Source organism: Paraburkholderia sp., from assembly GCF_004298475.1.
Taxonomy (GTDB): domain Bacteria; phylum Pseudomonadota; class Gammaproteobacteria; order Burkholderiales; family Burkholderiaceae; genus Paraburkholderia; species Paraburkholderia denitrificans.
Genome location: NZ_SCRP01000012.1, coordinates 173,015 through 230,685, shown reverse-complemented (window position 1 = coordinate 230,685; position 57,671 = coordinate 173,015). Strand labels below are relative to the sequence as shown.

The following is a 57,671-nucleotide window of genomic DNA, read 5'->3' as shown; positions in this document are numbered from 1 at the left end:
AGGTCGCCGACGCGGTGCTGTGGCTCTGCGCGCCCGGTTCGTCCGCGATCACCGGGCAGTCCCTGTCCGTTTCTGGTGGAGAAATCACATGACCTCGCCCGCGTCCTCCCGCAAGACGTCCGCCGCGAAGACGCCGCGCAAAGGTGTTGCGATGCCGGCCGATAACGTCGTCGACATGGAGATGAGCACGGGCGCGGACAGCCACATGGGCCTGCGCCTGTGGTTGCGCCTGCTCACCACGACGAACCTCGTGCAGATCGAACTGCGCCGCCGCCTGCGCATCGAGTTCGATACGACGCTGCCGCGCTTCGACCTCATGGCGCAGCTCGAACGCCATCCAGAGGGGCTGCGCATGACCGAGTTGTCGCGCCGCATGATGGTCACGGGTGGCAACGTCACGGGTATTGCCGATCAACTCGAAAAAGAAGGCTTCGTCGCGCGCGATGTCGATCCCGGCGACCGCCGCTCGATCGCGGTGCGCCTCACACCCGCGGGCCGCGCGCTGTTCGATCGCATGGCCGTTGCGCACGAGCAATGGGTGGTCGAGATGTTCGGCGGCCTGTCGCTCGACGACAAGTCGGAAATGCACGAGCGCCTCGGCAAGCTCAAGCAGCATCTGCACGACAGCCAGCAAGACTGAAGCGGCGCTTGAGAACAGGCATCACAGGAGACCTATCTTGACGACAACACGTTCCGACGCCAGCGCACTTTTCGCGGGCAATCGCGTCACGCTGGCCGGCTACCGCGCGCAACACTTCGGCTGGTCGGTCGAAGGCCGTGTCGCGACCATCACGCTCAATCGCCCTGAGCGCAAGAATCCGCTCACGTTCGAATCGTATGCCGAGCTGCGCGACCTCTTTCGCCAGCTCGCCTACGCCACCGACATCAAAACCGTCGTGCTGTATGGCACGGGCGGCAACTTCTGCTCGGGCGGCGACGTGCATGACATCATCGCGCCGCTCATCGATCTGCCGATGCCCGAACTGCTGATGTTCACGCGCATGACCGGCGATCTCGTCAAAGCCATGCGCCATTGTCCGCAGCCGGTCATCGCCGCGGTCGACGGTGTGTGCGCGGGCGCGGGCGCAATCCTCGCGATGGCCTCCGACCTGCGCTACGCGACGGCCCGCAGCAAGCTTGCATTTCTCTTTACGCGCGTGGGCCTTGCGGGCTGCGATATGGGCGCGTGCGCGATCCTGCCGCGCATTATCGGCCAGGGACGCGCCGCCGAATTGCTGTACACGGGCCGCTCCGCGAGCGGTGAGGAAGGCATGGCGTGGGGTTTCTACAACCGTCTGTGCGATCCCGACACGCTGCTCGCCGATGCCCGGCAACTTGCCGCCGATCTCGCCGCAGGTCCGACCTTCGCGCACGGCATCACCAAGACGATGCTGCATCAGGAATGGACCATGAGCATCGACGAAGCGATCGAATCGGAAGCGCAGGCCCAGGCCATCTGCATGGCGACGCGCGATTTTGGCCGCGCCTACGAGGCATTCGCGGCAAAGACCCGTCCGGTTTTCGAGGGAGACTGATTTGAACGCCGCCGCTGCAATCAATCTGCACGATGCACTCGCCTGGCCGTTCTTCGAGGACCGCCATCGCGAACTCGCCACGGGCATCGAAACGTGGGCGCGAGAACATCTTGCCCACGTGCCGCACGACGACATCGACGCCACCTGCCGCGCACTCGTGCGCAAGCTCGGCGATGGCGGCTGGCTGCGCTACGGCGTGGGCGGCACCGCATACGGCGGCCACGGCGACACGATCGATACGCGCGCCGTATGCCTGCTGCGCGAAACGCTCGCGAAGCACGCCGGTCTCGCGGATTTCGCGCTCGCGATGCAAGGACTCGGTTCCGGCGCCATCTCGCTCGCGGGCAACCACACGCAGAAATCGCGCTATCTGCCGCGTGTCGCGCGCGGCGAAGCGCTCGCGGCGTTCGCCCTTTCGGAACCGGAAGCGGGCTCGGACGTGGGCGCCATGACGCTCGCTGCACGCGCGGAGGGCGAAGACTACGTGCTCGAAGGCGAGAAGACGTGGATCTCGAACGGCGGCATCGCCGACTTTTACGTTGTGTTCGCACGCACCGGCGAAGCGCCGGGTTCGCGCGGCATCAGCGCGTTTATCGTCGACGCCGATACGCCGGGGCTTGAGATTGCCGAACGCATCGACGTGATTGCGCCGCACCCGCTTGCGCGTCTGCGTTTCGCCGGTGCGCGCGTGAAGCGCAGCCAGATGCTCGGCGTGCCCGGCGAAGGCTTCAAGCTTGCCATGCGCACGCTCGATATCTTCCGCACCTCAGTTGCTGCGGCATCGCTGGGTTTTGCGCGCCGCGCCATGGCCGAAGGGCTCGCGCGTGCTGCGTCGCGCAAGATGTTCGGGCAAACGCTCGGCGATTTTCAGTTGACGCAGGCGAAGCTGGCGCAGATGGCGCTGATGATCGACAGCAGCGCCCTGCTCGTATATCGCGCGGCCTGGCTGCGCGACCAGGGCGAGAACGTCACGCGCGAAGCGGCGATGGCGAAATGGCACGCCAGCGAGGGCGCGCAACAGGTGATCGACGCAGCCGTCCAGCTTTGGGGCGGGTTGGGCGTGCAAAGCGGCACGACGGTCGAGACGCTCTATCGCGAGATCCGCGCGCTGCGCATCTACGAAGGCGCGACGGAAGTGCAGCAACTGATCGTCGGGCGCGACCTGCTCAAGGAGTCCGCGGCGGCGCAAACATGATGCATCCGCAACCGGACATGTCACTCATCGAATTGAACGACACATGAAAAAAGCCCTTCTGCCCGCAGGCTGGGTCAAGCCGCGCGGCTACGCAAACGGTGTCGCCGCGAGCGGCACGCAGGTCTATATCGCCGGTCAGATCGGCTGGGACGAGAACGCGCGCTTCACGAGCCGTGAATTCGGCGCGCAGGCCGTGCAGGCGCTGCGCAATGTTGTTACGGTGCTCGAAGCCGCTGGTGGCAAGCCCGAACATCTCGTCCGCATGACGTGGTACGTCACCGACAAGCGCGAGTATCTGGCCTCGCTCAAAACGATAGGTGCGGCGTTTCGCGAACTGATCGGCGATTACGACATTGCCATGAGCGCGGTTCAGGTCGTCGCGCTGATCGAAGACGACGCCAGGGTGGAAATCGAAGCCACTGCCGTCATTCCCGACAGCGCGCGCGCCGCCTGATCGAGTCACAGCAAAGCTGCGGCAGACAGTTCGAGAACATTGAATGGAGACGTTATGCACCCTACTGCCCACGTCGATTCCTTCGCGCGCGATCATTTGCCGCCCGAATCGCAATGGCCCGCGCTACTGCTCGACAATCCCGATGTCGCGTATCCCGCGCGCCTGAACTGCGCGGCAGAGTTGCTCGACCGCACCATCGAAGCTGGCCGCGGCGACCGGCCAGCCATCTGGTCCGATGTCGATGGCGCGCCGCATGCCACGAGCTATGCTGAATTGCGTGCGCTGGTCGACCGCAGTGCGCATGTGCTGATCGAGGACATGCGATTGCAGCCGGGCAATCGCGTGTTGCTGCACGGCCCGAATACGCTGCAAATGGCCGTAGCCATGCTCGCGGCACTCAAGGCGGGGCTCGTGATCGTGCCGACCATGCCGCTTTTGCGCGCGAAAGAACTCAAGCAGATCATCGACAAAGCGCAGATTGGCGCGGCGCTGTGTGACGTGCGGCTCGCTGGCGAACTGTCGCACTGCACGGATTCCGCCGATGCGCTCTTCTGTGCGGATCTGAAACAGGTGCGCTATTTCCACGACGACGCAGCGGAGAGTCTGGAATCGCTCGCAGCCGGTAAGCCCCCGACCTTTACGGCATGCGATACCGCAATCGACGACGTGTGCCTGATCGCCTTCACGAGCGGCACGACCGGCACGCCGAAGGGCTGCATGCATTTCCATCGCGACGTGCTGGCGATGTGCGACCTGTTCCCGCGCCATGTGCTCAAGCCCGGCGCCGAGGACGTGTTTTGCGGCACGCCGCCGCTCGCGTTCACGTTCGGTCTGGGTGGACTGTTGTGCTTCCCGCTGCGCGTGGGAGCGTCGGCCGTGCTGGTCGAAAAGCTCACTCCTGCACTGTTGCTGCAACTAGTCGAACGCTTTCGCGCGACGATCATGTTCACTGCGCCCACGTTCTACCGGCAGATGGCGCCGCTCGCGAAAGACCACGATCTTTCCAGCCTGCGCAAGACGGTTTCGGCTGGCGAAGCGCTGCCACCGGCGACGCGCGATCTTTGGCGCGAAGCGACGGGAATCGAAATGATCGACGGGATTGGCGGCACGGAGATGATTCATATTTTCGTCTCATCCACAGGAGCCGATGTGCGCGCCGGATCAATCGGTCGCGCGGTGCCGGGGTATGTCGTGCAGGCGCTGGACGACGCGCTCCAGCCGGTCGCCCCCGGCGTCACAGGGCATCTTGCGGTGCGCGGGCCGACCGGCTGCCGTTATCTGGCCGACGAGCGGCAAATGAAATTCGTGCGCGACGGCTGGAATCTTCCGGGCGACGCCGTTTCGATCGACGCGGACGGTTACGTGTTCTACAAGGCGCGCGCCGACGACATGATCGTCTCATCCGGCTACAACATCGCCGGTCCTGAAGTCGAGACGGTGCTCTTGCAGCATCCGGCCGTGGCGGAATGCGGCGTGGTCGGCGCACCCGACGAACTGCGCGGCCAGGCCGTGAAGGCGTTTGTCGTGCTGCGTCCAGGCTTCCAGGGCGACGCCGCCATGGTGGGCGAATTGCAGCAGTTCGTGAAAAATGCCGTGGCGGCGTACAAGTATCCGCGCATCGTTGTGTTTATCGATGCGCTGCCACGGACGGAAACCGGGAAGCTCAAGCGCGCCGTGCTGCGAACGATGTGACGCTCAGGCGGACTTTCCTTGCCCGCCTTCGTACCATGACCCTAACCCGCAAAGCGGCTCAGACGGTGGCGCGCGATTCCTTGATCCATTCGGAAAGCAGGGTCGACGACACGGCCAGGATCACCGGACCGATGAAGAGCCCGACGATGCCGAACGCGAACATGCCGCCCAGCACGCCGGAGAGAATCAGCAGCATCGAGAGATGGACGCCGCGCTGGATGAGCATGGGGCGCAGCAATTTATCGACCAGTTCGACAACCACGTACCACGCCAGCAGCAGGATGGCCGCAACGCGTGCTTCGTGTATGAAGAGCCAGACGACGCCGCCAACCATCGGCAACACCGGACCGATCTGCGCGAGGCACATCATCAGCAGCACAGCGGTCAGCACGCCTGCGCCGGGCACGCCCGCAACCCATAATCCGATGCCGCCGAGCGCGGACTGGATCACCGCCGTGATGACGATACCGAGCGCGACCGCGCGGATCGACGCGCCCGCAAGCCGAATCGTTTCGGCGCCATGTTCCGGCGAGACGCGGTCCGCGAAGCGCACGACGTACGCGCCCGCGTGTTCGCCCTGACTGTAGAGGACGCCCGTGATGATCACGGTCACGAACATGTGAACGACGAATACGCCAACCGATGCGGCGTGCGTGATCAACCAGTGCGCCGCAATCGACACATACGGTTCGAGTTGCGCGAGCAGGCCGCCAGGACCGGCGTCCGAGAGGGACTGCCATCTGCTTGCGATACGCGCACCCATGACGGGCACATCGCGCACCCAGTCCGGCGGCGGTGCGAGCGTGTAATCAGGCAGGCTGCGAACCACATCCATGATCTCGCCGCCATGCTGCGCGAGCGTCGAGATTGCCTCGTAGAGCGGCAGCACCATCACGACGAGCAGGATCAGCAGCATGATCAGGGTGGCCAGCCAGCGGCGGTTGCCGCAACGGCGCTCGATGGCGAGCATCGCGGGCCAGGTCGCGACGACAATCGTCGTCGCCCAGATGAGCCCGGGGATAAACGGGCGCATCACGTAGAGCGAGCCGATCGTCAACGCGCAGAGAATCGCGACGACGAACAGGATGCGGGCAATATCCGGTGAATCTTGCGGCTTCACTACGTCCTCCTCGCGGCATGCAGCCACGCTCGGCAATCGATACGGCGCCCGGCGGCCTCCCGCCTTGCGGAACGGCGCGCGCCGGGCTGTTGACGCGCCAGTCTATCCCGGATGCGCGATGGGCCGTCGAGATTATGGCGTCACATCGCGCATGACGGGCGTGACGAACGTCACGAATGTAAAGGCCATATCAGCCTGCATTCGCCGCTGCGCTTCGAACGGACCGACGAACAAGCTTTTGGAAAATTGCAGTCGGCGCTCGACGGTAGCCGCTGAATCGTGGCTGCCGCACGGCGCTCTGGTAATGAATTCACGCGATTATTTCCGGCAGCGAATTCAAAGCGTGGACGATGCATGGCCGTTGAAATCGGCCACGCATGCAGATCAGGAAGATCAAGATGGATGAAGCGGCTGCGAGCATTCGCACCGCCCTCGCACGCACAGGTCACGTGGCGACGCACCATGCGCCGCCCTATAACCCGTATTAACCCGTATTAACCGGCGTTTAGAAACCCGGCATGACCGGATACGGCTCGGTGTGGTCTTCCACGCCGCGCACGCCCGGAATGCGCTCCGCCGCGACGCGCACGGCCTGCACCGCTTCCGTCGAACTGAAGATGCCCCAGAGGTGTACGACGCCATCGGTCACGACGATATTCCGCCCGGCAAACGCCCACGGACGCCCTTCGAGTTCCGCAATCAGTTCTTCGCGGATTTCGCGGTCGCTGGCGGACACCGTCTGCGAGTCCGCCGTGCTGCTCGCCAGTGCCTGAAGCAGATTCGCGCGGCTCACGATGCCGACGAGGCGGCCATCGCGCAGCACCGGAACGCGCTTGACGCCGCGCGTTTCCATGATCGTCGCGATCCTCGAAAGCGGTTCCTCTTCGCCCACGGAGATCACTGGACGTGTCATCACATCTTCCACGCGGTGCGCATGCGATTTCACATAGGCTTCGGCATCGGCGCGCGTCGTAAAGAAGTCGAGCCAGCGCGAACGGCGTAGCTCCTGGGTGCCGATTTCGACCCGCCGCAGCAGATCGCCCTCACTGATGATTCCGATGAGCGAGCCGTCCGCGTCGAGCACCGGCGCGCCGCTGATGTGCCGCTCGAGCAGCAATGCCGCTGCCTCGCGGATACTCATTTCCGGCTTGACGGTAATGACGTTGGTGGTCATGACATCCACTGCACGCATGATGCTTCTCCCAGTTCGCGTATTTGACAGAGGTGTTCCTTATCAAAGCGTAGTGGCTTGCTGCGCTGCGGCGTTGACGCATCTCAACATTGCGGCCGGGCAACCGTATTCATGTGATGAATACGAAAAAATCGACGCCCGGACTGCGCCGGATCGCCGCTTCAGATAATGAGGCGCGAAACCTTGACGCCTTCGAGCGACACACCCGCCATCAAACCGGCATTGGTGAGCACGAACGCTTCGACCGGATTGGTCGCAGTCGAAGTATCGACCTTGCCGTTCGCCCCGACCGTGACGAGCGCGACGGTTGCATCCGCGCCCGCAGACCAGCCCTGGCTGTTGAGGAAGCTGTCGAGCGCCTCGCGGCTCATGAACGCAAAGATGATCGCCTTCGACTGCACGCCGATCTGTAAACCGAACGAGCCTGCCACGGTACTGTAGTAACCCGTCGTGCGGCCATCCACGCGCAATGCGCCCGTGCCGTATTGCCCGCCGATCCAGAAGCCCGCAGCGAACACGCTCGGAAACACCAGTACGCCATTCGCCCTCGAAAGCAGTTCGCGCGAGCCACTCACGGTGTTGTAGAGGCGTGCGAGCGTGGCGTCGACGTCGGCGTCGATCGATTGGCGCTTCGCCGCGTTTTGTGAAGCGGCGTCACGCCCGCCGAGGGAGGTCGTCGTGCAACCGGCCAGCGCGAGGCTGCCGGTAGCGAGTGCGGCACTGGAGCGGATGAGAAATTCACGTCGGCGCATTACGGTATCCCTGTAAAAATAGGTATGCGGTTACCTTTGCGCGGATTCCGACACCCGTCAATTGGGGGGCCACGCGCTAAAAGGTACAACAGGATAGCGCGAGTGCCCGTGCATCTGCAGATTCAGCCTCGATCATGAACGCACGAACGACCGGCTGGATACGGTCCGGCTGCCACGCCCGACATCGCGCCACCGAACATTTCGTGCGCGCCACCGTTACGATAAAGGGCATATCACCTCTCCCCTCTGCGGCACGCATCGATGAAAGCCTCTTCCAAACGCACAAATGTAAATGTCGTAACTGCTGTAACCGCAAAAGCCACGAAAGCCACGAAAGCCGCTACCGATCCGCATCTCGACACACCTGCCCACTCCGGGTTGCCGCCGCGCGTGCAGCGTTTGATGTCCGGCCCGACGTGGCGCGACGCGAGCCGCGATCCCGACTTTCTCCAACGGCCGGACATGCGCGGCTTGCGCCTGCAACTCGAATACGAAAAAGCCCAGCGGGGTTTGCAGGCGGCAGGCATCGACCACACTGTCGTCGTTTATGGCGCGAGTCGCACGCTCGACCCCGCCGTTGCCCGCAAACATTTCGCACAGGCACGCCGCGCACTGCGCGCGCAACCTGACGACCACACGCTACAGGCAGCCGTACACGCGGCTGGCAGGCTCGTCGAGCGCAGTGCCAGCTACGAAGTCGCACGCGAATTAGGACGGCTCGTCGGCGCGTCGAAAGCCACGGCCACCTTGCCGAAGCTGACGATCGTCACCGGCGGCGGTCCGGGCATCATGGCGGCATCCAATCGCGGCGCGAGCGAGGCCGGCGCGCCGAGCGTCGGGCTCAATATCACGCTGCCGCACGAACAGTTTCCGAATCCGTGGCAGAGCCCCGAACTGTGCTTCCGCTTCCACTATTTCGGCATCCGCAAGCTGCATCTGCTCGAACGCGCGAAGGCAGCGGTGTTCTTTCCGGGCGGCTACGGCACGTTAGACGAACTCTTCGAAGTGCTCACGCTGTTGCAAACGCGCAAGATCACACCGCTGCCCGTCGTGCTGGTGGGCAGCGCGTTCTGGCATAAAGCGGTGAATTTCGAATTTCTCGCCGATGAAGGGATGATCGATCACGTCGACAAGGCGCTGTTCACGTTCTGCGAAACGGCTGACGAGATCTGGTCGACTATTCGCGACTGGTACGCCGCCGCGCAACCGAGGCGCACCAACCACGGACGCGGCAAGGGACGCTGAAGCGCCGGATTCCGGGCGTCCGGCAAACTGCGGGGGCTGCGCTACAGCCGTTACGCGCAATTGTCCGGCGCCCGGTTCGGGCAGGCTCCGTGACGTACGCGCAGGCACCAATGGCGCAGGATGCTCCCATCGAGCGGGCAAGCCGCCGCATCGCGCGGTGAAGTCTGCGGGCGCATATCGATGCGTGCGGCGAACGCGAGCGGCAGGACGAGACCGCACGGCGCCGTGCGGCCATCGCTTCGATGCCGTTGTGGCGCGCAGCGGTTCGGGTCCGAATCGACACGGCAAGTGCGCGCGTCGAGGACCGGCGGCTCATGGGAAAGTACGGCGGGCATGGCTCAAGAGCCTCCAGAGAAAGCGGCAAATACAGTTGCGTACGTCCACATGCTGATACGCGCATACAGGCGGTGGCATCGTAAAGATGCAAATGCGGGGGCGAAAGCGCCGCGTGCCAGCGTCGAATTGCATCGCTCATACCCGTGAAGCCGGGAGCATGAAGGCGCTCGATCATTCTTTGAATGCGGTACGAATTCTCTTTCATTTTCATCGCTGTACGCAAGCCCGCTGTGGGCCGCATGCCCCGGCTGTCTCGCGACACGGCGCGTCAAGCTTGCGCCGCAGGTGAATCACGCCGATGGGTCACTTTGTCACTGCGCGTCGCAGACCGTGTTCTGCGTGCATGAGCGCCGTCAATACTGCGAGCGCGATTTCCGCCCGCTTCACTCGATCTTCACCTCACACGCAGCCCGGCAATGTAAAGCGCCAGATCAGCCGTAAATCGGCATCGCCAGTTTTTTTCAGCGATTCGATATGGAATTTGATGGGCACGTAATCCGTTATTTCGACATCCTGAATCAACGGATATGACCACTGACATGCTGACGTGCTGGCTTCGCGCGGCGAGAGCAATGCGCGGCTTTCCGGTAACGGGCACCGCATTCGTTCTGCTACACACGGCAACGGTAATCTGTGGACACAATTGCTTTTGAACCCGCTCCCTTAGTTCGGTTTCAAAGCAATATTAGAGGGAGACAATCGTGTTGCGGCTCATTCTGGCATTGACGGCGGCGACCGTTCTGGCCGGCTGCGCGGCCGAACCCTATACGGGTTACGACTACTACGACAATGGGTACGGCTACCCTTACTACGGCTATCCGTACGCCGATTATTACGGCTACTATCCGGGCTATTACCCGGGCTATTACCCGGGCTTTGCGAACTTCGAAATCTTCGGCGGCGGTGGCAGGTTCTTCCATCACGGCTTCCATCACGGCTTCCGGCATGGCTTCCGGGAACACGGCGGAGGCTTTCATCGCGGCGGGGAGCATTTCGGCGGTGGCGGGCATTTCAACGGTGGCGGGCACTGGCAAAGCGGTGGCATGGGGCACGGCGGCGGCCCGCGCGGACATTGAATTCGACCTACGATCCGCCATACGCATTGACGCGCCCTGATCGCCGCCCGCCCCAGGCTGTGCGCACGCCGTTCATACGCGTCCGCTCACCGGAATCAACGCGCCCGTAATCGCCTGCGCATCGGCGCCAAGCAGGAATGCAATCAGCGCCGCAATTTCGCGCGGCTGAACCCAGCGCGTGAAATCCGCATTGGGCATGTCCTTGCGGTTTTGCGGCGTGTCGAGGATGCTCGGCAATATCGCATTGACGGTTATGCCCTTGTCTTTCAGTTCTTCGGCAAGCGCCTCCGTGAGCCGTGCGACACCCGCTTTCGACGCGCCGTACGCGCCCGTGCCGGCACCGGCCTTCAGGCCCGCGCTCGCACCAATGTTGACGATGCGCCCCGCCCCGCTCTTGAGTAGATGCGGCAAAGCGGCCTTCGATGCATTGAGCGCCGTCTTCACGTTGACCTCGTACATGAGATCCCACGTGGCCGGATCGCCGTCTGCAATGGTTTCCCATCGGAACGCGCCCGCAATGTTGAGCACCGCGTCGAGGCGGCCCAGTTGATCGTTGACCGCGTCGAGCGCCTGTTTTGCCGCTTGCAGATCGGCAAGATCGACGCCGCCAAGGCCCAGTGCGGCCGTCACGCCTGCGGGAAGCGTGTCCGGCACGGCACTGCGGCCGATCAGCGCCACGCGCGCGCCGCGCTCGATCAGCAACGCGGCTGTCGCCATGCCGAGGCTGCCGAATCCGCCCGTGATCGCCACGACTTTTCCATCGACTCCGGTTTCCATATGTTTCGACACCAATCAAGTGTGATACAGCGGCAGCAGGCCGCGCCCTGCGCGCACGTTAGCCGACCGCGCGGCTTTGTTCAAGCATACGCATTCGACACGGCCACCGCTTTGAAGCGGGCCGCACTCGACAGTGCCCGTCGCACTTCAGAATCGATAAATAAGCATGTCGAATAAACGAACTGGAAATAAAAAGAGCAAGCTCATGTTGAGCTTCCTCCTTCGACACAACGGCGGCTCCACGCCGCGGTTACCGTTATTCGGCTGTCTCGCGATAGTTCGCGAACTTCGACGTATGGCCGATCCCCGGGTTGAAGCAGTTGCACGGATCGAGGGATTCGTAGAACGATTTCAGCTCGGGTTTCGCATAGTAGAGGTGCCCCACGTTGTGCTCGGCCGGATATTGGGCGCCGCGATCGTCGAGCAGTTTCCACATCTCGTGTTCGAGCGCGAGGCAATCGTGGCCCTTGCGCACGATGTAATCCTGATGGAAAACATGGCAGAGGAAGTGGCCGTAGTAGAGCTTGATCGCAATGGGCTTTTCGACTGCCTCGGGCAGTTGCTCGAACCACTCGCGATCATTGCGGCGCAGGGCGATATCGAGCGCGACGATGTCCTCCACTTCAGCGCTGTGCACGGCGCGATAACGCACGGCCGCACCCGCCGCTGCGAAGCGATGCAAGAACGCCTTGGCGCCCTCTTCCGCCGTGCACTCGAAGAAGTCGCCGCTTGCGCCCGCGAAATAGCGCTTCAAATAGCCGTGCGTCTCTTCGGCCATATCGGCAGAGACCTTGAGCATCAGATGATGCTCGAAGCGATTGCGATAGTCCTTCAGCCGCGCCGGCAAGTGACTCGGAAAAAGCTGGCTCACCGCCTGCGCCACGCGATCGGTGAAATTCGACGGCAAAAAGCCGATGCGCTCGAAGATTGCATCGCAGCGGCTCTTCAGGTTGAACAACGCGGGCAGGCGCTTCGTGCCCAGGTGCTGAATGAGCAGGAACATATCCTTGCCGTAGCGCTCGGCGATATCGAAAGCGTCTCGATGCATGTATTCGCCCGCGATAGGCAGGTTCGACATCTCACCGAGAATATGGCGACGCAGATCGGTCAGCTCCGACGTCTCGTTCGTGCCGACATAAAACACCTTCGTGCCCTTCTCGATCGGGAAGGTGTCGAGCCGGACTGCGAAAACCATCACCTTGCCCGCCGATCCCGACGCTTCGTGCAAGCGCAGCGGGTCGGCGTTGTAGCGCGCGGGCGTGTCGGCGTCGACATCGCGGACATGTTTCGCGTACTGATGATCGGATGCGGCGCCCGCATCGTGACGGATAGCGTCTTCCGGCAGATCGCCGCGATCGAGGCGATCAAGCACCTCCTCCGGTGTTTCGCCAAGACCGATGCCCAGATGGTTCACGAATCTGAGCCGTCCTTGCGCATCCACCTGGGCGTATGCGGTCATTTCCGTGTACGCCGGGCCACGCCGCACGAGCGCGCCACCCGAGTTATTGCAGATGCCGCCGATCACCGACGCGCCAAGGCACGACGAGCCGATCACCGAATGCGGCTCGCGGCCGAGCGGCTTGAGCGTCTGTTCGAGCTGGTCGAGTGTCGAGCCTGGCAGACAGACCACCTGTTTACCGCTGTCGATGACGTAGACCTGGCGCATGCGCGTCATGCTGACGATGACCACATCACGGTCGTAGTTGTCGCCATCGGGCGTCGAGCCGCCGGTGAGACCGGTATTCGACGCCTGCGAGATCACGACCACGTTCGCCGCCACGCACGCCTGCAGCACCTTCCACTGCTCCACAAGCGAGCCGGGCCGCACCACGGCTGCAACCGAACCTTGTCCGAATCGAAACCCCGAGCGATAGCGCCGCGTGGCCTCGTTGCCGGTCAACACATACTTGCGGCCGACGATGGACTGCAGCGATTCAACCAGCGGCGCTCGCCCTTCGACCCGGGGAGCGGCTGGCGAAACGGGGCCTTGGCGGACGATGGACATGTAGGCGTCTCCTGCGCGGAATAATAAGGTGCCGGCGGCGCCAGCAAATTTTGCGCAAGGATAGGCCGACGCAATGGATACGTCCAATATCGCAAAACGTCGCGATCAAGACGAAAAACCTATCAATCGATGGCGGTCAGATCTGCTGCGGATGCCGTGCGATATCGCGCACGATCCCGATGAAATTCTGCACGGCGGGCGCGCGATCCTGAGGACGGTACACGAGCGCGATCGTCGTATGCAGCGTGTCGCCCCTGAGGGCGTGATAAGTCACGCCCTTCGCCTGAATCTGCCGCATCGACGAAGGAATCAGTGTCACACCAAAACCCGCCGCCGCCATGTTCACGGCCGAGGATATCTGCGGCGACTCCATGCTGATGACCGGATGAAAACCCGCCTCATGGCACGCGCTGATGATCGAATCGTGCAGATCCGGCCCGATGGGACGCGGGAAAAGAATGAGCGGGTCGCCCGCGAGATCCGCAAGATCCAGGCTGCGCCGTCGCGCAAAGCGATGCCTTGGCGGCAGTACGGCGAGCACGTCCTCTTCGACGAGCGGCTGGGTAGCGAGCCCGCGGCAGTCGAGCGGCAGGCGCACGAAGGCCGCATCCACGCGCGCTTCGCCCACGCGTTCCAGCAGCACCGAACTGTTGCTTTCCTCGCAGCCGATCGAAACGCCCGGCCAGGCACTGCGAAAGCGCTGGAGCGCGGCCGCGACAAGGGGGTGAAACACCGTCGACCCGGCAAAGCCGAGACTGAGCCGCCCCGTCTCGCCGCGCCCGGCGTTCTGCGCTTCGGCCAGCGCGAGTTCGGCTTCTTCGACGATACGGCGCGCGCGCTCGCGAAAAAGCCGCCCCGCCTCGGTCAATTCGACGTGGCGCGAATGCCGCACGAACAGCCGCGTGCCGATCTCGCCTTCGAGCTTGAGGATCTGCTGGCTGAGCGGCGGCTGGGCGATACCGAGCGATCTTGCGGCCGAGCTGAAATGCAGATGCTCCGCGACCGCGAGAAAGTAGCGTAGTTGCCTGAATTCCATATGTTTTTCGTCTTGTTGCGCACGCGCAATGGTGGACTGGAATCGCGCCGGCGTCCAGGCAGCCGGAAAACCCGCGCGTCAGACCGGCATCATCGCGCGGCGCAGACAAGAAGACACGTCCCCCGTTTGGGCATTTGCCTGGCATTTTCCGGGCGTATGCCGGGCTCACTCGGTGCCCGTGCGCGTTTCATCGACGAATTTTTCGGTGGCGTCGTCGATCTTGCGGCCCTTGCGTCCGGCCGGGCCGTGAATGTAGATGGTTTTCATATCGATCTGCGATTCGCCGGATATCCTCGGCGGCGGCGTCATTTCGTAGCGCACCGCGCGCGCGTGATCGGCCAGTTGCAGGTTGGGGTCGAATACCGAATTGAACCGCCAGAGCATGCGCACGAAGTTGGTCTGGCCGTGCAGTAGAAGGCGCGCCGCCTGGCGAGACGCGCGGCGCAGCGCCACCCAGCCAAGATGCTTGCGGTTGAGCACCTGTTGCGTGCGCACCAGTTCCGCGTAGAACTCGGGCAACGGGAGTTTCGTGGGCACCACCGCGTGCTGGATGTCGTAAAGCCGGTAATCGAGACTCGTGAGCGGGCGCGATTCGCGTTGCCAGTTCTCGGTGCCCGGATACGGCGTATTAACGCTGATATTGACGATTTCGGGAATTTCCAGACACCACTTGCGAATCGTCTCGAATCGATCGCGGTCCCAGTCGGGATCGGCGATCAGATTGATCGCGACGGAGATGCCGAGCGAGCGCGCGAATTCGAGCGCCTCGAAATTGCGGTCGAGGCTGACGCGTTTGCGAAACGCCTTGAGCCCTTCCTCATCGATAGCCTCGAGGCCGAGGAACATGTAATTGAGGCCGAGCGTGCGCCAAAACCGGAACACCTCCTTGTTGCGCAGCAGAACATCGCCGCGCGTCTCCAGGTAATAGTGTTTCTCGATGCCGCGCCGCCGGATCGCTTCGGCGATGGCCATGCCGTGCTCGGCGTGCACAAAAGCCACGTCGTCGACAATGAATACACCCGGCTCGCGCAGCGCGGCGAGATCCTCGACGATCACTTCCGGACTGCGCGTGCGATAGCTGCGGCCATAGAACGTCCACGCGCTACAGAACGTGCAATCCCACGGGCAGCCGCGCGCAAACTCGATGGATGCGCACGGATCCAGCGTACCGATGAAATATTTTCGGCGATGCCGCAGTAGGTCGCGCGCGGGGCGCACGGCATCGAGATGCTCGACAAAGCCCGGCGGCGGCCCAATGCCGCGCAGTGTCACGACGCCCGGCACCGCGAGCAGATCGCCGCCGTGCGCGACGGCGTCGAGCAGCGTGGCAATCGAGGCTTCGCCCTCGCCGCGCACCACGCAGTCGATCTCGCCTTCGGCGTGCCGCAGCAGATCGTGTGCGGTAAACGAGACGCTATGGCCGCCCGCGAAGACAAAGCACGACGGCAGCGCCGCCTTGACGGCTTTCGCGAGGTCGATGATCTCGGGAATGTTCGCCAGATAGTTGCCGGAGAAGCACAGCGCCTCGGGCCGCCAGGTACGCACGACGCGCATCAGATCAGCGTGCGTTTCGATCTGCAGATCCAGCAGGCGCACGTCGTGGCCCGCCTCGCGTGCGGCCCCGGCAACCGATTCGAGCCCCAGCGGTTCCAGCCGCAGGAATACGCGCGTGTACATCAGGCCGCTCGGATGGACAGCAAGCAATTTCATAAAGCCTCCTTGCGACGCGCCAGCCCGACGCAGCACGCTTGTGGCATCGCGCGCGGAATGACCGCACGTCATGCACCGCGCCGCCGAGGTACGCGAGGCACGCGAGGTGCGCACCAGCACCGCAAGAAGCGTGCCCCACGCCATTCGATATTGCTGCTTCGTGGGAGTCTACGCGCGTTAGACGGGCTACGCCCGGGGAAGCGGTGTGACTGCCACGCAGCGTCAGAAGCTGCCGAACAGCGTCCCCAGCACGATGACGACCGCGAGCGCGAGCAACGCGCCGAGGATGCTGACCACCACGAGATCGCGGTAGCTTTCGCGGTGTGTCGAGCCGCAGACGGCGAGCAGCGTGACGACCGCGCCGTTGTGCGGCAGGCTGTCGAGTGTGCCCGACGACATGACGGCGACGCGGTGCAGCAGCGCCGGATCGATATGATGTTGAGCCGCGAGCTGCATGTAAGTGTCGCCGAGCGCATCGAGCGCGATGGTCAGGCCGCCCGACGCCGAACCCGTCAGCCCGGCGAGCAGGTTTGTTGCGACGGCGAGCGACACGAGCGGGCCGCCGCCGATGCCGAGCACCCAGTCGCGCACCGCCTCGAACGCGGGAAGCGCGGCGATCACGGCGCCGTACCCGACGAGACTGCCGACGCTCAACACCGGCAGCACGGACGCATTCGCACCCGCATCGACGCTTTCGCGCAGCGCGCCGAGGCGCTGCCGATTCAAGGCAACGAGCACGACGATGCCGAGCGCGAGCGCCACCGACACGCCCCATACGCCCGCCACGGCGGAAAGCGTCGTCGCACCCCAGCGCGGCTCGGCGAGGTACGACGCATCGATGCGCGGAAACACCACGACATTCATCACGAAGTTCATGCCCACGACCACCGCGAGCGGCGCGAGCGCCACCCACGGCGGCGGTGGGCCGGCTTCCTTCGAAGGCTCGGTGCCGCCGATTTCGGCCGGGTCGAAGGTCTGCGCGACGCTTGCGCGTTCGCGCACGAGCGCGGACGTGCCGTCCTCTTGCCCCTTTGCAGCGCCGTTCTCCGGTTCGACAAAACCCTCGCCGTTGCGGCGCGCCGAAGCCGCCACGCGCGAAAGCCACCATAGCCCGAAGCCCGCCATCACGATGCTCGCAATCACGCCGAGCCCTGGCGCGGCAAACGGCGTGGTGCCGAAGAACGGCATCGGAATCGCGTTTTGCAGCGCGGGCGTGCCCGGCAACGCGGACATCGTGAAGGTTGCCGTGCCGAGCATGATCGCGGCAGGCATCAGACGGCGCGGCAGATTGGCCGAGCGAAACAGCGCCTGCGCCATCGGCGCGAGCACGAAGAACGCGACGAAGAGGCTGACGCCGCCATACGTGACAAGCGCGCCGCCGAGCACGACGGCAACGAGTGCATGGCGCGAGCCGAGCTTGTCGATCATGAATTGCGCGACGGCGTCGACCGAGCTGCTGTCTTCCATGAGCTTGCCGAACAGCGAGCCGAGTAGAAAAAGCGGAAAGAACTGGGCGAGAAACCGGCCCGTGCTGCCCATGAAAGTCTGCGTCCAGTGCGCGAGCACCGGTTGCCCCGAAATGAGTGCGGCAAGCATTGCGCAGAGCGGTGCGAGCAGCAGCACGCTCCAGCCGCGATACGCGAGCCAGATGAGCAGCGCAAGGCTCGCGAGCATGCCCGCGAGGCCCACCGCGAGCGCGCCCGCGCTCATTGCAGCACCCCGTCGAGCAGCGCGCCGAAATCGAACGACGACGTCACACCGACGCTCGCGCCGTGCGTCGCGAGAAAGGTATGGGCGGCGTGCCGGCCTTCGTCGCGCAACATGGTCAGGAACGACCATTCGGCGTTGAGCTTCGACGATGTACCGAGCGTGACGAGCTTGTCGCTGTGAATGCGGTGCACGCGCATCGTCGCCCAGCGGCGGCCTTCGCTGTTGCCCGGGTCCGCCACCTGATGCAGCAGCGCAATCATGCGCAGTTCTTTGAGCAGCGGCGAATTGAACGCGATTTCGTTCATGCGGTTGATGATTTCGCGCGCCGAGCGCGGCGTGCCAGGCCGCTCCACCGGATTGACCTGCACGAGGATCGTGTCGACCGAATCGGTCTCGCGCACCAGCGGCGTGATGGTCGGATTACCCACGTAGCCGCCGTCCCAGTATGCTTCGCCATCGATCTCGACAGCGCGGAACAGCGTTGGCAGACACGCCGATGCAAGCAGCGCGTCGGCCGTGAGATCGGCGTTGCGGAATACGCGCGCCTGGCCGTTGCGCACGCGCGTCGCCGTGACGAAGAGCTTGATGCGCGAGTTGCGCAGCGCGTCGAAATCGATTGTGTCCGCAAGGATCGTGCGCAGCGGATTGATGCTCGCGGGGTTCATGTCATACGGTGAAATGACGCGCGCCATCATGTCGAACGCCAGATAGACCGGCGAATGATCGAGCGTCCAGCGCCCGAGCATCATGTCGAAAATGCCGCGCCGGAACGGGCTGAAACGCGCGGCGTCGGCCACGCGGCGCCAGAAGCGTTCGAGCGCGGCGCGCGCGCCCGGCACGCCGCTGTGCGCATGACCGCTGGCGAGCACCGCAGCGTTCATTGCGCCCGCCGACGTGCCCGAAATGCCCTCGATCTGCAGCCACGGTTCTTCGAGCAGCCGGTCGAGCACGCCCCACGTATAGGCGCCGTGCGAACCGCCGCCTTGCAGCGCGAGATCGACGGGCAAAGGTTCGGTGCGGGTCGTGCTGCGTGTCGTTTCTGTTCCTGCGGGCATGGCGGCTCCGTGAAAACTCGACCTTCACGAGGGTACAGGAAAAGGCGCAAGCGGCTCGCACAGGTGTGATGCCGCCGCAGTTTGTTACCCTGCTTGTGACGTTGCTTGTGACGTTGCTTGTTACCTTGTTTGTCACCTTTGGTAGACTCGAAACCATTCCTTGCATCGGCAATCTTCGCCCGCTCACCGTGCCTTCCACCCGCTCGCCCTCCCACCCGCTTTCGCGTTTGCTTGCCGAAATCCGCGCCTGTACCGTGTGCGCCGACGTGCTGCCGCTCGGCCCGCGCCCGGTGCTCCAGGCCGGTGCGGGCGCGCGTTTACTGATCGTGGGGCAGGCGCCCGGCACAAAGGTGCACGCATCGGGCGTCCCGTGGGACGACGCGAGCGGCGAGCGCCTGCGCACGTGGCTCGGCATCGATCGCGAGACCTTTTACGACCCCTCGAAAGTCGCCATCGTGCCGATGGGCTTCTGCTATCCGGGCCGCGGCGCTGGCGGCGACAATCCGCCGCGCCCCGAGTGTGCGCCGCGCTGGCACGCACGCTTGCTCGCGCAACTGCCGGACGTGCAGCTCACACTGCTGATCGGGCAATACGCGCAGCGCTATTTTCTGGGCGACCGGCGCAAGGCAACGCTCACCGAAACCGTCGAGGCGTGGCGCGAGTACGCTCCCGGCTTTGTGCCGCTGCCTCATCCGTCGCCGCGCAATCAACCCTGGTTCGCACGCCATGCGTGGTTCGAGCACGATGTGCTGCCCGCACTGCGCGAGCGCGTTGCGGCAACGCTGGCTGCCGCGCACCCGCTAGCGCGGCAACCGCAGAATGGAGATACAACGATGACCAAGCCGACCATCGACATTCAGCGCGTCTACGAAGCGCCGCCCACCGGCGATCACGCGTGTTTCCTCATCGACCGGCTGTGGCCGCGCGGCATCCGCAAGGAAGCGCTCGGGCACGTCGAATGGCTCAAGGACGTTGCGCCCAGCACGCCGCTGCGGCAGTGGTATCACAAGAATCTTTCGCAATGGGAGGAGTTCGGCAAGCGTTACCTCGCCGAACTCGACGCGAATCCCGAAGCGTGGCAGCCGCTCGCCGACGCGTGCGCGAAAGGGCCGATCGCCCTGCTCTATGGCACGCGCGATGTCGAGCACAACCACGCGATCCTGCTGCGCGACTATCTGCTGAAGAAAATCAAACGCAAGTAACGGCGCGCAAGTAGCGCGAAATACCCCGTTACACGCGTGCCGATGCCCGAACTGGCTTATCTGCTACCGTAGCGACAGATCGCACAACGATCGTCGGGCGATCTCCCTTCAAGGAGGAACTGCGATGCGCAAGCAGCTCGCCGGTGCGGTACTCGCCGGTCTGGCCGGAAGTCTCATCGCTTCGCCGCCGGCCGCCGCCCAGACTCCGGCGTTCACCAACACGACCGTGAATCTTTTCGCCGGGCCTGCCGGTGATTATCCGATCGTCGCGCAAGTGCCGGGCGGCGTCCCGGTTTCGGTGTGGGGATGCCTTGCGGGTTTCAGCTGGTGCGACATCAGCCTGTCCGGCCTGCGCGGCTGGGTCTGGGGCGGCTTCCTGAATTACACGTTCCAGGGCAGGCCTGTTCCTGTCATGAGCTACGGCCCCATGATCGGCCTGCCTGTCGTGACGTTTTCGCTCGGCGCGTACTGGGGCAACTTCTATCGCGACCGGCCCTGGTTCCGCAACCAGGCGCACTGGATGCGGCGCCCGCCGCCGCGGCCGGTCAGGCCGCCTCCCATCCGGCCGCCGCACCGGCCGCCCGGCGTTGGCGGGCGACCGCCTCAAGGCGGCGGTCCCGGAAACAACGCTCGTCCACCCGGTGGCGGCAGGCCGTCAGGTGGGGGCCGCCCGCCTGGCGCAGGCAGGCCGTCCGGCGGACAGGGATCCGGCGCGCAGGCCCCCGGCCCCGGACGCCCGCCCGGCGCAGGCGGCGGAGGTCGCCCGCCCGGTACGCAAGCTGGTCAGGGCGGCGGACGCCCGCAGGGCCAGGGCGGTGGCAGACGCCCGCCCGATGCTGGCGGCGGCAACCGTTCGTCTGGCGGCGGCAGAAACCGGCAGCCCGGCGGCGGTAATTGAGTCCGCAACAGTTGATCACAACCATCCCGCTGGACGGTGTGCCACTTGCCGCACACCGTCCACCTGATTCTCACCATTGCACCCGCTTTCAGCGCCAACTTCGAACAGCCCGGTCACCTGCACGCCCACAACCGATCCTCTGCCGGGCATCGCGTTGACGCAGCGCCTTGATATACGGATTCCTGATTAACGTGAAGCAAATAAAAACGCCGCGCGTACGCGCGGCGTTGCGGTGTCGCACCCTGAGTTCAACGATGGTGCATGCGATGGCAAACGCGCACGGGATGATGATTATGATGCTCGACGTGGCAGACAACGTGAGCCGGCGACGCGAACGCGGCGATCGGCGCGACCATGGCAGCACAGCAAATAAGGGCGGACAAACGAAGAACAGGCTTGAATGCGGCTTTCATGTTTTGGGGTTTTTAACGGCAGCGTAATACGGTTAAAAAGGGCCGTTTTGAAACGGCACGGAAGTTTAACGCAGAAGGTTTCGCACTTCATTACGCGTTTGTAACCGGCGTAGCGTCCAATGTCAGCCGCTTGACAGTCCCGGCTCCGTTGCTTCCTCGCCGTTGATCCCTCGCTGTTAATTCCTCGCTGTTAATTCCTCGCCGTTAATTCCTTTTTACGCGGGTTTCAACCCCCTGTGCCGTCGCCGTCCAGGCGTCTCAGCAATTCGCGCCCGCGTCTCGTGAGTCGCAGCACGGAGTCGTCAGCCTGCTCGTCCATTTCCACAAGCTGATAGTGCTGCAGAGCCAGAAAATCGGAGTCAAGCGTCTGGATTGGCGTATGTGCATCGCGAATCAGCAACAGCGCCGCTAGTTCGTGGTGACTGAGCATCGAATCTCTCCTGTGCGAAAACGCCCGGTGTTGCCTGACATAGTGGCCGAAACGTACTGTTTCGCGACAGACGTGTTTCGCTTTGTTACGCGTACGCTCACGCGCGCCGCGAGGGTTGCATCGGCTGCATTACCGTACGTCATGCGCATCTCTCATGCCGCTGCGATTTACGGCATGAAACTCACTTTTTAAACGCCGCCAAAACGGTGACGGGTTCAAAATATCGCGTCGCCGCAAGCGCGATCGACGCGGTCAAATGAGCGAACAACGAAGACAACGCCGCGCGCAGCGCCGTTTAACTGACGACCCGCGCGCAGCATGCGCCTTCGTGCCACGGCGCTCACCCACCGATCCCGGCCGCGCTGCGATTGCAGCGCGCCGATCCCGGCATCAACTGATTTCGAGGCGCTTGCGTGCGCTCGCCGCCCGCTTCGGTAACGTCAGCGTGAGCACGCCGTCTTTGTATTGCGCGCCGGCCGATGCCTCGTCGATATCGGATGCGAGCGTAAACGCACGGCTCACGCTGCCGGTATAACGCTCGCGCCGCAGTACGCGCTCGCCGTCCTTCAGCTCGGTGTCGCGCTCGACTTTGGCCGCGATCGAAACGAGGTTGCCCTCGATCTTTACGTCAATGTCGTTCTTTTCGACGCCCGGCAGTTCGGCCTTCACGGTATACGTCGCATCATCTTCGGTCACGTCGATCCTGATGCCGCCAGGCTGCGCCTCAGCGCCGCCCGCGCTGCGCAACGGACGAAACAGCCCATGAAACAGTTCGGGCACGCCTTCGATCCCGAACGGGTCGTAACGCGAAATATTGCTCATTTTCGCCTCCTTGAACTGCAGTTACCCTGTGCCCGAATCATCCGATCAATGATTCGGATGCCTGATTCGATTACCGCCGCTGCTGCGCAAAGCGGCGACCAATACCGTGGCCCCATGTGCTTCACACGCCTCGCGCGGCTTACCGCTTACCGCTCGAAAATATAGACACCCGGTGCGTTCACAAGTCCTCCGGTTACGGCGCGCGCCTCGATTTCACCGCTCGATTGTTCCTGCAGCCACGCCGCGAGGCGCGGCCACCACGATCCTTCAACCGGCGGCGTGCCGTCAAAGAACGCTTGTGGGCTGCGATACGCCATGCCGGGTTCGCGCGTGGCGCAGCGGTAGTGACGCCGCGGATGCCCCGGCTCAGACACGATGCCCGCGTTATGGCCGCCCGCGGTCAGCAAAAACGTGAGCGGGTTGTGGGTCGAGAGCAGCAGCTTGTAGACCGAACGCCACGGCGAAACGTGATCGCGCTCAGTGCCGACGACGAACATCGGCTGCTCGATATCCGAAAGCGCGATCGGTTCGTCGCCCACGCAGTAGCGTCCCTCGGCGAGATCGTTGTGGAGGAACAGATCGTTCAGATACTCGATATGCATGCGGTACGGCATGCGCGTCGTGTCCGCATTCCACGACATCAGATCGTTGGCCTTCGAACGGCGGCCAAGCAGGTACTCGCTCATCATGCGCGACCAGACAAGATCGCGCGCGTTGAGCAACTGGAACGTCGCCGCCATTTGCGAGCCGTCGAGATAGCCCTGCCGCCACATGAGCGCGTCGAGCGCAGCCAGTTCGCTCGCGTCGATATACAAACCTAGCTCGCCGGGCTCGCTGAAATCGGTTTGCGCGGCAATCAACGATATGGAACGTAGCGCATCGTCTTTGCCGTCGCGTGCGAGCGCCGCCGCCGCAATGGCAAGCAGCGTGCCGCCGAGGCAATAGCCCACGGCCTGGACCGCTTCGCCGCCGCAGCGGGCGCGGGCGGCATCGAGCGCTTCGAGCATCGCCTGCAGGTAATCGTTCAGGCCGAGATCGCGTGCCGAGGCACGCGGATTGTGCCAGGACAGCGCAAACACCGTGAATCCCTGCTCGACCAGATAGCGGATCAACGAGTTGTGCGGCTGGAGGTCGAGAATGTAGTACTTCATGATCCACGACGGCACCACGAAAACGGGTTCGCGCGCCACGCTGGTCGTTGCCGGATCGTATTGGAGCAGCTCGCACAGTGCGTTGCGCCACACGACCTTGCCCGGTGTCAGCGCAACATCCTTGCCCGGCTCATACGCGAGCGGCGTATGCACGGGCGCGCCGCCCATACCTTTTGTTACGGCGGCGTAATCCTGCATCCAGTGCTTCATGCCCTGGGCGAAGTTCGCGCCGCCGCTCGCCAAAGTGGCTTCGAGCACGACCGGGTTGGTCGCGATGAAATTGCCCGGCGAGCACGCATCGACCCACTGACGCGCCAGAAAACGCACGATGTCGGCGTGATGGCGCTCGACGCCCGCCACGCCGGTCGTCGCTTCCTGCCACCATTCCTGCGTACGCAGGAAGTTGTCGCGCCACGCGCTGAACGGCCACGAGGACCACAACGGCTCAATGAAACGCAGATCGTCTGCGGGCGCCTCCGGCGCCTTCACTGGTACCTTCACCGGCATCATCGCCGCCGTAGCCACCCCAGGCAGCGCGGCGCGCCAGGCAGCGGCCGCGTCGTGCGAAGCGCGCAGGGCAAGATCGAAACACTTGCCCGGCGAAATCGCCAGATGCATACCCCAGTCGAGGCACGCCAGCACGGCCGAAACCGGCGAAAGTCCCCCCGTGAGCGCAGCGACGCTTGCATGCGCCACGAGATCGAGCGGATCGTCATGCAGACCGACGAAGGTCATCTCGGGCGGCGCGGGCCGCACCGCCACTCGGTGCGCGTGCACCGGTTCCTTGCCTTTCGGTGCGCTGATCGCGCCCGATCCTTGCAATGCGGTATCGGCATGCCGCGCATTCGGCCTGGTGTGCTTCGTTGCAGACTTCATTGCATGTGCATCCCACCGTTGATTGCAATATCGGCCCCCGTGATGAACGCCGCTTCGTCGGAGCACAGGAACGCCACCAGCGCCGCGATTTCGTCCGGCTGGCCGAGCCGCCCGACCGGAATCTGCGGCAGGATGCGCGTGTCCATCACCTCCTGTGGCACGGCCTCGACCATGTGCGTCGCGAGGTAGCCAGGCGACACCGTATTCACGGTCACACCCTTCTTCGCCACTTCCAGCGCGAGCGATTTCGTAAAGCCGTGCAGCCCGGCCTTCGCCGCCGCGTAATTGGTCTGCCCGTACGCGCCGCGCGAGCCGTTCACCGACCCGATATTGACGACCCGCCCGAAGCCGCGTTCGAGCATGCCGGGCATAAAGGGCTTAGTCGTATTGAAGAGCGCGTCGAGGTCGGTGTGCAGCACCGAATCCCAATCGGCTTTCGTCATCTTCACGAACGTGCGGTCGCAGGTGATGCCCGCGTTGTTGATGAGCACGTCCACGTGGCCGAATTGGCCGAGCGCCTGTTCGGCGGCGCGATGGCACGAGTCGTAGTCGCTGACGTCCATCTCGTACGTCACGAAGTGACGGCCCGCGGCCTCCTCGGCGTCGAGCCATGAAAGCACGTGATCGTTGCCGTGCGAGTGCGACACTGCAACCGTCATGCCTGCGTCGCAAAGCCGCCGGCTGATTGCCGCGCCGAGACCGCCCATCCCGCCCGTCACGAATGCGATGCGATTAGCTGCCATGTTGTTCTCCTTGTGCGTGTGCAGCCTGCTTGCCGTTGCCGCGCGCGTATCCCGCCTCACCGTGGGTCATACCGCTGGTCATCGCGGCACCGTTGGCCATGGCCGCGCCGACGGCACGCTCGAATGCAGCCATCCATTCACGCATGGGCATCGCCGATGCCGTCGCCGCGCCCGGCTCCAGCCCGCCAAGCGAGTCCTGCCAGTTCTGCGCGATGCCGCATGCCGTATCGGTCCAGGCGCCCGCGCCCTGCATGGCGGCGGCAACGCTCTCTTGCCAGATCGCCGCACTCGCGCTGAGATAGTCGCGCAGCACCGACTGGCTTGCCGTTGCGAAATCGCTCCAGTCTTGCGCGGCGCGCAGCGTCTCCATCACGCCCTCAAGCGCCGCCCGGTCGCGTTCGTAACGGCGTTGCTGAAGCGCGAGAAGCTGCTCGCGCCACTGCTCACCCTGCGAGAGCATCTGTAGCACAGCACAGGCGTTGACGCGCCAGGCGTCGAACGAGGGATTGGAAGCGATGACCATGTTCAGTGTCCTCACAAGATTGCAGTGCCCGGCGTGGCGCCAGGTGCGGCGCACCGCGAATAGTGACGCTTGGACGCAGATATTCCGGGGGCCGCGAGCAACCCGCAAAGAGCGGGCAACAAGCGGCGTGACGACAAATGCGTCCCGGCGGTGCATGGAGGATCACGGCGGCTCGTGAAAGGCGGATATGGCCGCGTCTCTACGATGATTCGGAGTGCGGCGAGTCCGAAATACGCCAGATCCCCTCATCATCATAGGCACGAAGAAAGGCCGGCGCGGAGCGAGTGCGTGTGCGCCGGATGATCCAGATCATTTATCAAGATTCATACGACGCGTAATCATCTCTACGTCTATGCATATTCGCTATTTTCGCGACCGATGATCAGGCACGTGCGAGGCGCTGCATGGGATATCGAGCGCCTTTCCGTGCCTTTCCGTGCCTTTCCGTGCCTTTCCGCTCGCTTACGCGCCGGTTTCCTCGGCACTGCGCACGAGCATGACCGGACGATCGGCAATCCGCAGAAATGCTTCTGCCACGCTGCCGAGCAGCAGGCGTTTCATCCCCGAATGCCCGCGTGTGCCCATCACGACAAGTTCGGCGTCGTCTTCTGCTGCAATGCGGTAAATCACCCCCGCAATATCCTCGCCGACGGCATCGGCGGCGCGCGTGCTGCCCGAGACGCCCGCCTCCGCGAATACCGTCTTCGCTTCGTCCAGCGCCGACGTGGCGGCATCGTTTGCATTGGGATCACGGGAGAGTTCTTCGGCATAAGCGGCGCCGACGTCCGTGAGCCGGGCGGGATGCTGCACGACACACAGTGCCTGCACATGGCCGCCTGTCGCCTTCGCGATCTTCACGGCTTCGTCGAGTGCGCGCCGGCCGCTTCGGCTGCCATCAATCGCCACCAGAATCTGCTTGTACATCATGACCTCCCGGGCTGTGCCCATGGTGCGCGGCTCACGCCGCACGCTGTTTGTCTGATCATTCCACCACATTTGGGTACCGATGATCGCCAGGACCAATGCGGTGCGTTGCCACGGTCAGGCGTCGTTGTGGCCGCAAGCACTCGCGTTCAGTTGATTGTCAGCACCGCCGCTCCCGTGAGCCGCCCTTCGCGCAAGTCGGCCAGCGCCTCGTTCGCGCGCACAAGCGGATAAGGCGTCGTTTCGATTTCGAGCGTGTGACGCGCGGCGATCGCCATGAACGCAGCGCCGTCTTCGCGCGTGAGATTCGCCACCGACACGATGCGCCGCTCCTCCCAAAGCCAGCCGTAAGGAAACGCGGGAATGTCGCTCATGTGGATACCGCCGCAGACAACCGTTCCGCCTTTCGTCACGGCCCGTAGCGCCGCGGGCACGAGCGCGCCGACCGGAGCAAACAGCAGCGCGGCGTCGAGCGGCTCGGGCGGCGCCTCGTCGCTGCCGCCCGCCCATGCGGCGCCAAGGCGCAGGGCAAATTGCTGCGCGGCAGCATCGCCGGGGCGCGTGAACGCGTAGACCGAACGCCCCTGATGACGCGCGACCTGCGCAACGATATGTGCGGCCGCACCAAAACCGTAGATGCCGATGCGTTCGGCGTCGCCCGCCATCGCGAGCGTGCGATAGCCGATCAGGCCTGCGCACAGGAGCGGCGCGGCTTCGACGTCGCTGTACTGGCGCGGCAAATGAAAACAGTAGCGGGCGTCGGCGACGGTACGCTCCGCGTAGCCGCCGTCGAGCGTATACCCGGTGAAGCCCGGTGCGTCGCAGAGATTTTCCCGGCCCCGCAGGCAAAAGCGGCAATGGCCGCAGGTGTGGCCGAGCCACGGCACGCCGATGCGGTCGCCGGGCGCGAAGCCGGTCACGCCGCTGCCGGTCGCAGCGACCGTGCCGACGATCTCGTGGCCCGGAATCACGGGCCGCTTTGGATGCGGCAAGTCGCCGTCGACCACGTGCAGATCCGTGCGGCACACGCCGCAAGCACGTACGTCGATCAGCAGTTGACCCGCGCCCGGCGTCGGGTCGGGCAGTTCGACCTCGCGCAACAACGGACTCGCGCCATCGAACAACATCGCTCGCATTGCCTGCCTCCTCCTGGAGAAGCGCCACGCGAACCACGGCGCCCGCACGGATCATGTTACGCGGTCGGCGCGCGCGCCGCGATCTGTACGCCGGTGCAGCATGTTGACGCATTCGGTGCGCGCTATATCTTGCGCGCGCGGGAGCGTTGCGTGGCGCAAATCCTGCGCGTGCGTGCGCCAAATCACACACAAAATATGCCCCAGGTTGCAGGCAGCTTTCGCTAGAATCAGTTGTCGTTGCGGCGAAAAACCTCTTTGCGTTGTTGCAGCGGTATCGATTTAAAAATACCGCTCACCATAAATCAATTCTTACCGGAGGCAAGCGTGCCAGGTTTACTTCCCAATGTCGACCGCGAGGGGCTCCTCGAATATTCGGTCGTTTACACCGACCGATCGATCAATCACATGTCGAAGCTCTTTCAGGGCGTGATGCACGATATTTCGCGCGCCCTGAAAAAGGTCTACAACGCGAAATCGGCGGTTGTCGTTCCGGGCAGCGGAACGTTCGGCATGGAAGCCGTCGCCCGGCAATTCGCGACAAACAAGAAGTGTCTGGTCATCCGCAATGGCTGGTTCAGTTTCCGCTGGTCGCAGATTTTCGACGTGGGCGGCATTCCGGCCGAATCGACGGTATTGAAAGCGCGTCCGGTCGAACAGGGAAGGCAGGCCGCCTATGCACCGGCTCCAATCGAAGAAGTCGTTGCGGCGATCAAGGAACACAAGCCTGATCTGGTCTTTGCGCCGCACGTCGAAACCGCCTCCGGCATGATGTTGCCCGACGCCTATTTGCGCGCGGTCGCCGACGCCGTACATGCTGTCGGCGGCATGTTCGTGCTGGATTGCATCGCATCCGGAACGATCTGGGTCGACATGGAAGCCTGTGGCGTCGATGTCCTGATCAGCGCACCGCAAAAGGGCTGGAGCGCATCGCCCTGCTGCGCGCTGGTCATGCTCGGCACGCTGGCCCGCGAAAGAATCGAAGCCACCACCAGCACCAGTTTCGCCTGCGATCTGCGTAAATGGCTGCAGATCATGGAAGCCTACGAGAACGGCGGGTTCGGTTATCACGCCACGATGCCCACGGACAGTCTCGTGACGCTGCGCAACGTGATGAAGGAAACCGAGGCATACGGCTTCGACAAGGTGCAAGCCGAGCAGCTCGAACTCGGCAAGCGCATTCGCTCACTGCTGGCGGCAAAGGGTTTCAGGAGCGTGGCAGCCGAAGGCTTTGAGGCACCGGGCGTCGTGGTTTGCTACACGGACGACGATGGCATTCGTTCCGGCAAGAAATTCGCCGATGCCGGCTTGCAGATCGCGCCAGGCGTTCCGCTGCAATGCGACGAGCCGGAAGATTTCCGAACCTTCCGCATTGGACTCTTCGGCCTCGACAAACTGCATGACGTCGAAGGCACGGTCGCGCGGTTCGACAAGGCGTTAAGCAGCTTCCTTTAAATCGCTTTTCCGCAACTGGCGCGGGTCCGGGCACGCGGCGAGGCGCAGCCCGGACACAGCGAGTGAATGGGAAATAGCAGCGGCGAAATAGAAGCGGTGAGGTAGAAGCGCTTAACGCGTGCGCCCGAACACGCGCGCGAATGCCGTGACGAAGGCGTCGAGCCGGCCGTGCTCGAGGCTGTTGATGCCCGCCGCGCCCACGCGGCCATTGCCGCCGGGGAATGCGCGACACAGTTCGTCGGCGCCGCGCGGGCTCGCGAGCGGCGCACGCACGCTCACGGTATAGGTGCCGTCCGTGTTGGTCGTCAGCACGGCGTGTGCGCGCGTGGGCTCGCCGGTCGCGAGCGCGTTGCCGAACACGCCGCGCACGCGCCGTGTCCACGGCGCATCGGGCAGCACGAAAACGCTGCCGTACTGCAGCGCGATCAACGGCGTAACGGTTTGCGCGAGCGCCAGATCCTCCTTGCGGCATTCCGCAAGACGCTGCACGACGGGCTCCGCAGCGATGAAATCAAACGGATCGGCGTAAGGCTTGAGCGTCTCGTACAACGTCTGCGGCGCGATGATGAGATCCTCGACGGTGTCGCCATAGGCGTTGTAGTTGATCGAGTCGCCGAGGTCGCGCAGCTGATCCGTCTGCGCCGGCGTGAGGCCCACCTGCGTGGCGAGCGTCTGCGCCGTCTCGCCCAGGTTGTCGCCGAACGCCGCCGTGATCGCCCAGGTGCGGTAGCGGCCAGCCAGATGCCGGTCGACGAGCACGCTCGTGCAGACCTGGGCAGTGGTGTCGATATGCGCGATGAGATTTACGGTTTGCGGCAGATCGCCCGCGTAGTGATGGTCGAAGTACTCGATGCGGATATCCTGGTCGAGCAGTTTCGTGAGCGCCTCACGATTCGAATCGAACGAAATATCGAGCACCGTCAGCGTATCGCCGCGATGCGCGGGCACACGCGCAACGAGTTCGGTGTCGCGCTTGACGCCCGTGATCAGCGTGGCCTCGCGCGGTCTCGCGAGCCGGAGCTGGTGCAGCGCGCAGATACCGTCTGCGTCGCCATTGAATACGTCGAAGTGCGCCATGTTCTGTCAATCTCAGTACGATAACTTTCACAGTATCGCGCACGAAAGGCCATTCGGACAAAATCTCCCCCGCATTTGACGCCGTCGGCAGGCAAGCAGACCGACAGCACACCGGCCTTGCACGATGCCGTGTATGCTCGAACGCGATAACGTCCGAGGCATCAGCCCATGTCCGACGCGCCCCATCCCACACGCTCGCAGCACCAGAGCAACCGTCTGCGCGCTGCCCGGCGCCATAGCCGCGCCATCGACGCAGCGCTGCGCCGGGCTGCAACGTATCCGCATCCGGCGGGCCGCATCGTGCGCATCGAAACACATATTTCGGTGATTTATCTGGCCGGGCGCTACGCGTACAAGATCATGAAACCCGTCGATTTCGGTTTCGTCGATTTCACCGAACTCGATGCGCGACACCGCTGCTGCGAAGCCGAGATTCGGCTCAACCGGCCCTTCTCCGGTGCGATTTACCTCGACGTGAAGCCGGTTTCGCTCGACGCGGGACGGTGCCGCCTTGGCAATGGCAGCGTGATCGATTACGCGGTACGGATGCGGCGCTTCGATCAGCGCGAGCTTTTCTCGAATCGCATCGCACATGACGAGCTTGACGACACTGACATCGATATCGCGGCGCAAAAGCTCGCCAAAAACCATTTGCATGCGCAACGGCTCACGCACGGCCCGGCGCGGGCCGGAACGGCGGCTTTACTGCGCGATCAGGTGCTGGCCGCGCTCGACCCGGTCGAGCGTGATCCCCGAACCGCAGAGACCGCTCGAACTGCGCAGCTAAGACGTTACTGCGAAGGAGAACTCGAACGCCTTGCCGCGCATCTCGATGCACGCCGTGCGCATGGCTTCGTGCGCGCGTGTCATGGCGACCTTCATCTCGACAATCTCATTCGCCACGGCAGCCAGGTGCTGATGTTCGACTGCATCGAATTCAGCGACGATCTGCGCTGGATCGACGTCACCGCCGATCTCGCCTTCCTCAGCATGGATTTGCACGCGCACGGCCACGTGCGCCACGCGAACCGCCTGCTGGCGCGCTATCTCGAAGCGACCGGCGACTTCGGCGGACTCGCTGCGCTGCCGCTTTACGTGACGTACCGGGCGCTCGTGCGGGCAATGGTCGCGCTGCTCAAGGCGGGGCCGCCGCACACGCAGGCTTCGACGCCTCGAGCCGGACCGTACACGCCCTACCTCGAACTCGCCGCCCAAACGACGCGCGCGCGCACGCCGACGCTGTTGCTGTGCCACGGCTTGTCGGGATCGGGGAAATCGGCGGCCAGTCAGGCGCTCACGGAGCACATCGGCGCAATCCGCATTTCGAGCGATATCGAACGCAAGCGCGTGCGGCCGTTCGCGCCGCCCGATTTGCAGGCGCTGCCGGCCAGCGCCTATACGCCCGAAGCCATCGCGGCGCATTACGACCGTCTGGTCGAATTGGCGAGCGCCGTGCTCGGCGCAGGCTATACCGCGCTCGTGGATGCGACGTTCCTGAAGGCCGCGTATCGCGCGCGCTTCGCGGCGCTGGCTCATCGGCTCGACGTGCCGCTCCTGATCCTTCACTTCCATGCCGATCCGGCGGTGCTCGTCGAACGCGTGAATGCGCGCGCACGCGGGCCGCGTGGTGCGTTGAATGCTTCGAATGCTTCGGATGCGGGGGAAGCGGTGCTCGCTGCGCAGATGGCGAGCGCCGATCCGCTCGATAGCGCGGAACGGCGCGTCACCGTCGATCTGGACACCGATGTGCCGATGGATGCGTTCGCAAGCACCGCGTGGTGGGCGCCGCTTTTCGAAAGAATGACGGCCATGCGGGAGACGGGGACCGCGTCCGCATAATCCGCTGGAGTCAGCGCATAACTTCCACAGCACCCCTACGCATCAAAACTGCTTGCGCATTTCCGCAGCGGGCAGCTTCATCATCTGACGATACTTCGTGACCGTGCGCCGCGCGACGCGCACGCCTTGCCGGTCCAGCTCCTGGGTGAGCACGACATCCGAGAGCGGGTCACGCGGATCTTCCGAATCGATCATCTCCTTGATGAGCGCGCGCACCGCAGCCGCCGAGCACGTGCCGCCCGTGCGTGTCTCCAGTTCGCGCGGGAAAAAGCGCTTGAATTCGAAAATGCCGCGCGGCGTCGCCATATATTTGTTGCCCGTCGCGCGCGAAACCGTCGATTCGTGCAGGCCGAGTTCATCGGCAACATCGCGCAGCAGCATCGGCCGCAGGGCAATCTCGCCGTACTGGAAGAACGCTTTCTGCCGCGCGACGATGCATTCGCCCACCCGCAGGATCGTTTCGCAGCGCTTGTGCGCATTGCGGATCAGCCAGCGCGCCTCCTGGAGTTGCTGCGCGAGCGGCGAGCGGCTCGTCTGGTCCGAGCGCGCGAACATTTCCGCGTAGAGCTTGTGGATGCGCGCACGCGGCTCGATGGCCGGATTCACGCTGACGACCCAGCGTCCGCGCACCTGGCGCACGATGACGTCGGGCACGACGTAGCCGCCGTCCGCGCGGCCGTAATACTCGCCCGGCTTCGGATCGAGATGGCGCACCAGTGTGCAGGCCGACTGCAGGGTGTGCGCATCGCAGCCAAGCTGGCGCTGCAATTCGCCGTTCTCGCGGCGCGCAAGACGTTCGAGATGCTCCGTGACGATCCGGTGCGCGAGATCGCGTTGCGGGGTGTCGCCGGGCATCGCTTCGAGTTGCAGCGCGAGACATTCGGACAGCGAGCGCGCGCCGATGCCGGGCCGGTCGAGCGTCTGCACCACGCGCAAGGCCACGCGCAGGCGGTCTTCGTCGAGCGTGTCGCCGACGCCGTCGACGTGCACAATATCTGCAAGATCCTGGCGCAGATAGCCGTCGTCATCGAGCGCTTCGATCACGAGCTGGGCCGCCACGCGATCGAGGTCGTCGAGCGGCGCGAGGCGCAGTGCATCGTGTAGTTGCTCGCGCAATGATATCGGCGTGCGCACCCACTCGGAGGCTTCGGAGTCGCCGTCATCGGGGCCGCGATGGTTCGACGCGCGCAGCGATCCGGGCACGGCCATTTCGCCGGAATACGATGCCGATTCGAGCGACATCGCACCGTCGTCCATCGCGCCATCCATGCCGTCGCTCGCCACGATCTCGACGCCCGCTTCGGGCACCGCCGCCTCGACCGTGCCGATGCCCGCCGCGCCTTGCGCAGCCTCCGCGGCTTCCCCGGTTTCCTGCGCGGGCGGGACGTATTCGAGGAACGGATTGGTGTCGAGTGCTTCGCGAAGCTCTTGCTGGAACTCCAGCGACGACAGTTGCAACAGGCGCACCGCCTGCTGCAGGCGCGGCGTCAGCGCAATTTGCTGGCGCGCGTGAAGCGCGATGGAAGGCATGGCAGTTCCATTCTTGACCGATGAGATTGAACGCACTCATGCAATACCTGTGCCAGCTTTTATAACTCTCTGACCTGAAACGAAATCGGGATTGGCGAATCCATCGTTGCGGCGTACGTGCGCGGCGATTCAGCGGACATTTTTACAATCGACCGGCAAGATTGGCGCGCTTTTTTCCACCCTCTTCCCCCCCCTTTCTCCCGGCTGTTTCAGCCCCGCCAAGCCGCGCTTTAATCCATCCGCAGCGGAATAAACCGCCGTTCGTCGCCTGCCGCAAGGCGATTTTGTGCAGCACGGCGCGGTCCTTGCGGGCAAGCGTACAGATTCCATCGGAAAAGGAGGTTCCACCATGAAACGCATCCGGATTCTACAAACCGCTACCGGTGCCGCTTGTATGATCCTGGCGCTCACGGCCGCCGCGCAGACGAGCGCATCGGAAACGCCCGCGCCCTCGGGCGCTTCCGGCATTTCCGCCACGGCGGGGAAAATCAGCCGCCACGTTGACGACGCACTCATCACGACCAAGGTGAAGGTCGATCTGCTCGCCGCGAAAACCGTGAAGTCCGAGCACATTCACGTCAAGACGCACAAGGGCGTCGTTTCGCTCACGGGCACCGTGCCGAGCGCCGAAGATCGCGATAACGCGAAGCTCGTCGCGCAGAACGTGGCGGGCGTGACCGAGGTACGGGACCATTTGAAGATCGTGGCCCGTTGAGCACCGCGTGATGCGGCGTCCCGGCGATTGCCACCAACATCCCCGTTCGTCCGCGTTCGGAAAATCACTAAATTAATTGGAGATACTAACCGGTCATATCGATGCAATCGGCAACTTGCAGCATTGCGGCTTTCTTTTTTGGAGGGTTAGCAATGCGGCATTGCCGATACGAAACACAACACGCACTGCATTCGCCGGAGCGGCGCAGGCTGATGCAGCGGACCGTTCAAGGTGCGTTTGGCGGGCTGATTCTGCCAGTGGCCGGCAGTGCGCTGTTGACAGCTTGCGGAGGAAACGACAGTACAGCGACGACCATGCCAACGGGTCCCGCGCCGGTTGCACCTACGCCGATCCTCGCTTCGGTCAACAACTTTCGCGACGTTGCAGGCGCCGACGACCACATGGCTTATCGGACCGCTAGCGGGCAGAAACTGCGCCGAGGCGTGTTTTACCGGTCTAATGCACTTGCCCTGTCCGCTGCGGACCTCACAACGATAAACACACTGGGAATCAAGGTTGTCTATGACCTGAGAACCGGCACAGAAGTTACGCAGGTGCCGGATACCGTTCCAGCCGGTGCGAAATACGTCAACGTCGATGTTCTCGGGAGCGGTAACGTGGTCCTGCCCACGCTCCAGTCGCCTGCCGACGCCGCTGCCTTTATGGAAAAAATCGAACGGCAATTCGTCACGGATGCAGGCATACGTGCACGAATCGGCGAGGTGCTCACGGGCATGGCGAACGGCGCGAACGCCCAACTTTTTCACTGCACGGCCGGAAAGGATCGCGCGGGCTGGATAGCGGCGATTCTGCTGACGCTGGCAGACGTGCCGCAAAGCGTGGTGATTCAGGATTATCTGCTGACCAATATTTATTCCGCAGCCTCTATCGAGTCGCAATACAACGCCATGATTACCGGCTATGGGCAATCCTACGCCGACAACTTCTATCCGCTGCTTGGCGTTCAGACTCGTTTCCTCCTGGCCGGTTTTAACCAGGCTGTAACGAGCTACGGTTCCATGAGCGGCTATATCACGGAAGGTCTGAACCTGAGTAGCAGCACACAGAATCTGCTGAAATCGAAATTGCTTGGGTGACGGAGCGTCTGCGCGAGCACTTTCATCCGTGTTGAACAGGCCGCGCATCGCACGGTGCGCGGCCACGTCCTGCGAGCGGCGTGGCAGGCGCCCGGCAAGCCCGCAGAAAAGCTGCGAGACTGCAACGTGTGCGCGCGCGGGAACCACGCGCGACACGTCCCTGACTGCACGCGCATGACTTCACCCTCTTCCGCTCCAGATCGCAGTGTCTTCGCTGCCGCCGACGATCCGCTCGCACGCTTTCATCCGTGCGTCGCGGGCTGGTTCAGGCGCAGCTTCGAGTCGCCGACCGCCGCCCAGCGCGCCGCCTGGCCGCTGATCGCGAGCCGCTGCGCGACGCTCGTCGCCGCGCCGACCGGCTCCGGCAAGACGCTCACGGCGTTCCTCGCCGCGCTCGACGAACTCGTTCGCGAAGGCCTCGCGAACGGCGGCGCGCTGCCCGACGCTACGCTCGTCGTCTACGTTTCGCCGCTCAAGGCGCTCTCGAACGACATCCGGCTCAACCTGGAGCGTCCGCTCGAAGGCATTGCGGACGAACTCGCACGGCTCGGCCTGCCGCCCGTCGAGATCCGCACCGCCGTGCGCACCGGCGACACGCCGCAAGCCGAGCGCGCCGCGCTGCGCAAACGCGCGCCGCACATCCTCGTGACGACGCCTGAATCGCTCTATGTGCTGCTCGGCTCGGAGTCAGGGCGACGCATGCTCGCGAGCGCGCGCAGCGTGATCGTCGACGAAATCCATGCGCTCGCAGGCAACAAGCGCGGCTGCCATCTCGCACTGAGTCTCGAACGGCTCGACGCGTTGTGCGGCCGGCGGCTCCTGCGCATCGGACTGTCGGCGACGCAAAAACCGATCGGTACGGTCGCGCGGTTTCTCGTCGGCATGGGCGCGAACGCGGATGCGCCGCCCGCCTGCGAAATCGTCGACACGGGACACGCGCGCGCACGCGATCTGGCGCTCGAGGTGCCGCCCGTGCCGCTCGAAGCGGTGATGGCCAACGACGTGTGGGAGCGCGTCTACGACCGCCTCGCCGATCTCGTCGCGCAGCACCGCACGACGCTCGTATTCGTCAACACGCGCCGCATGGCGGAGCGCGTCGCGCGGCATCTCACGGACCGGCTCGGCGCCGATGCGGTGGCCGCGCATCACGGCAGCCTCGCCCGCGAGCACCGCTTCGACGCCGAGCAGCGCCTCAAGCGCGGCGACCTGCGCGTGCTCGTGGCGACGGCGTCGCTGGAGCTGGGCATCGATATCGGCGATGTCGATCTCGTCTGCCAGATGGGCTCGCCGCGCTCGATCACGGGTTTTTTGCAGCGTGTCGGCCGCTCGGGGCACCAGGTCGGCGGCGTGCCGAAGGGACGCCTGTTCCCGACTTCGCGCGACGATCTGGTCGAATGCGCCGCGCTGCTCGATTGCGTGCGGCGCGGCGAGCTTGACCGGCTCACCGTGCCCGATGCGCCGCTCGACGTGCTGGCGCAGCAGATCGTCGCCGAAGTGGCCTGCAAAAGCTGGGACGAAGATGCGCTCTTCGCACTCGTCCGCCGCGCGACGCCCTGGGCACGGCTCGAACGCGCACAGTTCGATGCGGTTCTGCGCATGCTCGCCGAGGGCTACACGAGCCGCCACGGACCGCGCGCGGCGTATCTGCATCGCGACGCCGTCAACCGTGTACTGCGCGGACGGCGCAGTGCACGGCTCGTCGCGCTCACGTCGGGCGGCACGATTCCCGATAACGCCGACTACGCGGTGCTGCTTGAACCACAGGGCCTCCAGATCGGCACGGTCAACGAAGATTTTGCGGTCGAGAGCCTTGCGGGCGACGTGTTCCAACTCGGCAATGCGTCGTACCGCATTCTGCGCATCGAGGCGGGCCGCGTGCGTGTCGAGGACGCGCAGGGACAGCCGCCGAACATTCCGTTCTGGCTGGGCGAGGCACCGGGGCGCAGCGATGAGCTGTCGGTTGCGATCGGCCGGTTGCGCACACAGATCGAAAGTGTGCTGTGCGCAGCGGACGAAAATGCCCCGGACGCGTTGCCAGCAGAACCCGCGGAAGACATCGTGGACCGATCCACTGCCGGACGGGAACCGGGGCGGGCAGTTAGTTGCAATTCAGAGGGTGAACGTAGAAACGATCCTGAGCCCGCCACAGCCTCGATCGAACGCGTGTGCCAGTGGCTCGCCGAAGCGCTCGGAATCGAAGACGCCCCCGCACGCCAGATCGCCGAATATCTCTCTCTCGCGCGCGCCGCCCTCACCGCCTTGCCCACCCGCGAGACGCTCGTGATGGAGCGCTTCTTCGACGAATCGGGCGGCACGCAACTCGTGATCCATTCGCTCTACGGCAGCCGTATCAACCGCGCCTGGGGGCTCGCGCTACGCAAGCGCTTCTGCCGCCAGTTCAACTTCGAATTGCAGGCCGCCGCCACCGAAGACGCGATCATCCTTTCGCTCACGGGCGCGCACAGCTTCGCGCTCGACGATGTGTGGCGCTACCTGCATTCGAATACGGCCGAACATCTGCTCGTGCAGGCGCTGCTCGACGCGCCGCTCTTCGGCGTGCGCTGGCGCTGGAACGCGACGACCGCGCTCGCGCTGCCGCGCCAGACCGGCGGACACAAGACACCGCCGCAGATCCAGCGCATGCGCAGCGAGGATCTGCTCGCGGCGGTGTTTCCCGATCAGGTGGCGTGCGTCGAAAATCTCGCGGGCGAGCGTGAGATTCCGCGACATCCGCTCGTCGACCAGACGCTCGACGACTGTCTGCACGACGCTATGGACACCGAAGGCTGGCTCGCGCTGCTGCGTCGTATCGAGGCGCACGAAGTGCGGCTCGTGTCGCGCGAGCTGAACGCGCCGTCGCCCCTCGCAGCCGAAATTCTCACGGCGCGCCCTTATGCGTTCCTTGACGACGCGCCGCTCGAAGAACGCCGGACCCAGGCCGTGTTGAGCCGCCGATGGAGCGATCCCGAATCGGCGGACGATCTCGGCGCGCTCGACGTGGAGGCGATTGCGAGCGTGCGCGAAGAAGCCTGGCCGCAGGCGCGCGATATCGATGAAATGCACGACGCGCTCACCACGCTCGGCTGCATCGCCGAGCACGAAACGCAACGCGAAGCAGATTGGCCAGAGTGGCTGCACGCGCTGGCGAAGGCGGGCCGTGCAACCCGGATGGCGATTGCGGAACACGACGCACTATGGGTGAGCGCCGAACGACTCGCGTGCGTGCGCGCCATCTATCCGCAGGCCCACTGCGAACCCGCGCTCAAACCGCCGCCCGAATACGATGCGGTGTGGACCGAAGAGGCCGCGCTCATCGAGGTGGTGCGTGCGCGCCTTTCGGGCTTCGGTCCGCTGACGGTTGCGCAGGTCGCGCGGCCGCTCGCGCTGGAGGCGAGCGTTGCCGCGCTTGCGCTCACGGCGCTCGAAGCGCAGGGCACGGCAATGCGCGGCCGCTTCACGCCAGGCGAGCGCGAGGAGCAATGGTGCGAGCGCCATCTGCTCGCGCGCATTCACCGCTATACGGTGCGCAAGCTGCGGCGCGAGATCGAGCCGGTCGAGCGCCATGATTTCATGCGCTTCCTGTTCGAATGGCAGCATGTCGATGCCGCTGCACGCGGATCGGGCCGCGACGCGCTCGTCGCCGTGATCGAACAGATGGAGGGCTGGGAAGCGCCCGCACTCGCATGGGAGGACGAGATCCTGCCTGCGCGCATCGACGATTTCACGCCGATGCTGCTCGACGAACTGTGCCGTTCGGGGTGGCTCGCATGGGGCCGGTTGCCTGGGCGCGTGCTGTCGGGAACGACCGTGCGCAGCACGCCGGTCGTTCTGCTGCCCCGGCGTGAACTCGCGCGCTGGACCGCGCTGCTCGAAGCGCCCGAGACGGCAGCGCTTGGGCCGCGCGCGCGACGCGTCTACGAAACGCTGTTGCGGCACGGAGCGATGTTCTTCGACGAACTGGCCGCCGACGCACATCTGCTTGGCGTGGAACTGGAAAACGCACTGGGCGAACTGGTCGCGGCGGGACTGGTCAACGCGGACAGTTTCGCCGGACTGCGCGCGCTGGTGAAACCTGCAGCGAAGCGCAGCGCACACCACGGACGCCGACGGCCACGCGGTTTCGCGCCGCTCGTGGGCGGCATGGCCGATGCGGGACGCTGGGCCGTGCTCAGATGCATCGAACTGCCTGCCGGTCATGCGATTGAAGCACGTGGTGGCGTACCCGAAGCGAAGGACGCAGCAGCGAGGCTGCACGATGCTCCCGCTTCCGACAGCGGACGCGAAAGCGGGAGCATCACGACACACGACCTGGCGACAACGGCACGCGAACCCGCACGGCAGCGCGCTACCACGGCGCTACGCCGCACGAACACGGATCCCGAACTGATGGAGAACGTCGCGAACGTGCTGCTACGGCGTTACGGCGTGATCTGCTGGCAGTTGCTGATCCGCGAGGCGTCCTGGTTGCCGCCGTGGCGCGATCTGCTGCGCGTGCTGCATCGCATGGAGGCGCGCGGGCATCTGCGCGGCGGGCGTTTCGTCACCGGTCTCTCGGGCGAACAGTTCGCCCTGCCGGAGGCCGTCGCGCTCCTGCGCGATGTGAGGAGACGTGGTGCCGAAGAAGGCGCGCTCGTCTGCATTTCGGCGGCCGATCCGCTCAATCTGGTCGGCATATTGCTGCCCGGCGAGAAAGTGCCCGCCATGGCGGGCAATCGCGTCGTGTTCCGCGACGGCGTACCGGTTGCGACACTGATCGCCGGGCGAACCGGCTTCCTCGGCGCATTCGACGATGCCACGCGCGCGGCGTTGCAGGCGCTGCTCGCCCGGCCATGGCTTACCGGACATCGCGGCCACAGCGGGCATGACGGCCATCACACCGACGTACCGGTTGGCGGGTGACGCAGCGAAGCGTCTCTGCGTCGCTGCGGTAACAAGCGGCGCGACAGACCAGGCGTACGCCTTTCGCTCCTCGCGCCGCCAGCAGTATCAAGGTGCGGCGGCAATCACGTCCGCCACCGTCGCCGTGAGCTTCTTCGCATACGGCACATGCAGGAACTCATTCGGCCCGTGCGCGTTCGACTTCGGACCCAGCACGCCGCACACCATGAACTGCGACTTCGGAAAGCCTGCCCGCAGCACGTTCATGAGTGGAATCGTCCCGCCCTGGCCCAGATACGCGCAATCGGCGCCGTAGTGCGCGCGCGAGGCGAAGTTGAGCGCATCCGAAAGCCACGGTGCGAGTTCGGGCGCGCTCCAGCCGTTGGCTGCTCCGGCATCGGGCTTGAATGTGACCTTGGCGTTATAGGGCGGCTCGAATTCGAGCAACGCTTTCAGGTCGGCCACGGCCTTCGACGCCTCGACGAGCGGCGGCAGCCGCAGCGACAACTTGAACGCCGTGCGCGGACGCAGCACGTTGCCCGCATCCGCCAGCGCCGGCAAGCCAGCCGCGCCGGTCACGGAAAGCGACGGGCGCCACGTCGAATCGAGCAGCGCCTGCTGCGGATCGGTGGTCGTGGGCAGCACGCGTCGGCCGTCTTGCCCGCATGCCCACGGCAATGTCTTCCACACGCTTTCACCGAGAATCTTCGCCGTCGCTTCAGCCTCGCTCATGCGATTCGCGGGAATCGCGCAATGGAATCCCTTGGGCAGCAGCGTGCCGCTCGCCGCGTCTTCGAGCCGCTCGAACAACTGGCGCATCACGCGGAAGCTCGACGGCGCAATGCCGCCATACGAACCGGAATGGATGCCTTCTTCGAGCACCTCCACCTCCAGATCGCCCGACACGAGGCCGCGCAGCGACGTGGTCAGCCAGAGCTGGTCGTAATTGCCCGCGCCCGAATCGAGGCAGATCACGAGCCCGACCGCGCCGAGCCGATCTCGCAACGCATCGACATACGGCAGCAGATCGTAACTGCCCGACTCCTCGCACGTCTCGATCAGCCCGACACAGCGCGGCCGTTCAATGCCCTGCGCGTCGAGCGCTGCGAGCGCCGTGACGCTCGCGTAGATCGCATAACCATCGTCGGCGCCGCCGCGGCCATAGAGCCGCCCGTCTTCGAACTTCGGCGTCCACGGTCCAAGGTCGTTGCGCCAGCCTGCGAATTCCGGCTGCTTGTCGAGGTGACCGTACAGCACAACCGTCTCCTCGCTGCCCGGGCGCGTGGCGGGCGCTTCGAAAAAGATCACCGGCGTGCGGCCCGGCAATCGCACGATTTCGAGCTTCAGACCGCGCACCGGTTGTTGTTCGGCCCACTGAGCCGCATCCTGGACGACGCGTTCGAGATAGCCGTGCTTCGCCCACTCCGGGTCAAAAGCCGGACTTTTTGCGGGAATGGCGATGTAGTCGGTCAGGGCGGGGACGATCTCGTCGTTCCATTTGCGCTCGACGAACACGCGGAGTTCGTCGTGATCCAGTTGCCGGGTAGCCTGGGTCGAATCGGAAATCATGGTGGAGAGCCCCTGCGAAGAAAGTAGCGATGATAGCCCCGATGCCCTGCCCGCCGATATCCCTTTGGCCGTTCGGCCAGGTACGCGCTCTGCGCGTCGTCCGGTTTGGCGCGACAATGAATTACCGGTCGCCACTGGCCACACACTGGCCCGGTTCGGCACCCCCTCGTTTTCGGAGGATCGACATGGCGAGTCACTCTATCTTCGAGATCGTCGTCCTCGTGGCGGCGGTTGCGCTCTATTTCCTGCCCGCGCTGATCGCGGACCGGCGCGGGCGTCACGACCTGATGGTCCTCGCGCTCTTCAACGCCGTACTCGGCTGGACGGGTTTGGGCTGGGTGCTTGCGCTCTGCTGGGCGCTCCAGGCGAATCCGCCGAAGAATCTCGGCGCCGAAACGAAGGACCGCCAGCGCCGCGCCGGCATGGGCGTGTTTTCACGCTTGCTGTCCGAGCGCATCGCCGCACGCGCGGCGCGGATAGCCGATCACGAGCGCCCGTCGCATTAAGGCTCGACGCTGCCTCGTCTTGTCCAGACGGCCAAACTGGCCGCTTCGGGCGAGCGCGTTGTGTGCGTGCATGAAATAATCGCCACTACCTCGCCAGCAGTACAAACCGTCCCGCGTATTTACCGGCTTATTTACCTGCTTATTAGCCCGGTTACTACCTGCGCTATTAATTGTGCGGTTACGTACCCGAACGCCACCGGAGCCTGTCATGCCGCACGTCGCCCCGCTTTACGCCTTTGCCGCTGTCGCCCTCGGCATGGCGCTCACGCCCGGCCCCAACATGATCTATCTGATTTCACGTTCGATCTGCCAGGGGCGCAAGGCAGGCCTGATCTCGCTCGGCGGCGTCGCGCTCGGCTTCATGTTCTACATGCTGTGCGCGGCGTTCGGCATTACCGCACTGGTGATGGCGGTGCCGGTCGCCTACGACGCATTGCGTCTGGGCGGCGCCGTTTATCTGCTGTGGCTCGCGTGGCAAGCGCTCAGGCCGGGTGGCCGCTCTCCGTTTCAGGTGCGGCAACTCCCGCCTGACCGGCCGCGCAAGCTGTTCCTGATGGGCGTCGTAACGAACCTGCTGAATCCGAAGGTCGCGATCCTGTATCTCTCGCTGTTGCCGCAGTTCATCGATCCGCAGCACGGCAGCGTGCTCGCGCAATCGCTCGTGCTCGGCACGATCCAGATTGCGCTTTCGATCAGCGTGAATGCCACGGTGGCCATGACGGCCGGCACGATCGCCGCGTTCCTCACGGGACGCCCCGCCTGGCTCGTGATCCAGCGTTGGCTTATGGGAACGGTGCTTGCGGGCCTCGCGGTGCGAATCGCAGCCGAAGGTCAGCGCTGAGGAAACAGGGGTAGCGGCCCTGCGAAGCCGGGGCCGCAATAGTGTGGGACGTGTGGGACGGGAAATGCGCCTGAGGCGCCTCAAACACCCCGGACGCGGCTGGCCGGAGCGCGGCCGCCGGGCAGGCGCAGTTTCACTGAGGCTGCGGGAATGGAACGCGGCACGCTCTGGACCATGTCCTGCGCGAACATGTCCTGCCGCAGTTCGCCGTGTTCGTCGAACCACTGGCAGATCAGCCAGTGACCCGCGGCAAATCCCACTGGACCGGCATGCATGACGGTCATGCGCGGACCGCCGGACTTGAGGGTGACGACGTCACCAATACCCGCCTCGGCAGAATGCTCGTCGGCGGCTATGTCGATGGTCGTATCACGCATATGGTTCCCCGGAAAAAGGATAAAGGCAAACCCTGATGAGTTTAGCGATCCCCGCTCGCACGCCGCTTTGCCAGTAATGTTGTCGGAGTCTTTTTAGGTCCGCCAAGACTAACAACCTCAATTAATCAATGCAAGTTATTTTTATAAAAAAGCGCTCGTATCAGGATTTTCCATGAGATGCGAAACGCATCGAGCATTAATTTCGACACGAACTCGACACGAACTGCCAGTCGCCGGCAGACGAAGCATAACGGTTGTATCGGGCAGACGTATGACATCATAAGGCTTCGCAAGGCTTCATATGGTTTCAGGCGGCATACAACGAACGAACAGTTTCAATAACTTTCATGCCAATTATGTTGCAACGCAATATCATATATTGATACAGATATAACATGCACACGCCCGGCATAATGGCACACTCAAAAAAGCGATTGCCGAGGCTGAAAGCGATTCTTGCAGGAAGCGTCCACCGTTCGACTTACTGCATGAAGTGTTTTTTGAATAATCTTGACAACATCATTACCGCAAGCCGATTTCTCGACATAGCCTGACTATTTTTCGAAAAACGGAATTGAAATAACAGCGTCATGTAAACACGTTCAAGCCGGATTTTCCGGCAATCTGCGCTGTCTGCCGATCAACGCAAAACGCCCCGACCGGCAAAACCGGATGGGGCGTTCAGACATGCACAAAAGACCGGCCAACCCACAGCCATAACCGCGGCCGCAACCGTAATCCGGGACGATTATTCAGCGAACGGCAGCGTGCTCTGCCCCTCGGCGCGCATCTCGAACACGTTCAGCGTCATCGCGACAAACGCGTAATAACCGAGCAGACCGACCAGGTTGACCGTCACCTCACAGCCGAAGCGCGTCATCGCGCGCGCGTACGTCTCGTCGGATACCCGCTTCGCGTCGTACAACTCGGTGACGAAAGCATGGATCAGTGCATCGTCGGGATCGTCGAAGCGCGGCTCGGCGCCCGTGCGGATCTGCTGCGCGAGCGCTTCGGGCACGCCCGCCTGCAATGCAATCGGATAGTGGATGTACCACTCGGCCTGCGCCTGCCAGCGCGCCGCCGTCACAAGAATCGCGAGTTCGGAGAGCCGCAGCGGCAAGCCCGTGCGGTAGCGGCAAAACGCGCCGAGGCGCTGCGCGTGCTGGGCCAGATCCGGACTGTGAATCCAGCCGAGGAACGGCCCGTTCAGATTGCCGCGCGGACCGGCAAGGATTTCGTCGAGCACGGCCTTCTGCTCGGGCGTCGCGTGCGCGGCATCGAATGCGGGCAGCCGTGGTGGGCTCGATTGCTTGCTCGATTGCTTGCTTGATTGCGTCATCGGTTGACTCCGTGATAGCGGCACACTTCAAGCCGATCGCGCTACGCCGGTCGCGACGAGCGCGCCTTCGACGGCGTCGGCGAGGCGTTCCACGATCGTATCGATATCCTGCGCCGTGCAAATGAACGGCGGCGCGAGCAGGACATGATCGCCGTGCTTGCCGTCGACGGTGCCGCCCATCGGATACACCATCAGACCGCGCGCGAACGCTTCGCGCTTGATTGCCGCGTGCAGTTTCAGCGCAGGATCGAAGGTTGCGCGCGTTTCGCGGTCCTTGACCAGCTCGACGCCGACAAAGAGCCCGCGTCCGCGCACATCGCCGATATACGGGTGCGCCGCGTAGCGCTCACGCAGGCGCGCGCGCAATTGCTCGCCGCGCGCGAGCACGTTATCGAGCAGTTTCTCTTCGGCAATCACGCGCTGCACTTCGAGCGCCGCCGCACACGCGGTGGCGTGTCCGATGTACGTGTGGCCGTGCTGGAAATAGCCGCTGCCGCCGACGATCGTGTCATAGATGCGCTTGCTGACAAGCGTCGCGCCGATCGGCTGATAACCCGCGCCGAGACCCTTCGCGATGGTCAGCAGATCGGGCGCCACGCCGTCCTCGTCGCACGCGTACAGGTAACCGGTGCGGCCCATGCCCGACATGATCTCGTCGAGAATCAGCAGCACGCCATAGCGGTCGCACACCGCGCGGATCTTGCGGAAATATTCGCGCACCGGCGGCACGGCGCCCGCCGTTGCGCCCACAACCGTCTCTGCGATGAAGGCCGCGACCGTCTCCGCCCCGAGTTCGAGAATCTTCTGTTCGAGTTCGTCGGCAAGACGCTGCGCATAGGCTTCGTCGGTCTCGCCCTCGCGGCGTTCGCGATACGCGTAGCACGGGCTCACGTGGTGCGACTCGATCAGGATCGGCAGGAACGGCTCGCGGCGCCACGCATTGCCGCCAATCGCCAGCGCGCCCAGCGTGTTGCCGTGATAGCTCTGGCGCCGAGCGATGAAGTGGCGGCGCGCGCGTTCGCCCTTTTCGACGAAGTACTGGCGCGCGAGCTTGAGCGCGGCTTCGATCGCCTCCGAGCCGCCCGACACGAAATAGACGTGGTCGAGCCCTTCGGGCGCGGCGGCGATGAGGTGATCGGCGAGCTGCTCCGAAGCCTCGGTGGTGAAGAATGACGTATGCGCGTAGGGCAGTTGCTGCGCCTGGCGCTTGATCGCCTCGATCACGCGCGCGTTGCTGTGGCCGAGGCATGACACGGCCGCACCGCCGCTGGCGTCGATATAGCGCTTGCCCGTCGAATCGATGATTTCGATGCCGTCACCGGCCACCGCGACCGGTAGCGTCTGTCTGGGCATGCGATGAAAGACTTTGGACATGAGGTTCCCTCTTTGCGAAATGGAGCGTGACGTGCGCTAGCGTTCAGCGGCGCGAATCGGCTGCGACGAAGCGTTCGAGCACGCGTTCGCCGCCCTGCCATACGTCGAAACTCACGCCGTCCGCTGCAATGCGCAGACAGGCCGTGGCCAGCGTGTTCTCATCGTCGGGATCGTGCGGATCGTCGCGGAAGATCGGCAGTCCGTCGCCGCCGCGGTCGTGCAGGACGTCCACAAACGCGGCACCGTCCGGTTGCGCGCCATGCATGGGCAGCAATTGAGCAAGACGCGCCTGGCGATCACGCGACGAATCGGTGACGATCTGCGCCTCGCCCTCACAACCGGCGTGGATCAAGTGGTTCGCGTGGCCCGATGGTGCGCTGATCGGCTGGATCGAGCAACGCGCGGCGGTGGCTTCGACGCTATACAGGCACACACCGTGCGAGGCATCCGTACCGCCGATCGTGTGATGGAATCCGCTCGCGCGCGGCGTGTCGCGCAATAGCGCAAGCGCGTCGTCGAGCGAAGCCGCATCCAGCACGGCACGCGCAAGGATCATGCGCGGCACGCCGGGGCGCGGCTCACGGATCCGAACGTTGTTGATCGTCTGGGCAAGCCCGGTGCGCGTCGCGGCGAATGTGTGCCCCGGCAGCGAACCCGGATAGCAGAAGCTCGTGAACCCCGGCTTGCCCTCGGGCACCACCTCGACCACGAAGCAGCCGCCACGCAGAAACGGATCGCCGTCCTCGTTGTGCGCAATCACGCCCCCTTCCGGCGTGGGCCCGGCAAGCGTCGTGCAGCCGTCCGGCGCGCGATGAATCAGTTCGCCGCGGCAGTTCCAGAGGAACAGGTCTTCCGCGGGCCAGCCGAGCGCGTCGGCCATCGCGTCGAGTTCGGCCACATAGGCCGGGAAACAGTGTTCTGCCGCATCGCGCAGTTGCCGCGCGAACGTGCTGCCGCGCCAACGGCTCACGGCCCGCCAGGCGGCGCTTTGCGCCATATAGGCGTCGAAGACGGGTTTCGCAAGGACGCCGAGTTGGCGCCCAATCGCTTCCGGCGCGCCGGAGATCCGGAAAAACGGCAGTTCCTGCATGGAGGTTCTCGCTTCGTTCGGGGCCGCGCCGGGACTTTCCAATGGGAAACGTCTCGCGGCGAAGCCGCCCTGGCTCAAGCAGAAAATTTATACGTCACTCAACATATGTTGTCAATGATAGATACAAAACAACAAATGGATTTGAGGACGATGCGCCGACGCCAGCCGTTCCGTTCAACGGAACAGCCCGCGCGGAAAAACGAAAATTGCGGATTGGAAAACGGGAAAACGCGCGTGGACTATCGGAAAACAGCCCGTCGAGCGCTCACGGCACGTACGCGCCTCGGGCGTTGAGCGAGCGCTCGGTCTGTTCGAGCTGTGCGACGCCGCCCGTGCCCTCCAGCGCCAGCAGGTGTGCAACGAGCGATTCAGCCAGCGCGCTCGCCGCCACAAGCGACGGGAAGAACGACGGACTTTCGTGCGCGAAGATGAGGACTTTGTCGGCGTTCAGGGCAATCGGCGATACCGCGCTGTCCGTCATTGCAATCAGGCGGCCGCCCTTCTCCAGTGCGGCTTCGGCCACGCGCACGGCCTCGACGGAATAAGGCGCGAAGCTGACCACGATCGTCGCGCTATCGCGCTCGATGCCGAGAAGCTGCATCTCGAGTGTCCCGGCCTCGCCCGCGAGCAGCGACACCGAAGGACGAAAGAGCCGGTAGCCATAAACAAGCCCGAACGCGACCGCATAGCACGAACGGAAACCCGCTACGTTGACGTGCTTTGCCTTGCGCAACAGCCGCGCGGCCTCGATCATCGTGCGCGTGTTGTGCGCCGCAGTGGCGTCGAGGTTGTGCTGCTGCGCGGCGAGCAGATCGTGTGCGAGCGCATCCTTCGCGCTGCCCGCCACGAGCGAGCGGGCCCGGCTCGCGAGCGGCTCGGGCCGTGTGCGCACGCGCGCGACGAAGAGCGCGCGCAACTCGTTCCAGCCGGGGAAACCGAGTTGCTGCGAGAGCCGGACGAGCGACGCGGGCTGCACGCAGGCACGCTCGGCGACCTTGCGCATCGACGACACCGCCACCTCGTCTGGGTGATCGAGCAGAAACGCGGCGCCTGTCTGGAACTGTGGACTCAGTTCGGCAAAGCGTGCGCGGATGAGCGCGGCAAGCTGATCGAAGCTGTCTGGCATGCGGGCGTCATGGGGAGGTGGCGACAACAAATGTTAGCACTAGTGTTGTGAAGTGTTGCGAAGAGCGGGGGGCGGTGGTGAGTCGCAAACGATTCCTGTCCTGCCGCAAGCAATGTTGTCCCGGCATGCTCAACGTGCGAGCATCCATGCCGAGATTGCCGTGACCACGTCGCTCTCGATGCCATTGAAGCCGTGATAGGCGAACGGTTCGCATGGATCGCCTTGAGACGTGCCTCCCGACACGATCATCAGGTTAGCTCTGGACGACTGGGTCAACTGCTTCATAAGTGAATCCGTTTCGGAGGCAGGGCAATATCTGCAGCCGTCTTCCCGATGGTGCACGACGAGCACCGGAATCGTGAGGGTAGCGAGATGCATGCTCGTGACCGGATCGCCGCCCCTATCGTCCCGGAGGATGGTGGACGTCAAGACGATGCCGTCGGGACCGCCACCACCGGCCAGTGCAATGGCTATTGCTGCGACGGATTGCGTGCCGCGGCTGGTGCCGACCAGCCACACCGGCACGTGCAGTTGCGCCCTCAACCACGCGATTGCGGCACGCGCATCGTCGGCGTGTTCCCGCGTGAGTCGAAAACCGTTGAGATACGGCGACGACTGCCGATCACTCGGTGCATCGATGACCGCTACTGCAATGCCATTGTTGACGAACAACAATCGGGTGCGTACGAGAAAATTGTCTTCTCCCCATCCAAATGTTCCATACCGGTCCAACTGCAGTCCACCGTGCCCTCCGGCGTAGAGAATCGCCGCTGCTTTTGGCACTTCCGGCGTAATGAAAAGAAACCGCTGTGTGACGCCGGGACGGGTCGGAACATCGACTACTTTCGGCAGACTTTGTCCGTGAGCCGGGTGACAGTGTAGTGCCAACGCGATCATGAGAAACCAGATACACGCCCAACGTGACGGCACAACCGCAACTTTCGAGCAAAGAATTCGTTCCGGAAAACGCATGGGAGAACCCGTCCTGATAGCGGCAGCCGGTGCTGTCGTTGTACTTCGCTTTGCGCTGTCGCGGCTGACCAGAATACGGCAGCCTCTCCGGTTAGCTCCGCAACGAGGTGCGCCCCGAGCTGCGGCCGCCCGTTCTAACGTCTTCTTCCCGACGACGTTCAGTGCGACTCGACGAACTGGACGATCTCGCCGTTGTCCCGCTTGAGGTATAGATCATCGCCCTTCATGCGAACCTCGTTGCAGGAGTAAGGCATCTTGCTACCTTTACTGCAGATCTTGCCGTCCTCGGCTGTCCAGTCGCCGTGATCGGCAAATCCCTTGCTCGACTTGAAGTCGTACGCACCGCTATTGTCGTACTGGACATGCCATGTGCTGCTGTCGGCGAGCTTTATGTCGAATGTCTTGCCAGAGATATGTTGCTGAATGTCGCCTGAGGCAGGTGTTGTCGCCCCATCGGGGAACGCCATTCCCTGCGCAAAAGCAGTGGAAGCCGGGAGCAGAAGCAAGGTGATTAGCAGCTTGTTCATTTAACGCCTCCAGAGTGTCAAGGATACGATATGCGGCAGGTAGTTTGACCTGCGCATCCTGTACTCAGGAATTTAGTCGCCCGGACCACGCGGCGTCATGCCTCAATTGGGGCATAACGCGCGGGTAGTCATCAACATGCTTTCGATTCCCATTCATAGTTCAGCATAGAAGCGAGAATGAAAGGCTCGCTTTCACAATTGAATGACCTTGCTGTCGCTGCCGTGTAGCACAGCGCTGGTCGATCATGCAAACGTGGATTTTCGGTTGGATGCCGAACTGGCATCGTGAACAGGAAGCACGCACTATCCAGATGGCGCGGCGATCTATACGCGTGGGACTGGACCATGAGCCGAATCGATGCGGATACGCTTTCGACGTTGATCCATCTGATTTATGCGGCGTCGACGGATCCGGCGAAATGGCAACTATTCCTTGACCGGTTCGCAACCGTTGTCAATGCCGCCGGCACCGTGCTGTTCATGCATGACTTCGACGATTCGACAGTCGTGCGACAGGAGGGCGACGTCGCGCTGATGGAATACGTGCGCTTCGATCCCGCTTTTATCGAGTCATATTCGGCGCATTACTCGCAGTGCAATGTTTGGGCACAGGCGGAGAACCGGATGCCGGCCGGTTGCGCGATTACGTCCGAGATGCTGGTGCCATATTCGTCGTTGCTACGCAGCGAATTCTATGGCGACTGGCTGCGGCCGCAGGACCTCGCGCACGCGCTCGGCGGCGTCGTATTGAAGACAGGCAGCAAGGCGATCAAGTTCTCGGCGATCCGTTCTGCGCATGGCGGCGCGTTTGACGGCGCCGCGCTGCAGCTCTATGCGGCGCTGCTGCCGCACCTCCGCCAGGCATTCGAGATTCACAAGCAGTTTGTCGCGCTACGCTCGACGAACGCGGGGCAGACGCACGCGCTTGATGCAATGCCGATTGCCGTGTGGATGTGTGGCGCCAATTGCAAGGTGCTGTCGTCCAACCGCGCCGCGCAAGGGATGACGAACACGCAACGCGGCCTGCGAATCGACAGTCTTGGCCGACTACGCGCGCAAATGCCCGAAGACGACGCGATGCTCCAGATCGCGCTTGCGCGCGCAACCGGCTTGCACGGACGCGAGCGGCGCTTCGGCACGGCGCTTGGGCTGGGACGACTGAGTTCGGTCACGCGGATTTCGGCAATGGTAACGCCAGTGCACGAAGCGACAACCGGCATCGACGAGGAAACGGCGGCAATCGTGTTTGCGTCGGATCCGGACGACGGCCTGTGCACGCCCGAGGAATTGCTCTGCAAGATCTACGGCCTGACGCGCCATCAGGCTCGGCTTGCAGGCTGGCTGATGCGCGGCGAGGACCTGAAGGGATACGCACAAGCACACGAAGTCGCGTACGACACTGCCCGCTCGCACCTCAAGCAGGTGTTCGCAAAAACTGGCGTCAGGCGGCAGTCAGACCTGATCAGGATCCTGCTGTCGAGCGCGGCGCTGACCATCCAAACCGGCTTGCATGCGTAGGCTGGCACGAACGCAACGCGCGCGCCAACCGGCATTGATGATTTGACTTTTCCTCATCAAAGTCACGCGCTCTGCTTCCCCTGAGCGCCTCGCCCACCTTACAGGCGCCTTCGAACTCATCGAGCGCATCCCGCACCCCGCCCCCCCAGACCGCGCACGAAAAATCCTCCCCTCTCTTTACAGCCATGATTCCCAACGGTTTTATTTTCCAACTCTTATATAAGATATAAGATGTTTGACGCTACAGTGCATTGCAATTAGAATCGCGATCAAAGTAGTGCCTGGAACAGCCTCGGAGCGCCTTACAAGCCTCCCCCCTGAAACGCCAATTCAGCAGGTCCCCCATGCTTGAAAACTTTCGTGCTCACGTGGCCGCTCGCGCCGCGCTCGGTATTCCCCCCCTGCCGCTGACGGCTCAGCAGACCGCCGAGCTGGTGGAACTGTTGACCAATCCGCCCGCAGGCGAAGAGCAGACGCTGCTCGACCTGATCACCCACCGCGTGCCCGCCGGCGTGGACGAAGCCGCCCGCGTGAAGGCTGGCTTCCTGGCCGCCGTGGCCAAAGGCGAAACCGCCTGCGCGCTGATCTCGCGCACCCGCGCCACCGAACTGCTCGGCACGATGCTGGGCGGCTTCAACATCCAGCCGCTGATCGGTCTGCTGTCCGACGCCGAAGTCGGCACCGTCGCTGCCGAAGCGCTGAAGAAAACCCTGCTGATGTTCGATCAGTTCCACGACGTGCAGGAACTGGCCGACAAAGGCAACGCCAACGCGAAGGCCGTGCTGCAAAGCTGGGCCGACGCCGAATGGTTCACCAGCCGTCCGGAAGTGCCGCAAAGCCTGACCATCACCGTCTTCAAGGTGACGGGCGAAACCAACACCGACGACCTGTCGCCGGCCCCGGACGCCACCACCCGCCCGGACATCCCGATGCACGCGCTGGCGATGCTGAAGAACGCCCGTCCCGGCATCACCCCGGAAGAAGACGGCAAGCGCGGCCCGGTCAAGTTCATCGAATCGCTGAAGGAAAAGGGTCACCTGGTCGCCTACGTGGGCGACGTGGTCGGCACCGGTTCCTCGCGCAAGTCGGCCACCAACTCGGTGCTGTGGTTCACGGGTGAAGACATCCCCTTCATCCCGAACAAGCGCTTTGGCGGCGTGTGCCTCGGCGGCAAGATCGCCCCGATCTTCTACAACACGATGGAAGACGCCGGCGCCCTGCCGATCGAACTCGACGTGTCGAAGATGGAAATGGGCGACGTGGTCGAACTGCGTCCGTACGAAGGCAAGGCCCTGAAGAACGGCGAAGTGATCTCGGAGTTCCAGGTCAAGTCCGACGTGCTGTTCGACGAAGTGCGCGCTGGCGGCCGCATTCCGCTGATCATCGGCCGCGGCCTCACCGCCAAGGCACGTGAAGCGCTCGGCCTCGCGCCGTCGACGCTGTTCCGCCTGCCGCAGCAGCCGGCCGACACGGGCAAGGGCTTCTCGCTGGCCCAGAAGATGGTTGGCCGCGCGTGCGGTCTGCCGGAAGGCCAGGGCGTGCGCCCGGGCACGTACTGCGAACCGAAGATGACCTCGGTCGGCTCGCAGGACACCACGGGCCCGATGACCCGCGACGAACTCAAGGATCTGGCGTGCCTCGGCTTCTCGGCCGACCTCGTCATGCAGTCGTTCTGCCACACCGCCGCTTATCCGAAGCCCGTGGACGTGAAGACCCACCAGACCCTGCCGAACTTCATCAGCACCCGTGGCGGCGTTGCGCTGCGCCCGGGCGACGGCGTGATCCACTCGTGGCTGAACCGCATGCTGCTGCCCGACACCGTCGGCACCGGCGGCGACTCGCACACGCGCTTCCCGATCGGCATCAGCTTCCCGGCCGGTTCGGGCCTGGTCGCCTTCGCAGCCGCCACCGGCACGATGCCGCTGGACATGCCGGAATCGGTGCTGGTCCGCTTCAAGGGCAAGATGCAGCCGGGCGTGACCCTGCGTGACCTCGTCAACGCCATCCCGCTGTACGCCATCAAGCAAGGCATGCTGACCGTCGCCAAGCAAGGCAAGAAGAACATCTTCTCGGGCCGCATTCTCGAAATCGAAGGCCTGCCCGATCTGAAGGTCGAGCAAGCGTTCGAATTGTCGGATGCGTCCGCAGAGCGTTCGGCCGCCGGTTGCTCGGTGCGCCTGAACAAGGAACCGATCATCGAGTACCTCAACAGCAACATCACGCTGCTGAAGTGCATGATCGCCGACGGCTACCAGGACGCGCGCACCCTGCAGCGTCGCATCAAGGCGATGGAGCAGTGGCTGGCCAACCCGCAACTGCTCGCGCCGGATGCCGACGCCGAATACGCAGCCGTCATCGAGATCGACCTCGCCGACGTGCACGAGCCGATCGTCGCCTGCCCGAACGATCCGGACGACGTGAAGACGTTGTCGGACGTCGCCGGTGTCAAGATCGACGAAGTGTTCATCGGTTCGTGCATGACCAACATCGGTCACTTCCGCGCCGCATCGAAGCTGCTGGAAGGCAAGCGCGACATCCCGGTCAAGCTGTGGGTGGCCCCGCCGACCAAGATGGACCAGAAGCAGCTGACCGCGGAAGGCCACTACGGCGTGTTCGGCACGGCTGGTGCGCGCACCGAAATGCCGGGCTGCTCGCTGTGCATGGGCAACCAGGCACAGGTGCGCGAAGGCGCGACGGTCATGTCGACGTCGACCCGCAACTTCCCGAACCGCCTCGGCAAGAACACGAACGTGTACCTCGGCTCGGCGGAACTGGCGGCAATCTGCTCGCGTCTCGGCAAGATCCCGACCAAGGACGAGTACATGGCCGACATGGGCGTGATTAACGCCGATGGCGACAAGATCTACCAATACATGAACTTCGACCAGATCGAAGATTTCAAGCAGGTTGCCGACAAGGTGGCGATGTAAACGCGTTGTCGGGCTGCGGCGCGATGCTGTCGTTGTAACTCGCGTCGCAGTTCTCGTCGCGGTTCTCGTTGCAATTCGTACCGTAGTTTTTATCGTAAGTAGCGCCGCAGACTTAAAAGCCTGCGGCGCTATTTTTTTGTGCTGCACCGAAGCGCGACGACCTCGCCGCCATTCGCAGGCGCTCGCACGCATCTACCGCGCGATGACTTTTCACGCTGCGGCCCTGCGCGGATAACCAGCCGACTCGATAAGCGCACCGGTAGGATTGGGGTGCGCAACGCACGCTACAGCAACGCGACGACCTTCACGTCGCTGCGATCCGCCGACGCAACCACTTTGCCGTCCACGCGGCGGAACGTGAGCGTGACGGCGGCCTTGCCCACACGCAGATCGCGGATCTCGATCCAGTCGATACCTTCGGGCAGTATCGGCTGCTCGACGCGAACTTCGTTGCGCGCCGCATCGATCGATACGCCAAGACACGCTTCGAGCATCATGAACGGCGAGCCCGCGGCCCACGCCTGCGGCAGACACGCAACCGGATAGGCGGTCGGCGGCTCGCCGCGCCGTCGAGGGAAACCGCAGAAGAGTTCGGGCAAGCGCATATCGAACGTGACGGCCGCTTCGAAGAGCGCCTGCAACAGACGCACGGCTGCTTCCTTGCGGCCATATCGTGCGAGCCCGCGCGCGCAGATCGCGTTATCGTGCGGCCAGACCGAGCCGTTGTGATAGGCCATCGGATTGAAGCGCGCCTGCCCTGCCGCCAGCGTGCGCACGCCCCATCCGGTATGGAACAGCGCCGATTCGAGCACGCCCGCAACGGCGCGGCCACGCTCGTATTCGGGCAGGCCGAACGCGAGCAGATGCCCCGCATTCGACGCAAGCACGCGGCACAGCTCGCCGTGACCGTCGAGCGCAATGCCGTAGAAAACCGCTTCTTCCATCCAGTATTTTTCTTCCACGCACTGGCGGATCTTCGCCGCCCGCGCGGCGTAGCGAGCCGAGTCTTCGGCGAGCCCGCGCTGTGCTGCGAAGCGCGCCATCGTATCGAACGCCGAACTCGCGTAGGCCTGCACTTCGACAAGCGCAATCGGACCATCAGGGAAGTGTCCATCCGCGTGAAACACCGAATCATGGCTGTCCTTCCAGCCCTGGTTCGCCAGCCCGCCCTCCGACTCGCGCCGGTAGTCGAGCAGCCCGTGCGGATTGCGGTCGCATACATCCGCCACCCACGCTGCCGCGCGTTCGAGCGCGGGCCACAGTTCGTCGATCAGCGCGGTATCGCCGGTGCGCTCCGCGTAGGCGCCCGCGAGCACGACGAAAAGCGGCGTGGAGTCCACGCCGCCGTAGTAGAGCGCAAAGGGCACTTCGCCCGTCGCCGCCATTTCGCTCTTGCGCATCTCGTGCATGATCTTGCCCGGCGCGGAATCGCGAAACGCCGAAGTCTCGCGCGCCTGGTGCGCCGCGAGAAAGCGCAGCACGCCGCGCGCAAGCGCCGGCGTGAGCCACAGCGTCTGCAGCGAGGTGAAGATCGCGTCGCGCCCGAACGGCGTGGAGAACCACGGAATGCCCGCGTACGGATAGGGACCGGTCGGCAAGTCGGTGGTCAGCAAGCCAAGGTCGGCAATCGAACGGTTGATCCACGCATTGAAGAGCGGATTGCTCGAACGCACGCGCGCCGTCACGCGGCGGCGTTCGCGCATGACGATATGCGAATCCACGAGCGCCGCGCGCACGGCTGCGCGCCCCACGCGCAGCTCCTTGTCATCGGCGAGGCAATGCGCAGGCTGGAAAATGCCCGCGCTCGGCGTGTCGGGCGCGGCGCCCGGCAGGGGCTCGACCTCGATCGTCACCGTCAGGTAGCGCGACACGCAGGCCTGAGCGGGCAACTCGACGGAATAGTCCGCGCGGTCCGCGAAGAGCTTGTTGGGCGGCGGCGAAAACTCGATGCGCACGCGCCGCGCGACCTTGTCGCGGCCAATATATTCGAGCCGCACCTCGCCGTCTTCCACGCGCGGCGGCACGAGCGTGCCGCGCACTTCGCGCTTCAAGCCGCGCACTTCGAACATGTCGCGAAAATCGCTCGCAAAGGAGATCGAGAGCGGCACCGTGGCATCGGTCGTGCCGTAATTCGTGAGTTCGATGGCCTCGGTCATCATCGTGCCCGAGAGCACGCGCGAGCGCTGCACGTGGATCACGCCTTCGGGCGTGGTCTTGCCGCCGAGCGGCGGTAGCGGACGATTGGTGAGATGCGCGGCGAACGCGGTGTTGTCGCTGCTGACGCTGCCGGAGAGCAGCGACGGCGCGCGCCCGCCGAAGGTGAGGCGCAGCGAGGAGAGCACGCGCGTGTCGTTGACGAATAAACCATCGTCGATGCCCGTGATATCGCCGAGCGGGTCGTTGACGATGAATGTATCGCCCGACTTCAGCACATGCTGGTCCGCGCTTGCGACGTCGGGTATTTCGGGTGCGATGAATGCGCCGTCCGTGTCATGGTCGGGATGATCCACACCGCCTGCGCGGGTGACGCCGCCGAGTTCCTCGGGATCCTGCATCGCGTAGCTCCTGTTTCGATCGGGGTTTGTCGATCAGAGTTCGTGCTTCAGCGCTTACCCTGAATGCGTAGAGCGGTGTTGCCGTACGCGTCGCTTTTCCTGATTGTAGAGGCTTCTGTGCCGGCCCGTACATGCGCGTGAGCGCCTCTTGTCGGCATGAAAACTGCGTCACGCGGCGTGCGGCGCGCGGAGAGTCGACGACGAATAGCTGACACAGAACGTCAATCCTCTACTCGACGCGCAGGCTTAAAAAACCAATGAGGACTGCCACAATTTAAAAGTTAAAAAACCGTCGCAGCAAAAAACCGGTCCACCCGACGCGAAAGAAAAAACTCAACTGCGCTCACGCAC

General features: G+C 64.0%; 48 protein-coding genes and 1 pseudogene (2 of these 49 running past the window's edge). 21 read left to right on the top strand and 28 right to left on the bottom strand.

Annotated features, from left to right (window positions below; genetic code table 11):
* The 6 genes in view from EPN59_RS07990 to EPN59_RS07965 are tightly spaced (at most 54 nt apart) and all read left to right on the top strand, a layout consistent with a single transcriptional unit that may run on beyond the window.
* Nucleotides 1–92: the 3' end of an SDR family oxidoreductase gene (locus EPN59_RS07990; protein ID WP_293038607.1), read on the top strand. It extends 694 nt beyond the left edge of the window; only the last 92 of its 786 coding nucleotides appear in the window; its start codon lies beyond the left edge, outside the window; the stop codon is at nt 90–92.
* On the top strand, nt 89–640 hold the full coding sequence (locus EPN59_RS07985) for a MarR family transcriptional regulator (RefSeq protein WP_293038604.1): 552 nt from the start codon (nt 89–91) through the stop codon (nt 638–640). Before EPN59_RS07990 ends, EPN59_RS07985 begins: the two co-directional genes overlap by 4 nt.
* A gap of 37 nt (nt 641–677) precedes the next feature.
* Nucleotides 678–1,535 carry an enoyl-CoA hydratase family protein gene (locus EPN59_RS07980; RefSeq protein WP_293038601.1) on the top strand — a complete coding sequence of 286 codons (858 nt, stop codon included), beginning with the start codon at nt 678–680 and terminating at the stop codon, nt 1,533–1,535.
* Between the two features lies 1 nt (nt 1,536).
* Nucleotides 1,537–2,730, top strand: a complete 1,194-nt coding sequence (locus EPN59_RS07975; protein ID WP_293038598.1) for an acyl-CoA dehydrogenase family protein — start codon at nt 1,537–1,539, stop codon at nt 2,728–2,730.
* Between the two features lie 43 nt (nt 2,731–2,773).
* A complete protein-coding gene (locus EPN59_RS07970) occupies nt 2,774–3,184 on the top strand; it encodes a RidA family protein (protein WP_293038595.1) in 411 nt (136 codons plus the stop codon).
* Nucleotides 3,185–3,238: 54 nt separating this feature from the next.
* Entirely contained in the window at nt 3,239–4,876 is a 1,638-nt protein-coding gene (locus EPN59_RS07965) for an AMP-binding protein (RefSeq protein ID WP_293038592.1), read from the top strand.
* Nucleotides 4,877–4,934: 58 nt separating this feature from the next.
* On the opposite strand, the gene ydiK is transcribed toward EPN59_RS07965, so the two are convergent.
* The 3 genes from ydiK to EPN59_RS07950 form a co-directional block, all read right to left on the bottom strand.
* Nucleotides 4,935–5,996 (bottom strand): AI-2E family transporter YdiK, encoded by a 1,062-nt coding sequence (ydiK, locus tag EPN59_RS07960; protein WP_293038589.1) that lies wholly within the window; start codon nt 5,994–5,996, stop codon nt 4,935–4,937.
* A 505-nt stretch (nt 5,997–6,501) separates the two neighbouring features.
* Nucleotides 6,502–7,188: a CBS domain-containing protein gene (locus EPN59_RS07955; protein WP_293038586.1), complete on the bottom strand. Its 687-nt coding sequence runs from the start codon at nt 7,186–7,188 to the stop codon at nt 6,502–6,504.
* 161 nt (nt 7,189–7,349) lie between these two features.
* Nucleotides 7,350–7,940 (bottom strand): YSC84-related protein, encoded by a 591-nt coding sequence (locus EPN59_RS07950; protein ID WP_293038583.1) that lies wholly within the window; start codon nt 7,938–7,940, stop codon nt 7,350–7,352.
* A 261-nt stretch (nt 7,941–8,201) separates the two neighbouring features.
* Between EPN59_RS07950 and EPN59_RS07945 the strand changes: the two genes are divergently transcribed.
* Nucleotides 8,202–9,185 carry an LOG family protein gene (locus EPN59_RS07945; RefSeq protein WP_293038580.1) on the top strand — a complete coding sequence of 328 codons (984 nt, stop codon included), beginning with the start codon at nt 8,202–8,204 and terminating at the stop codon, nt 9,183–9,185.
* Between the two features lie 1,037 nt (nt 9,186–10,222).
* Complete coding sequence (locus EPN59_RS07940) at nt 10,223–10,597, top strand: hypothetical protein (RefSeq protein WP_293038574.1); 375 nt, start codon at nt 10,223–10,225, stop codon at nt 10,595–10,597.
* 72 nt (nt 10,598–10,669) lie between these two features.
* Here the strand turns inward: EPN59_RS07940 and EPN59_RS07935 are convergent, their stop codons facing one another.
* From EPN59_RS07935 to EPN59_RS07910, 6 genes are all read right to left on the bottom strand, one after another.
* Nucleotides 10,670–11,374 (bottom strand): SDR family NAD(P)-dependent oxidoreductase, encoded by a 705-nt coding sequence (locus EPN59_RS07935; RefSeq protein ID WP_293038570.1) that lies wholly within the window; start codon nt 11,372–11,374, stop codon nt 10,670–10,672.
* A gap of 256 nt (nt 11,375–11,630) precedes the next feature.
* Entirely contained in the window at nt 11,631–13,379 is a 1,749-nt protein-coding gene (gene dld / locus EPN59_RS07930; RefSeq protein ID WP_293038567.1) for a D-lactate dehydrogenase, read from the bottom strand.
* Nucleotides 13,380–13,515: 136 nt separating this feature from the next.
* On the bottom strand, nt 13,516–14,415 hold the full coding sequence (locus tag EPN59_RS07925) for a LysR family transcriptional regulator (RefSeq protein ID WP_293038564.1): 900 nt from the start codon (nt 14,413–14,415) through the stop codon (nt 13,516–13,518).
* A 165-nt stretch (nt 14,416–14,580) separates the two neighbouring features.
* Nucleotides 14,581–16,125 (bottom strand): hopanoid C-3 methylase HpnR, encoded by a 1,545-nt coding sequence (gene hpnR, locus EPN59_RS07920; RefSeq protein WP_293045844.1) that lies wholly within the window; start codon nt 16,123–16,125, stop codon nt 14,581–14,583.
* Nucleotides 16,126–16,347: 222 nt separating this feature from the next.
* Nucleotides 16,348–17,835 (bottom strand): GntP family permease, encoded by a 1,488-nt coding sequence (locus EPN59_RS07915; protein WP_293045841.1) that lies wholly within the window; start codon nt 17,833–17,835, stop codon nt 16,348–16,350.
* A complete protein-coding gene (locus tag EPN59_RS07910) occupies nt 17,832–18,890 on the bottom strand; it encodes a patatin-like phospholipase family protein (protein ID WP_293045838.1) in 1,059 nt (352 codons plus the stop codon). Before EPN59_RS07910 ends, EPN59_RS07915 begins: the two co-directional genes overlap by 4 nt.
* Before the next feature lie 188 nt (nt 18,891–19,078).
* Between EPN59_RS07910 and EPN59_RS07905 the strand changes: the two are divergent.
* From EPN59_RS07905 to EPN59_RS07890, 4 genes and pseudogenes are all read left to right on the top strand, one after another.
* A pseudogene (locus EPN59_RS07905) lies at nt 19,079–19,666 on the top strand (uracil-DNA glycosylase family protein); the annotation flags it as partial.
* 57 nt (nt 19,667–19,723) lie between these two features.
* Nucleotides 19,724–20,092: a DUF488 family protein gene (locus EPN59_RS07900; protein WP_293042226.1), complete on the top strand. Its 369-nt coding sequence runs from the start codon at nt 19,724–19,726 to the stop codon at nt 20,090–20,092.
* Nucleotides 20,093–20,216: 124 nt separating this feature from the next.
* Nucleotides 20,217–20,990, top strand: coding sequence for an SH3 domain-containing protein (locus tag EPN59_RS07895; RefSeq protein ID WP_293042220.1), 774 nt, complete (start codon nt 20,217–20,219; stop codon nt 20,988–20,990).
* A 254-nt stretch (nt 20,991–21,244) separates the two neighbouring features.
* A complete protein-coding gene (locus EPN59_RS07890; protein WP_293045835.1) occupies nt 21,245–21,430 on the top strand; it encodes a hypothetical protein in 186 nt (61 codons plus the stop codon).
* A gap of 199 nt (nt 21,431–21,629) precedes the next feature.
* On the opposite strand, the gene EPN59_RS07885 is transcribed toward EPN59_RS07890, so the two are convergent.
* From EPN59_RS07885 to EPN59_RS07855, 7 genes are all read right to left on the bottom strand, one after another.
* Entirely contained in the window at nt 21,630–21,833 is a 204-nt protein-coding gene (locus EPN59_RS07885; RefSeq protein WP_293035400.1) for a hypothetical protein, read from the bottom strand.
* Nucleotides 21,834–22,223: 390 nt separating this feature from the next.
* A complete protein-coding gene (locus tag EPN59_RS07880; RefSeq protein WP_293035398.1) occupies nt 22,224–22,655 on the bottom strand; it encodes an Hsp20/alpha crystallin family protein in 432 nt (143 codons plus the stop codon).
* A gap of 146 nt (nt 22,656–22,801) precedes the next feature.
* Nucleotides 22,802–24,541: an alpha/beta fold hydrolase gene (locus EPN59_RS07875; RefSeq protein WP_293035408.1), complete on the bottom strand. Its 1,740-nt coding sequence runs from the start codon at nt 24,539–24,541 to the stop codon at nt 22,802–22,804.
* A 137-nt stretch (nt 24,542–24,678) separates the two neighbouring features.
* Nucleotides 24,679–25,425: an acetoacetyl-CoA reductase gene (gene phbB, locus EPN59_RS07870; RefSeq protein WP_293035397.1), complete on the bottom strand. Its 747-nt coding sequence runs from the start codon at nt 25,423–25,425 to the stop codon at nt 24,679–24,681.
* On the bottom strand, nt 25,415–25,948 hold the full coding sequence (locus tag EPN59_RS07865) for a hypothetical protein (protein ID WP_293035396.1): 534 nt from the start codon (nt 25,946–25,948) through the stop codon (nt 25,415–25,417). Before EPN59_RS07865 ends, phbB begins: the two co-directional genes overlap by 11 nt.
* Nucleotides 25,949–26,410: 462 nt before the next feature.
* A complete protein-coding gene (locus EPN59_RS07860; protein WP_293035406.1) occupies nt 26,411–26,872 on the bottom strand; it encodes a universal stress protein in 462 nt (153 codons plus the stop codon).
* Nucleotides 26,873–27,021: 149 nt separating this feature from the next.
* On the bottom strand, nt 27,022–28,008 hold the full coding sequence (locus EPN59_RS07855; RefSeq protein WP_293035395.1) for a zinc-dependent alcohol dehydrogenase family protein: 987 nt from the start codon (nt 28,006–28,008) through the stop codon (nt 27,022–27,024).
* A gap of 324 nt (nt 28,009–28,332) precedes the next feature.
* On the opposite strand from EPN59_RS07855, the gene EPN59_RS07850 reads away from it, so the two are divergent.
* Entirely contained in the window at nt 28,333–29,460 is a 1,128-nt protein-coding gene (locus EPN59_RS07850) for an aminotransferase class V-fold PLP-dependent enzyme (RefSeq protein WP_293035404.1), read from the top strand.
* Nucleotides 29,461–29,571: 111 nt separating this feature from the next.
* Here the strand turns inward: EPN59_RS07850 and EPN59_RS07845 are convergent, their stop codons facing one another.
* Entirely contained in the window at nt 29,572–30,537 is a 966-nt protein-coding gene (locus EPN59_RS07845; protein ID WP_293035394.1) for an acetyltransferase, read from the bottom strand.
* A gap of 168 nt (nt 30,538–30,705) precedes the next feature.
* Between EPN59_RS07845 and EPN59_RS07840 the strand changes: the two genes are divergently transcribed.
* Nucleotides 30,706–32,376 (top strand): bifunctional aminoglycoside phosphotransferase/ATP-binding protein, encoded by a 1,671-nt coding sequence (locus EPN59_RS07840; protein WP_293035393.1) that lies wholly within the window; start codon nt 30,706–30,708, stop codon nt 32,374–32,376.
* A gap of 42 nt (nt 32,377–32,418) precedes the next feature.
* Here the strand turns inward: EPN59_RS07840 and EPN59_RS07835 are convergent, their stop codons facing one another.
* Complete coding sequence (locus EPN59_RS07835) at nt 32,419–33,906, bottom strand: RNA polymerase factor sigma-54 (RefSeq protein ID WP_293045832.1); 1,488 nt, start codon at nt 33,904–33,906, stop codon at nt 32,419–32,421.
* A gap of 349 nt (nt 33,907–34,255) precedes the next feature.
* Here EPN59_RS07835 and EPN59_RS07830 point away from each other — a divergent pair, with 349 nt between their 5' ends.
* The 3 genes from EPN59_RS07830 (at nt 34,256) to EPN59_RS07820 (ending at nt 40,617) form a co-directional block, all read left to right on the top strand.
* On the top strand, nt 34,256–34,621 hold the full coding sequence (locus EPN59_RS07830) for a BON domain-containing protein (protein ID WP_293045829.1): 366 nt from the start codon (nt 34,256–34,258) through the stop codon (nt 34,619–34,621).
* Nucleotides 34,622–34,722: 101 nt separating this feature from the next.
* Nucleotides 34,723–35,718 carry a tyrosine-protein phosphatase gene (locus tag EPN59_RS07825; protein ID WP_293041616.1) on the top strand — a complete coding sequence of 332 codons (996 nt, stop codon included), beginning with the start codon at nt 34,723–34,725 and terminating at the stop codon, nt 35,716–35,718.
* 174 nt (nt 35,719–35,892) lie between these two features.
* Nucleotides 35,893–40,617 (top strand): DEAD/DEAH box helicase, encoded by a 4,725-nt coding sequence (locus tag EPN59_RS07820; RefSeq protein ID WP_293041618.1) that lies wholly within the window; start codon nt 35,893–35,895, stop codon nt 40,615–40,617.
* A gap of 87 nt (nt 40,618–40,704) precedes the next feature.
* On the opposite strand, the gene EPN59_RS07815 is transcribed toward EPN59_RS07820, so the two are convergent.
* The gene (locus EPN59_RS07815; protein WP_293041621.1) at nt 40,705–42,165 is read right to left on the bottom strand and encodes a M20 family metallopeptidase; all 1,461 of its coding nucleotides are present in this window, start codon (nt 42,163–42,165) and stop codon (nt 40,705–40,707) included.
* A gap of 185 nt (nt 42,166–42,350) precedes the next feature.
* Here EPN59_RS07815 and EPN59_RS07810 point away from each other — a divergent pair, with 185 nt between their 5' ends.
* Both EPN59_RS07810 and EPN59_RS07805 read left to right on the top strand, forming a co-directional pair.
* A complete protein-coding gene (locus EPN59_RS07810) occupies nt 42,351–42,671 on the top strand; it encodes a superinfection immunity protein (protein WP_293041624.1) in 321 nt (106 codons plus the stop codon).
* A 208-nt stretch (nt 42,672–42,879) separates the two neighbouring features.
* The gene (locus EPN59_RS07805; RefSeq protein ID WP_293041626.1) at nt 42,880–43,512 is read left to right on the top strand and encodes a LysE family translocator; all 633 of its coding nucleotides are present in this window, start codon (nt 42,880–42,882) and stop codon (nt 43,510–43,512) included.
* Nucleotides 43,513–43,592: 80 nt separating this feature from the next.
* On the opposite strand, the gene EPN59_RS07800 is transcribed toward EPN59_RS07805, so the two are convergent.
* The 7 genes from EPN59_RS07800 to EPN59_RS07770 all read right to left on the bottom strand — a co-directional run bounded on the left by EPN59_RS07800 (nt 43,593) and on the right by EPN59_RS07770 (nt 50,317).
* Complete coding sequence (locus EPN59_RS07800) at nt 43,593–43,889, bottom strand: YodC family protein (RefSeq protein ID WP_293041629.1); 297 nt, start codon at nt 43,887–43,889, stop codon at nt 43,593–43,595.
* 748 nt (nt 43,890–44,637) lie between these two features.
* Entirely contained in the window at nt 44,638–45,228 is a 591-nt protein-coding gene (locus EPN59_RS07795; protein WP_293041632.1) for a carboxymuconolactone decarboxylase family protein, read from the bottom strand.
* 27 nt (nt 45,229–45,255) lie between these two features.
* Nucleotides 45,256–46,602 (bottom strand): aspartate aminotransferase family protein, encoded by a 1,347-nt coding sequence (locus tag EPN59_RS07790; RefSeq protein WP_293041635.1) that lies wholly within the window; start codon nt 46,600–46,602, stop codon nt 45,256–45,258.
* A gap of 43 nt (nt 46,603–46,645) precedes the next feature.
* Nucleotides 46,646–47,692 (bottom strand): C45 family peptidase, encoded by a 1,047-nt coding sequence (locus EPN59_RS07785; protein ID WP_293041638.1) that lies wholly within the window; start codon nt 47,690–47,692, stop codon nt 46,646–46,648.
* A 265-nt stretch (nt 47,693–47,957) separates the two neighbouring features.
* Entirely contained in the window at nt 47,958–48,818 is an 861-nt protein-coding gene (locus EPN59_RS07780) for a MurR/RpiR family transcriptional regulator (RefSeq protein ID WP_293041641.1), read from the bottom strand.
* A gap of 129 nt (nt 48,819–48,947) precedes the next feature.
* Nucleotides 48,948–49,790, bottom strand: a complete 843-nt coding sequence (locus tag EPN59_RS07775) for an alpha/beta hydrolase (RefSeq protein ID WP_293041645.1) — start codon at nt 49,788–49,790, stop codon at nt 48,948–48,950.
* Nucleotides 49,791–49,948: 158 nt separating this feature from the next.
* On the bottom strand, nt 49,949–50,317 hold the full coding sequence (locus tag EPN59_RS07770; protein WP_293041648.1) for a hypothetical protein: 369 nt from the start codon (nt 50,315–50,317) through the stop codon (nt 49,949–49,951).
* Between the two features lie 345 nt (nt 50,318–50,662).
* Here EPN59_RS07770 and EPN59_RS07765 point away from each other — a divergent pair, with 345 nt between their 5' ends.
* On the top strand, nt 50,663–51,835 hold the full coding sequence (locus EPN59_RS07765) for a helix-turn-helix transcriptional regulator (RefSeq protein ID WP_293041650.1): 1,173 nt from the start codon (nt 50,663–50,665) through the stop codon (nt 51,833–51,835).
* A 344-nt stretch (nt 51,836–52,179) separates the two neighbouring features.
* Nucleotides 52,180–54,765, top strand: coding sequence for a bifunctional aconitate hydratase 2/2-methylisocitrate dehydratase (gene acnB, locus EPN59_RS07760; RefSeq protein ID WP_293041653.1), 2,586 nt, complete (start codon nt 52,180–52,182; stop codon nt 54,763–54,765).
* A 284-nt stretch (nt 54,766–55,049) separates the two neighbouring features.
* Here the strand turns inward: acnB and EPN59_RS07755 are convergent, their stop codons facing one another.
* Both EPN59_RS07755 and EPN59_RS07750 read right to left on the bottom strand, forming a co-directional pair.
* Nucleotides 55,050–57,320 carry an amylo-alpha-1,6-glucosidase gene (locus tag EPN59_RS07755; RefSeq protein WP_293045826.1) on the bottom strand — a complete coding sequence of 757 codons (2,271 nt, stop codon included), beginning with the start codon at nt 57,318–57,320 and terminating at the stop codon, nt 55,050–55,052.
* A gap of 333 nt (nt 57,321–57,653) precedes the next feature.
* On the bottom strand, nt 57,654–57,671 hold the end of the coding sequence (locus EPN59_RS07750) for an alpha/beta hydrolase (protein WP_293036669.1). The gene runs 765 nt beyond the window's last position; only the last 18 of its 783 coding nucleotides appear in the window; its start codon lies beyond the right edge, outside the window — the gene reads right to left on this strand; the stop codon is at nt 57,654–57,656.

What these genes read in the sequence shown, in the direction of transcription:
- EPN59_RS07780 (WP_293041641.1), bottom strand. Translation starts at nt 48,818, where the DNA reads ATGCCAGACAGCTTCGATCAGCTTGCCGCGCTCATCCGCGCACGCTTT.
- EPN59_RS07860 (WP_293035406.1), bottom strand. Translation starts at nt 26,872, where the DNA reads ATGTACAAGCAGATTCTGGTGGCGATTGATGGCAGCCGAAGCGGCCGG.
- EPN59_RS07895 (WP_293042220.1), top strand. Translation starts at nt 20,217, where the DNA reads ATGCGCAAGCAGCTCGCCGGTGCGGTACTCGCCGGTCTGGCCGGAAGT.
- EPN59_RS07805 (WP_293041626.1), top strand. Translation starts at nt 42,880, where the DNA reads ATGCCGCACGTCGCCCCGCTTTACGCCTTTGCCGCTGTCGCCCTCGGC.
- EPN59_RS07950 (WP_293038583.1), bottom strand. Translation starts at nt 7,940, where the DNA reads ATGCGCCGACGTGAATTTCTCATCCGCTCCAGTGCCGCACTCGCTACC.
- EPN59_RS07935 (WP_293038570.1), bottom strand. Translation starts at nt 11,374, where the DNA reads ATGGAAACCGGAGTCGATGGAAAAGTCGTGGCGATCACGGGCGGATTC.
- EPN59_RS07865 (WP_293035396.1), bottom strand. Translation starts at nt 25,948, where the DNA reads ATGGTCATCGCTTCCAATCCCTCGTTCGACGCCTGGCGCGTCAACGCC.
- EPN59_RS07775 (WP_293041645.1), bottom strand. Translation starts at nt 49,790, where the DNA reads ATGCGTTTTCCGGAACGAATTCTTTGCTCGAAAGTTGCGGTTGTGCCG.
- EPN59_RS07985 (WP_293038604.1), top strand. Translation starts at nt 89, where the DNA reads ATGACCTCGCCCGCGTCCTCCCGCAAGACGTCCGCCGCGAAGACGCCG.
- EPN59_RS07890 (WP_293045835.1), top strand. Translation starts at nt 21,245, where the DNA reads ATGGTGCATGCGATGGCAAACGCGCACGGGATGATGATTATGATGCTC.
- EPN59_RS07800 (WP_293041629.1), bottom strand. Translation starts at nt 43,889, where the DNA reads ATGCGTGATACGACCATCGACATAGCCGCCGACGAGCATTCTGCCGAG.
- EPN59_RS07845 (WP_293035394.1), bottom strand. Translation starts at nt 30,537, where the DNA reads ATGGCGCACTTCGACGTATTCAATGGCGACGCAGACGGTATCTGCGCG.
- EPN59_RS07825 (WP_293041616.1), top strand. Translation starts at nt 34,723, where the DNA reads ATGCAATCGGCAACTTGCAGCATTGCGGCTTTCTTTTTTGGAGGGTTA.
- EPN59_RS07785 (WP_293041638.1), bottom strand. Translation starts at nt 47,692, where the DNA reads ATGCAGGAACTGCCGTTTTTCCGGATCTCCGGCGCGCCGGAAGCGATT.
- EPN59_RS07855 (WP_293035395.1), bottom strand. Translation starts at nt 28,008, where the DNA reads ATGCGAGCGATGTTGTTCGATGGCGCGAGTCCGTTGTTGCGCGAGGTC.
- EPN59_RS07945 (WP_293038580.1), top strand. Translation starts at nt 8,202, where the DNA reads ATGAAAGCCTCTTCCAAACGCACAAATGTAAATGTCGTAACTGCTGTA.
- EPN59_RS07880 (WP_293035398.1), bottom strand. Translation starts at nt 22,655, where the DNA reads ATGAGCAATATTTCGCGTTACGACCCGTTCGGGATCGAAGGCGTGCCC.
- EPN59_RS07755 (WP_293045826.1), bottom strand. Translation starts at nt 57,320, where the DNA reads ATGCAGGATCCCGAGGAACTCGGCGGCGTCACCCGCGCAGGCGGTGTG.
- EPN59_RS07790 (WP_293041635.1), bottom strand. Translation starts at nt 46,602, where the DNA reads ATGTCCAAAGTCTTTCATCGCATGCCCAGACAGACGCTACCGGTCGCG.
- EPN59_RS07765 (WP_293041650.1), top strand. Translation starts at nt 50,663, where the DNA reads ATGAGCCGAATCGATGCGGATACGCTTTCGACGTTGATCCATCTGATT.
- acnB (WP_293041653.1), top strand. Translation starts at nt 52,180, where the DNA reads ATGCTTGAAAACTTTCGTGCTCACGTGGCCGCTCGCGCCGCGCTCGGT.
- EPN59_RS07965 (WP_293038592.1), top strand. Translation starts at nt 3,239, where the DNA reads ATGCACCCTACTGCCCACGTCGATTCCTTCGCGCGCGATCATTTGCCG.
- EPN59_RS07915 (WP_293045841.1), bottom strand. Translation starts at nt 17,835, where the DNA reads ATGAGCGCGGGCGCGCTCGCGGTGGGCCTCGCGGGCATGCTCGCGAGC.
- EPN59_RS07970 (WP_293038595.1), top strand. Translation starts at nt 2,774, where the DNA reads ATGAAAAAAGCCCTTCTGCCCGCAGGCTGGGTCAAGCCGCGCGGCTAC.
- EPN59_RS07900 (WP_293042226.1), top strand. Translation starts at nt 19,724, where the DNA reads ATGACCAAGCCGACCATCGACATTCAGCGCGTCTACGAAGCGCCGCCC.
- hpnR (WP_293045844.1), bottom strand. Translation starts at nt 16,125, where the DNA reads ATGAAATTGCTTGCTGTCCATCCGAGCGGCCTGATGTACACGCGCGTA.
- EPN59_RS07815 (WP_293041621.1), bottom strand. Translation starts at nt 42,165, where the DNA reads ATGATTTCCGATTCGACCCAGGCTACCCGGCAACTGGATCACGACGAA.
- EPN59_RS07830 (WP_293045829.1), top strand. Translation starts at nt 34,256, where the DNA reads ATGAAACGCATCCGGATTCTACAAACCGCTACCGGTGCCGCTTGTATG.
- dld (WP_293038567.1), bottom strand. Translation starts at nt 13,379, where the DNA reads ATGTCCATCGTCCGCCAAGGCCCCGTTTCGCCAGCCGCTCCCCGGGTC.
- EPN59_RS07795 (WP_293041632.1), bottom strand. Translation starts at nt 45,228, where the DNA reads ATGACGCAATCAAGCAAGCAATCGAGCAAGCAATCGAGCCCACCACGG.
- EPN59_RS07810 (WP_293041624.1), top strand. Translation starts at nt 42,351, where the DNA reads ATGGCGAGTCACTCTATCTTCGAGATCGTCGTCCTCGTGGCGGCGGTT.
- EPN59_RS07925 (WP_293038564.1), bottom strand. Translation starts at nt 14,415, where the DNA reads ATGGAATTCAGGCAACTACGCTACTTTCTCGCGGTCGCGGAGCATCTG.
- EPN59_RS07840 (WP_293035393.1), top strand. Translation starts at nt 30,706, where the DNA reads ATGTCCGACGCGCCCCATCCCACACGCTCGCAGCACCAGAGCAACCGT.
- EPN59_RS07820 (WP_293041618.1), top strand. Translation starts at nt 35,893, where the DNA reads ATGACTTCACCCTCTTCCGCTCCAGATCGCAGTGTCTTCGCTGCCGCC.
- EPN59_RS07910 (WP_293045838.1), bottom strand. Translation starts at nt 18,890, where the DNA reads ATGCCCGCAGGAACAGAAACGACACGCAGCACGACCCGCACCGAACCT.
- EPN59_RS07875 (WP_293035408.1), bottom strand. Translation starts at nt 24,541, where the DNA reads ATGACCTTCGTCGGTCTGCATGACGATCCGCTCGATCTCGTGGCGCAT.
- EPN59_RS07885 (WP_293035400.1), bottom strand. Translation starts at nt 21,833, where the DNA reads ATGCTCAGTCACCACGAACTAGCGGCGCTGTTGCTGATTCGCGATGCA.
- EPN59_RS07835 (WP_293045832.1), bottom strand. Translation starts at nt 33,906, where the DNA reads ATGCCTTCCATCGCGCTTCACGCGCGCCAGCAAATTGCGCTGACGCCG.
- phbB (WP_293035397.1), bottom strand. Translation starts at nt 25,425, where the DNA reads ATGGCAGCTAATCGCATCGCATTCGTGACGGGCGGGATGGGCGGTCTC.
- EPN59_RS07955 (WP_293038586.1), bottom strand. Translation starts at nt 7,188, where the DNA reads ATGCGTGCAGTGGATGTCATGACCACCAACGTCATTACCGTCAAGCCG.
- EPN59_RS07770 (WP_293041648.1), bottom strand. Translation starts at nt 50,317, where the DNA reads ATGAACAAGCTGCTAATCACCTTGCTTCTGCTCCCGGCTTCCACTGCT.